50 protein-coding genes, 1 tRNA gene and 1 pseudogene (2 of these 52 cut by a window edge) are annotated in these 57,671 nt (G+C 69.7%); 33 read left to right on the plus strand and 19 right to left on the minus strand.

From position 1 onward, the window contains the following. On the minus strand, window positions 1-1,123 hold the 5' portion of the coding sequence (locus tag AB0H56_RS18405; protein WP_357164318.1) for a SpoIID/LytB domain-containing protein. 383 nt of this gene lie to the left of the window's left edge; the window shows 1,123 of its 1,506 coding nt (coding positions 1-1,123); it begins with the start codon at window positions 1,121-1,123; its stop codon lies off the left edge, out of view. A gap of 237 nt (window positions 1,124-1,360) precedes the next feature. Between AB0H56_RS18405 and AB0H56_RS18410 the strand changes: the two genes are divergently transcribed. Continuing rightward, window positions 1,361-3,838 (plus strand): N-acetylmuramoyl-L-alanine amidase, encoded by a 2,478-nt coding sequence (locus tag AB0H56_RS18410; RefSeq protein WP_357164321.1) that lies wholly within the window; start codon window positions 1,361-1,363, stop codon window positions 3,836-3,838. 67 nt (window positions 3,839-3,905) lie between these two features. Here AB0H56_RS18410 and AB0H56_RS18415 read toward each other — a convergent pair whose 3' ends face one another. Next, complete coding sequence (locus tag AB0H56_RS18415; RefSeq protein WP_357164324.1) at window positions 3,906-4,733, minus strand: HAD family hydrolase; 828 nt, start codon at window positions 4,731-4,733, stop codon at window positions 3,906-3,908. 86 nt (window positions 4,734-4,819) lie between these two features. On the opposite strand from AB0H56_RS18415, the gene AB0H56_RS18420 reads away from it, so the two are divergent. The 12 genes from AB0H56_RS18420 to AB0H56_RS18475 all read left to right on the plus strand — a co-directional run bounded on the left by AB0H56_RS18420 (window position 4,820) and on the right by AB0H56_RS18475 (window position 19,521). Further along, window positions 4,820-5,797, plus strand: a complete 978-nt coding sequence (locus tag AB0H56_RS18420) for an ABC transporter permease (protein WP_357164327.1) — start codon at window positions 4,820-4,822, stop codon at window positions 5,795-5,797. Beyond that, window positions 5,794-6,732, plus strand: a complete 939-nt coding sequence (locus tag AB0H56_RS18425; RefSeq protein WP_357164330.1) for an ABC transporter permease — start codon at window positions 5,794-5,796, stop codon at window positions 6,730-6,732. Before AB0H56_RS18420 ends, AB0H56_RS18425 begins: the two co-directional genes overlap by 4 nt. Next, the gene (locus AB0H56_RS18430; protein WP_357164333.1) at window positions 6,729-8,573 is read left to right on the plus strand and encodes an ABC transporter ATP-binding protein; all 1,845 of its coding nucleotides are present in this window, start codon (window positions 6,729-6,731) and stop codon (window positions 8,571-8,573) included. The genes AB0H56_RS18425 and AB0H56_RS18430 overlap by 4 nt, the downstream gene beginning before the upstream one ends. Window positions 8,574-8,601: 28 nt before the next feature. Then, a complete protein-coding gene (locus AB0H56_RS18435; RefSeq protein WP_357164523.1) occupies window positions 8,602-10,278 on the plus strand; it encodes an ABC transporter family substrate-binding protein in 1,677 nt (558 codons plus the stop codon). 42 nt (window positions 10,279-10,320) lie between these two features. Continuing rightward, window positions 10,321-11,997 carry an ABC transporter family substrate-binding protein gene (locus AB0H56_RS18440; protein ID WP_357164336.1) on the plus strand — a complete coding sequence of 559 codons (1,677 nt, stop codon included), beginning with the start codon at window positions 10,321-10,323 and terminating at the stop codon, window positions 11,995-11,997. A gap of 2 nt (window positions 11,998-11,999) precedes the next feature. Next, window positions 12,000-12,644, plus strand: coding sequence for a hypothetical protein (locus AB0H56_RS18445; protein ID WP_357164339.1), 645 nt, complete (start codon window positions 12,000-12,002; stop codon window positions 12,642-12,644). Between the two features lie 89 nt (window positions 12,645-12,733). Next, on the plus strand, window positions 12,734-13,585 hold the full coding sequence (locus AB0H56_RS18450) for a GntR family transcriptional regulator (protein WP_357164342.1): 852 nt from the start codon (window positions 12,734-12,736) through the stop codon (window positions 13,583-13,585). A gap of 172 nt (window positions 13,586-13,757) precedes the next feature. Next, window positions 13,758-14,369: a sterol desaturase family protein gene (locus AB0H56_RS18455; RefSeq protein ID WP_357164526.1), complete on the plus strand. Its 612-nt coding sequence runs from the start codon at window positions 13,758-13,760 to the stop codon at window positions 14,367-14,369. Window positions 14,370-14,558: 189 nt separating this feature from the next. Beyond that, window positions 14,559-15,974 (plus strand): MFS transporter, encoded by a 1,416-nt coding sequence (locus AB0H56_RS18460; RefSeq protein ID WP_357164345.1) that lies wholly within the window; start codon window positions 14,559-14,561, stop codon window positions 15,972-15,974. A gap of 58 nt (window positions 15,975-16,032) precedes the next feature. Further along, window positions 16,033-16,236, plus strand: coding sequence for a heavy metal-associated domain-containing protein (locus AB0H56_RS18465; RefSeq protein ID WP_110038298.1), 204 nt, complete (start codon window positions 16,033-16,035; stop codon window positions 16,234-16,236). A gap of 20 nt (window positions 16,237-16,256) precedes the next feature. Beyond that, complete coding sequence (locus tag AB0H56_RS18470) at window positions 16,257-17,192, plus strand: hypothetical protein (RefSeq protein ID WP_357164348.1); 936 nt, start codon at window positions 16,257-16,259, stop codon at window positions 17,190-17,192. A gap of 73 nt (window positions 17,193-17,265) precedes the next feature. Next, window positions 17,266-19,521: a heavy metal translocating P-type ATPase gene (locus AB0H56_RS18475; protein WP_357164351.1), complete on the plus strand. Its 2,256-nt coding sequence runs from the start codon at window positions 17,266-17,268 to the stop codon at window positions 19,519-19,521. 147 nt (window positions 19,522-19,668) lie between these two features. On the opposite strand, the pseudogene AB0H56_RS18480 reads toward AB0H56_RS18475, so the two are convergent. Further along, window positions 19,669-20,208: pseudogene (locus AB0H56_RS18480) on the minus strand (DMT family transporter); the annotation flags it as partial. Window positions 20,209-20,252: 44 nt separating this feature from the next. Between AB0H56_RS18480 and AB0H56_RS18485 the strand changes: the two are divergent. The 3 genes from AB0H56_RS18485 to AB0H56_RS18495 all read left to right on the plus strand — a co-directional run bounded on the left by AB0H56_RS18485 (window position 20,253) and on the right by AB0H56_RS18495 (window position 22,573). Beyond that, entirely contained in the window at window positions 20,253-20,579 is a 327-nt protein-coding gene (locus AB0H56_RS18485; protein ID WP_357164354.1) for an Lrp/AsnC ligand binding domain-containing protein, read from the plus strand. A 90-nt stretch (window positions 20,580-20,669) separates the two neighbouring features. Further along, window positions 20,670-21,788, plus strand: coding sequence for a serine hydrolase domain-containing protein (locus AB0H56_RS18490; protein WP_357164357.1), 1,119 nt, complete (start codon window positions 20,670-20,672; stop codon window positions 21,786-21,788). A 5-nt stretch (window positions 21,789-21,793) separates the two neighbouring features. Then, window positions 21,794-22,573 carry a MerR family transcriptional regulator gene (locus AB0H56_RS18495; protein WP_357164360.1) on the plus strand — a complete coding sequence of 260 codons (780 nt, stop codon included), beginning with the start codon at window positions 21,794-21,796 and terminating at the stop codon, window positions 22,571-22,573. Here the strand turns inward: AB0H56_RS18495 and AB0H56_RS18500 are convergent. Next, window positions 22,570-23,229: a DUF6636 domain-containing protein gene (locus tag AB0H56_RS18500; protein ID WP_357164363.1), complete on the minus strand. Its 660-nt coding sequence runs from the start codon at window positions 23,227-23,229 to the stop codon at window positions 22,570-22,572. The two genes, AB0H56_RS18495 and AB0H56_RS18500, sit on opposite strands and share 4 nt — an antisense overlap. A gap of 106 nt (window positions 23,230-23,335) precedes the next feature. Here AB0H56_RS18500 and AB0H56_RS18505 point away from each other — a divergent pair, with 106 nt between their 5' ends. Then, window positions 23,336-23,992 carry a histone deacetylase gene (locus tag AB0H56_RS18505; RefSeq protein ID WP_357164367.1) on the plus strand — a complete coding sequence of 219 codons (657 nt, stop codon included), beginning with the start codon at window positions 23,336-23,338 and terminating at the stop codon, window positions 23,990-23,992. Between the two features lie 64 nt (window positions 23,993-24,056). Then, window positions 24,057-25,487 (plus strand): lipase maturation factor family protein, encoded by a 1,431-nt coding sequence (locus AB0H56_RS18510; RefSeq protein ID WP_357164370.1) that lies wholly within the window; start codon window positions 24,057-24,059, stop codon window positions 25,485-25,487. A 34-nt stretch (window positions 25,488-25,521) separates the two neighbouring features. Here AB0H56_RS18510 and AB0H56_RS18515 read toward each other — a convergent pair. Continuing rightward, window positions 25,522-25,594: transfer RNA gene (locus AB0H56_RS18515), tRNA-Gly, on the minus strand. A gap of 229 nt (window positions 25,595-25,823) precedes the next feature. Here AB0H56_RS18515 and AB0H56_RS18520 point away from each other — a divergent pair. Then, on the plus strand, window positions 25,824-26,246 hold the full coding sequence (locus AB0H56_RS18520; RefSeq protein WP_357164373.1) for a hypothetical protein: 423 nt from the start codon (window positions 25,824-25,826) through the stop codon (window positions 26,244-26,246). Between the two features lie 39 nt (window positions 26,247-26,285). Here the strand turns inward: AB0H56_RS18520 and AB0H56_RS18525 are convergent, their stop codons facing one another. Further along, window positions 26,286-27,134 (minus strand): NAD(P)H-binding protein, encoded by an 849-nt coding sequence (locus tag AB0H56_RS18525; protein WP_357164376.1) that lies wholly within the window; start codon window positions 27,132-27,134, stop codon window positions 26,286-26,288. Between the two features lie 85 nt (window positions 27,135-27,219). Between AB0H56_RS18525 and AB0H56_RS18530 the strand changes: the two genes are divergently transcribed. Next, a complete protein-coding gene (locus tag AB0H56_RS18530) occupies window positions 27,220-28,014 on the plus strand; it encodes a helix-turn-helix domain-containing protein (protein WP_357164379.1) in 795 nt (264 codons plus the stop codon). A gap of 110 nt (window positions 28,015-28,124) precedes the next feature. Here AB0H56_RS18530 and AB0H56_RS18535 read toward each other — a convergent pair whose 3' ends face one another. Further along, window positions 28,125-28,886 (minus strand): lysophospholipid acyltransferase family protein, encoded by a 762-nt coding sequence (locus AB0H56_RS18535; protein ID WP_357164381.1) that lies wholly within the window; start codon window positions 28,884-28,886, stop codon window positions 28,125-28,127. Between the two features lie 201 nt (window positions 28,887-29,087). Between AB0H56_RS18535 and AB0H56_RS18540 the strand changes: the two genes are divergently transcribed. The 3 genes from AB0H56_RS18540 (at window position 29,088) to AB0H56_RS18550 (ending at window position 33,500) form a co-directional block, all read left to right on the plus strand. After that, on the plus strand, window positions 29,088-30,002 hold the full coding sequence (locus AB0H56_RS18540) for a hypothetical protein (RefSeq protein WP_357164384.1): 915 nt from the start codon (window positions 29,088-29,090) through the stop codon (window positions 30,000-30,002). A gap of 107 nt (window positions 30,003-30,109) precedes the next feature. Further along, a complete protein-coding gene (locus AB0H56_RS18545; RefSeq protein ID WP_357164387.1) occupies window positions 30,110-31,645 on the plus strand; it encodes a Rieske 2Fe-2S domain-containing protein in 1,536 nt (511 codons plus the stop codon). Between the two features lie 139 nt (window positions 31,646-31,784). Continuing rightward, a complete protein-coding gene (locus tag AB0H56_RS18550; protein WP_357164390.1) occupies window positions 31,785-33,500 on the plus strand; it encodes an ATP-binding protein in 1,716 nt (571 codons plus the stop codon). On the opposite strand, the gene AB0H56_RS18555 is transcribed toward AB0H56_RS18550, so the two are convergent. The 6 genes from AB0H56_RS18555 to AB0H56_RS18580 form a co-directional block, all read right to left on the minus strand. Next, on the minus strand, window positions 33,488-34,540 hold the full coding sequence (locus AB0H56_RS18555) for a Gfo/Idh/MocA family oxidoreductase (protein WP_357164393.1): 1,053 nt from the start codon (window positions 34,538-34,540) through the stop codon (window positions 33,488-33,490). The two genes, AB0H56_RS18550 and AB0H56_RS18555, sit on opposite strands and share 13 nt — an antisense overlap. 72 nt (window positions 34,541-34,612) lie before the next feature. Continuing rightward, the gene (locus tag AB0H56_RS18560; protein WP_357164396.1) at window positions 34,613-36,511 is read right to left on the minus strand and encodes a serine/threonine-protein kinase; all 1,899 of its coding nucleotides are present in this window, start codon (window positions 36,509-36,511) and stop codon (window positions 34,613-34,615) included. Next, window positions 36,508-38,373 (minus strand): serine/threonine-protein kinase, encoded by a 1,866-nt coding sequence (locus AB0H56_RS18565; protein ID WP_357164399.1) that lies wholly within the window; start codon window positions 38,371-38,373, stop codon window positions 36,508-36,510. The genes AB0H56_RS18560 and AB0H56_RS18565 overlap by 4 nt, the downstream gene beginning before the upstream one ends. A gap of 3 nt (window positions 38,374-38,376) precedes the next feature. Then, window positions 38,377-39,546, minus strand: coding sequence for a hypothetical protein (locus AB0H56_RS18570; RefSeq protein ID WP_357164401.1), 1,170 nt, complete (start codon window positions 39,544-39,546; stop codon window positions 38,377-38,379). An 81-nt stretch (window positions 39,547-39,627) separates the two neighbouring features. After that, window positions 39,628-41,511, minus strand: coding sequence for a serine/threonine-protein kinase (locus tag AB0H56_RS18575; protein WP_357164404.1), 1,884 nt, complete (start codon window positions 41,509-41,511; stop codon window positions 39,628-39,630). Between the two features lie 151 nt (window positions 41,512-41,662). Continuing rightward, entirely contained in the window at window positions 41,663-42,601 is a 939-nt protein-coding gene (locus AB0H56_RS18580) for a DMT family transporter (RefSeq protein WP_357164407.1), read from the minus strand. Between the two features lie 96 nt (window positions 42,602-42,697). Between AB0H56_RS18580 and AB0H56_RS18585 the strand changes: the two genes are divergently transcribed. Continuing rightward, window positions 42,698-43,231 carry a hypothetical protein gene (locus AB0H56_RS18585; RefSeq protein WP_357164410.1) on the plus strand — a complete coding sequence of 178 codons (534 nt, stop codon included), beginning with the start codon at window positions 42,698-42,700 and terminating at the stop codon, window positions 43,229-43,231. On the opposite strand, the gene AB0H56_RS18590 is transcribed toward AB0H56_RS18585, so the two are convergent. From AB0H56_RS18590 to serS, 3 genes are all read right to left on the minus strand, one after another. Continuing rightward, a complete protein-coding gene (locus AB0H56_RS18590; protein WP_357164413.1) occupies window positions 43,232-44,776 on the minus strand; it encodes an MFS transporter in 1,545 nt (514 codons plus the stop codon). Window positions 44,777-44,870: 94 nt separating this feature from the next. Beyond that, the gene (locus AB0H56_RS18595) at window positions 44,871-46,700 is read right to left on the minus strand and encodes an EAL domain-containing protein (RefSeq protein ID WP_357164416.1); all 1,830 of its coding nucleotides are present in this window, start codon (window positions 46,698-46,700) and stop codon (window positions 44,871-44,873) included. Window positions 46,701-46,777: 77 nt separating this feature from the next. Then, window positions 46,778-48,034 carry a serine--tRNA ligase gene (serS, locus tag AB0H56_RS18600; protein ID WP_110038028.1) on the minus strand — a complete coding sequence of 419 codons (1,257 nt, stop codon included), beginning with the start codon at window positions 48,032-48,034 and terminating at the stop codon, window positions 46,778-46,780. Between the two features lie 80 nt (window positions 48,035-48,114). Here serS and AB0H56_RS18605 point away from each other — a divergent pair, with 80 nt between their 5' ends. The 6 genes from AB0H56_RS18605 (at window position 48,115) to AB0H56_RS18630 (ending at window position 53,793) form a co-directional block, all read left to right on the plus strand. Further along, complete coding sequence (locus tag AB0H56_RS18605; protein ID WP_357164419.1) at window positions 48,115-49,812, plus strand: aldehyde dehydrogenase family protein; 1,698 nt, start codon at window positions 48,115-48,117, stop codon at window positions 49,810-49,812. Window positions 49,813-49,949: 137 nt separating this feature from the next. Then, complete coding sequence (locus tag AB0H56_RS18610; RefSeq protein ID WP_357164422.1) at window positions 49,950-51,011, plus strand: septum formation family protein; 1,062 nt, start codon at window positions 49,950-49,952, stop codon at window positions 51,009-51,011. 14 nt (window positions 51,012-51,025) lie between these two features. Further along, window positions 51,026-51,364, plus strand: coding sequence for a metallopeptidase family protein (locus AB0H56_RS18615; protein ID WP_110038294.1), 339 nt, complete (start codon window positions 51,026-51,028; stop codon window positions 51,362-51,364). Window positions 51,365-51,473: 109 nt separating this feature from the next. Next, on the plus strand, window positions 51,474-51,785 hold the full coding sequence (locus AB0H56_RS18620) for a PE family protein (RefSeq protein WP_110038025.1): 312 nt from the start codon (window positions 51,474-51,476) through the stop codon (window positions 51,783-51,785). 47 nt (window positions 51,786-51,832) lie between these two features. Beyond that, on the plus strand, window positions 51,833-52,960 hold the full coding sequence (locus tag AB0H56_RS18625; protein ID WP_357164425.1) for a PPE family protein: 1,128 nt from the start codon (window positions 51,833-51,835) through the stop codon (window positions 52,958-52,960). A gap of 62 nt (window positions 52,961-53,022) precedes the next feature. Further along, window positions 53,023-53,793 carry an ESX secretion-associated protein EspG gene (locus tag AB0H56_RS18630; RefSeq protein ID WP_357164428.1) on the plus strand — a complete coding sequence of 257 codons (771 nt, stop codon included), beginning with the start codon at window positions 53,023-53,025 and terminating at the stop codon, window positions 53,791-53,793. Between the two features lies 1 nt (window position 53,794). Here the strand turns inward: AB0H56_RS18630 and AB0H56_RS18635 are convergent, their stop codons facing one another. Genes AB0H56_RS18635 through AB0H56_RS18645 form a run of 3 tightly spaced genes read right to left on the minus strand, consistent with a single transcriptional unit; the run spans window position 53,795 to window position 55,826 of the window. Beyond that, window positions 53,795-54,463 carry a histidine phosphatase family protein gene (locus AB0H56_RS18635; protein ID WP_357164431.1) on the minus strand — a complete coding sequence of 223 codons (669 nt, stop codon included), beginning with the start codon at window positions 54,461-54,463 and terminating at the stop codon, window positions 53,795-53,797. Then, on the minus strand, window positions 54,460-55,374 hold the full coding sequence (pheA, locus tag AB0H56_RS18640; RefSeq protein ID WP_357164434.1) for a prephenate dehydratase: 915 nt from the start codon (window positions 55,372-55,374) through the stop codon (window positions 54,460-54,462). Before pheA ends, AB0H56_RS18635 begins: the two co-directional genes overlap by 4 nt. Before the next feature lie 41 nt (window positions 55,375-55,415). Next, the gene (locus AB0H56_RS18645) at window positions 55,416-55,826 is read right to left on the minus strand and encodes a hypothetical protein (protein WP_357164437.1); all 411 of its coding nucleotides are present in this window, start codon (window positions 55,824-55,826) and stop codon (window positions 55,416-55,418) included. Between the two features lie 114 nt (window positions 55,827-55,940). Between AB0H56_RS18645 and AB0H56_RS18650 the strand changes: the two genes are divergently transcribed. From AB0H56_RS18650 to AB0H56_RS18660, 3 genes are all read left to right on the plus strand, one after another. Further along, entirely contained in the window at window positions 55,941-56,702 is a 762-nt protein-coding gene (locus tag AB0H56_RS18650; protein WP_110038019.1) for a DUF2470 domain-containing protein, read from the plus strand. 38 nt (window positions 56,703-56,740) lie between these two features. After that, window positions 56,741-57,514: a CPBP family intramembrane glutamic endopeptidase gene (locus tag AB0H56_RS18655; RefSeq protein ID WP_357164440.1), complete on the plus strand. Its 774-nt coding sequence runs from the start codon at window positions 56,741-56,743 to the stop codon at window positions 57,512-57,514. 113 nt (window positions 57,515-57,627) lie between these two features. Next, a protein-coding gene (locus tag AB0H56_RS18660) for an LCP family protein (protein WP_357164530.1) crosses the window boundary here: on the plus strand, window positions 57,628-57,671 show its 5' portion. The gene runs 1,333 nt beyond the window's last position; 44 of the gene's 1,377 nt are visible here — the first part of the coding sequence; the start codon lies at window positions 57,628-57,630; its stop codon lies beyond the right edge, outside the window.

Raw genomic sequence — 57,671 nt, forward strand, 5'->3', positions numbered from 1 at the left:
TTTCCGGGCCGATGGGCGCGCCGATCGAGCTCTCGGGACCGCCGATGCGGCGGTACTCGGTGTCGATCGCACTCTCGCCCGCGAGTGCCTCGATGGTCGGGTCGGGCCGCGTCGGCGCGGTGGGAGCCGTTGGCGCCGGGGCGGTTTCGACGAGCTCGTCGGGCGCGGGGCCAACGGCGAAGGTCTCGATGTCGGCGGGGCGGCCGCCGTCGGGGGCCGCCGAGTACTCGGTGCGCAGGATGAGCCCGTCGCGCAGGAGCACGGTGCCCACGGTGGCCGCGACCGCCTCGGTGGTGCGCGCGTCCTCCTTCACCGTCCCCGGATACACCTGGCAGTCGGTGGTGTCGCAGGTCTGCGCGTAGGGGTAGCGGTTCTCGGCGAGCGCGTAGGAACGGGCCGCGATGGCCTGCGCGCGCAGGGCCTCGAACGCGCCCTGATCGGCCCAGTTGGCTTGCATCTCGGCGGGCAGCAGGCCGGCGAGATAGTCGTCCAGGTCGACCTGGTTGACGGTCCGGTACGCGCCGTTCTCCAGCGCGACACCGAGCGCGCCGCGATAGGCGGTGCCGCCGCACAGCGTGAGGTGTTCGTCGGCGGGCCTGCCCGGCCCGGCGTCGACGGGATAGACGAACGGGTCGTCGGTCGCGGCCTGCCAGAGCACCTCGCCGTCGCAGCCCGCGGTCACCACGACGCTGGCGCCGCCGTCCGGGAGCGGGGTGAGGTGCGCGGCCTCGTTGGGACCGATCATCCGGCCCGCGACCTGCGCGCCCGCGGCGGCGAAGGTGTCGAGGGTGGCATCGTCCTGCGCCTGTAATCGCACGCCGATCGTCGTCTGCCCGATCTGGCCGAATTCGGCGCCGGGGTAGTAGTGGCCGAGGATCTCCTCGGCGCTCCAGCCCGCACGCGCGTTGTCGAACGCGCCGACCTGACTCATCCCGCGCCCGTGCCCGGCCCCGACCGTCGGCGTGACCTGCCCGGGGAGGACCTGCCACAGCCCGATCGCGCCGGTCAGCGCCAGTGCGGAACCGCCGACGAGCACCGGCAGCGGCACCGTCCGCAGCATCGGCGCCGCGCGGCGCCTGGTGCCGCGGCGGGTTCTGCGGTTGATCTTGAAGTCGGCTCTCATCTTGCGCTCCCACGGTTTCGGTGTTCGACCGGCGGCGCTCGCGTCGGCATGTCGTCGTGTCCGAGCGGGTTCCGAAGGCTACATTCGAGCAATCACATAATCCTCAAGTAGAGGTTGAGATGTGTGACGTATGTTAACTAGTGTGGTGTGTGAGGCGATAGGAAGCAAGCATCACTTGCCGGTAATGGTCCGGATGCCACCAAGGTCTACGAGCTCGACCGTGATTGGAGAAGGCACGTGCGATACCGAAAGCCGAAACGTTCCTACGTGCTCCCGGTGGTCACCACGCTCGCGGTCGCAGCGCCCATCGGCGCGTTCGCACTGAGCGATTCGACCGATTACCGCAGCACCAACGATTCCCAGCTCACCGCCGTCCCGACCCAGCTGGCGGAGGTCGCGCTGAACTCGGCTCCCGACATCACGATCCCCCTGCGTGAGCTGACCGGCCTCGACCTGCCCGATCTGCACCTGTCCGACCTGCAGATGCTGCCGCTGCCGACCTCGATCCCGGTGCCGCCGGGATTACCGGTGCCGCCGGGCGTGGCGCTGCCCACCGAGATCCCGCTGCCGCCGATCCCGAACAAGTCCCAGCCGACGGCCACCGCGACACCGACGCCGCAGAACGGCGCACCCGCGCAGCAGAACGCGCCGGGTCGTCCGCCTGCCCCGAGCACGTCGGTCCAGACCGCCCCGCCGACTCAGCCACCGGCCCCGGCCCCGGCCGCGCCTGGACCAGCCGCCCAAGCTCCCGCGGCACCGGCCCCCACCGCGCCTGCCCCTGCGGCACCGGCCCCCGCCGCGCCTGCCCCCGCGGGACCTGCGCCCGCTGAAGCCGCACCCGCCCCAGCCGCACCAGCCGCGCCTGCAGCACCCGCACCGGCAGCTCCCGCGCCGGGCGCACCCGCACCGGCCGCACCGAGCACCACCCCGCCCGCGCCGACGACCACCGCCCCCGCGGGCGGCCCGGTCGCCCAGACCCGCCCCGCCGGCACGAAATTCATCGCCGACCCGGCCAACCTGGAGCCCGGCACCAACCCCGACACCCCCGCCCTCTCCCCCGGCGCGGTCGGCCCCGACCTCATCGATCAGGTCGGCGCCCAGGTCAAGGAACTCTCCCAGGAGACCCCGTTCAGCATGGTCGCGCTCACCGCGCGCGACATGGTGAACACCACCACCAAGCTGCGCGCCAAGCAGCAGGACGGCAACTGGGGTCCCTGGTACAACGCCGATCCGGTCGACACCAGGGCCACCGATCACGCCCCGGCCGACGCGCCGACCGGTACCGAACCGATCTACGTCGGCGAGACCACCGCCGTGCAGATGCTGGTCACCCGCAAGCCGACCGCCGCGCCCGACCACAGCGATCCGGCGCACGTCACCGAGGCCGCGCTCAAGGCCGTGCTGATCAACCCGGGTCGCGCCGCCATCGACGCCGCCCTCAACGATGTCGCCGCGGCGCTGCCCGGCGGCGGCCCGAAGGTGATCACCCGCGCGCAGTGGGGCGCCGACGAGTCGATCCGCTGCGAGGAACCCACCTACGACGACGGCCTGGGCGGCATCACCGTGCACCACACGGCCGGCCGCAACGACTACAGCCGCGCCGAGTCGGCGGGCATCGTCCGCGCGATCTACGCCTATCACGCCGAGACCCTCGGCTGGTGCGATGTCGGCTACAACGCCCTCGTCGACCATTACGGCCAGATCTTCGAGGGTCGCTACGGCGGTCTCGACCGCGCGGTGCAGGGCGCCCACGCCGGTGGCTTCAACGAGAACACCGCGGGCGTCGCGCTGATGGGCAACTACGAGTCGGAGACGCCGAGCGAGGAGTCGATCAACGCGATCGGCAAGTTCATCGGCTGGCGCTCGAAGGTGGCCGGGCTCAACCCCAAGGGCCACACCACGATGTACTCCGAGGGCACCGAGTTCACGCCCTACGCCCAGAACGAGGCCGTCGACCTGCCGGTGGTGTTCGCGCACCGCGATGTCGGCAACACCGACTGCCCCGGTGACGCGGCCTACTCGCTGATGGACCGCATCCGCAGCATCGCCGCGAGCAACACGGGCACCTACTCCTCCCCGGCGACGCCGGCCCGGCCGCCGAGCCAGCAGGCCCGCGCACCGCAGGGCAACATGGCGGAGCTGGGCGCGCTGGTCGACAAGCTGCTCGGGCTCTCCGGGGAGAACGAGATCGCCAGGCACTGGGTGAGCCGCGGCGGTGTCGACGGCCCGCTCGGCGCGCCGCAGTCGGACCTGATGTCGGGCGCCGAGGGCCGCCAGTACGCCAAGTTCGCCAACGGCTACGTGTTCTCCGGCGAGAACGGCCAGGTCTTCGAGGTGGTCGGCGCGATCCTGGATCGCTACCTGAGCCTGGGTGGCGACGCGGGCGTGCTCGGTCTGCCGACCGGCAGCGCCTACCTCGTTCCGGACGGTCTGCGCACCGATTTCCAGAACGGATCGCTGGTGCTCAACGAGCTCACCGGCATCGTCACCACGTTCTGGAAGACCTACAACGAGACGTACAAGGCCGAGATGGAGGGCATGAACGGCAAGCCGGAGCAGGCGCCGGCGACCACGGCCCCCAAGTCGACGGTGCCCGCGACTCCCTCCGCGCCCGCACCGACCGAACCGCAGGCCCCGGCGACGCCGCAGGCCACCCCCGTCGAGCCGGCTCCGGCGCAGCCGCCGGTCGCCGCGGAACCCGCCCCGGCCGGCTGACACCCGGTCAGGCGAAGAACGGCCGGTGCCCCTCGCTCCGAGGGCACCGGCCGTTGTTCGTTGTCGCTCAGCCCCACCAGCGCTCGAGCACCATGGCCACCCCGTCGTCGACATTGCGTCCGGTGACCTCGTCGGCCGCGGCCCGTGCCTCCGGATGCGCGTTCCCCATCGCCACCCCGTGCCCGGCCATGGTCAGCATCGGCACATCGTTGGGCATGTCGCCGAACGCGACGATCGACGAGTCGTCGACACCCACCCGGCGCGCCACCTCGGCCAGCCCCGAGGCCTTGGTGATGCCGGGTACCGCGAGCTCGATCAGCCCGTTCTCGGTGGAGTAGGTGATCTCGGCACGGTCGCCGATCAGCGGGGCCAGCGCGGCACGCATCTCGGAGCTGCGGGCCGAACTGAGCCGGATCAGCATCTTGATCGCCGGCGCGTCGATGACCTCGGCGTGCGAGACGACGGTGTCGTCGGGATTGAGCCAGGCGTGCTCGTAGGTGGGCGAGCTGACGAACTGCGGGGTGGCCGCGTCGTGCGCGCTCGCGCCGACCCGCTCGGTCGCCAGCCCGCAGCCGGGTAGCGCGCGTTCGGCGAGTTCGGCCAGCCAGGCGAGGGTGTCGACGTCGAGGGTGTGGCTGGACAGCACACGATCACTGGCGCTGTCGTAGATGACGGCGCCGTTGCCGCACACCGCGAGCGGCGCGTACCCGAGTTCGCTGACGACCGGCTCGATCCAGCGGGGCGGCCTGCCGGTCGCGAGCACGAAGGTGGCTCCGTCGGCAACGAGCGCGGCGACGGTGGCTTTGGTACGGGCCGACACCTTGTCGAGGTCGTCGATCAGGGTGCCGTCGACATCGGTGGCGACCAGTTGCGGTTTCGGGTGCACGGGCGTCATCCGTTCCATCCTGCCGCACGTCGCCACACGCCGACGCCGGACTGTCCTTATGATCAGGGCCTGAATACGCGATCCAGAGGGGACTGATGACCGGCTTCTTGTTGCGGCGCGCGCTCAACTACGTCGTGCTCCTGCTGCTGGCCTCGTTCCTCACGTTCAGCCTGGCTTCGCTCACGTTCCGTCCGCTCGACAGTCTCGAGCAGCGCAATCCACGTCCGCCGCAGTCCGTGATCGACGCGAAGGCCGAGGAACTGCATCTCGACGAGCCGATCCCCCAGCGCTATCTCACCTGGCTCGGCGGTGTCGTGCAAGGGGATTTCGGGACCACACTGGCCGGGCAGCCGGTGAGTGAGGAATTGGGCCGTCGCGTCGCGGTGAGCCTGCGGCTGCTGATCCTCGGTTCGGTGCTCGGCACCGTGCTCGGTGTGTTGATCGGCGCGGCGGGCGCGATCCGGCAGTACCGGTTCAGTGACTATTTCACGACGATACTTTCCCTGCTGATCATCTCGACGCCGGTGTTCTTGCTGGCCACCCTGCTGAAATACGGTGCGCTACAGATCAATACGGCCGCAGGTACGCAGATCTTCCTCTACACCGGCGAGACCTCGGCCGATCAGGTCGTGGGCTTCTGGAATCAGATGGTCGACCGCGCACAGCATCTCGTGCTGCCGACGCTGGTGCTGGTACTCGGCGCCGCGGCCGGTTACAGCCGCTACCAGCGCAACGCCATGCTCGACGTACTGCAGAGCGATTTCATCCGCACCGCCAGGTCGAAGGGGCTTTCCCGCAATCGCGCCCTGTACAAGCACGGCCTGCGCACCGCGCTGATACCGATGGCCACGCTGTTCGCCTACAGCCTCGGTGGACTGATCACCGGATCGGTGTTCGTCGAACGAATCTTCGGCTGGCACGGCGTCGGCGAATGGTTCGTCAACGGCGTGAACGCCCAGGACCTCTACATCGTCGTCACGGTCGCCACCTTCGCCGGATTGGTGGTGCTGGTGTCGGGATTGCTGTCCGATATCGTGCTGGCGCTGCTCGACCCGAGGGTGCGTATCTCATGACAGAAACCGAACTCATCGTCGCGGGAGCACCCGAGCCGGTCGCGGCGGGGCGGGGCAAGCTGGTCTGGCGCCGATTCCTGCGCAACAAGCCCGCCGTGGTCGGCGCGGCCGTGCTGCTTCTGCTGCTGATCGCCAGCTTCGCGGTGCCGCCGCTGCTGCCGTGGGACTACCAGCAGATCGACTACAAGGCGCTGCTGAAGCCGCCGAGTGCCGAACATCCGTTCGGCACCACCCAGATCGGCCAGGACGTGCTCGCCCAGACCATGCGTGGGCTGCAGAAGTCACTGATCATCGGCTTCTGCGTCGCGCTGTTCGCCAGCGTCATCGCAGCCACGGCGGGCGCGCTTGCCGGGCTGCTGGGCGGCTGGACCGACCGGGCCATCATGTGGCTGGTCGACCTGCTGCTCGTCGTGCCCGCGTTCATCATCATCGCCCTGTTCGCCCCGCGCACAAAGGGTTCCGGGTCGATCATCATCCTGATCGCGCTGCTCAGCGTGTTCGGGTGGATGATCTCCGCGCGCATCATCCGCGGCCTCACGCTGAGTCTGCGGGAACGCGAGTTCATCCGCGCCGCGAGATACATGGGCGCGCCGACCCGCCGGATCATCATCAGCCACATCCTCCCGAACATCGCCTCGATCCTGATCATCGACACCACCCTCGCCGTCGGCGCCGCCATCAGCGCCGAAACCGGCTTGAGCTTCCTCGGTTTCGGCGTGCAGCCGCCCGATGTGTCGCTGGGTTCGCTGATCGCCGCGGGCACCAAGTCGGCCCTCACCTACCCCTGGCTGTTCCTGTTCGCCGGTGGCCTGCTGATCACGATCGTGTTGTGCGCCAACCTCGTCGGCGACGGGCTCCGCGACGCCTTCGACCCCGGCGCGCGCGGCGCCCGCAAGGCGCGCAAGGACATCGCCGAGCAGAAGGAGAAGCGATGACGACCTCGACCGCGCCGCTGCTCGAAGTCACCGACCTGCGCGTCTCCTTCCCCGGTGAGGAGGGGCGCGTCGACGCGGTGCGCGGGGTGAACTTCACCGTCGCCGACGGCGAGGTGCTCGCCATCGTCGGCGAATCCGGTTCCGGCAAGTCGGTCTCCTCGCTCGCCGTGATCGGCCTGCTGCCCGAACAGGCGCGCGTGCAGGGCTCGATCCGGCTGCGCGGGCGTGAGCTGCTCGGTCTCGGCGACAAGCAGATGTCGAAGTTGCGTGGCTCCTCGATCAGCATGGTGTTCCAGGACCCGCTCTCGGCGCTGACCCCGGTGTACCGGGTGGGCGACCAGGTGGCCGAGGCCCTGCTCGCGCACGGCTCGATGACCCGCAAGGAGGCGGGCGAACGCGCGATCGACCTGCTGGAGCTCGTCGGCATCCCCGATGCGCGGCTGCGCGCGCGGAACTTCCCGCACGAGTTCTCCGGCGGCATGCGCCAGCGCGTGGTGATCGCCATGGCCATCGCCAACGATCCGGCGCTGATCATCTGCGACGAGCCGACCACCGCACTCGACGTGACGGTGCAGCGCCAGATCCTCGACCTGCTGCGCAAGGCGCGCGACATCACCGGCGCCGGCGTCATCATGATCACCCACGACATGGGCATCGCGGCCACCATCGCCGACCGGGTCGCGGTGATGTACGCGGGCAAGGTCGTCGAAACCGCCCCGGTCGCTGAGCTTTTCACCGCGCCGCGAATGCCGTACACCGTCGGCCTGCTCGGGTCCATCCCGCGCATGGACGGGCCGGCACGCTCCCCACTCATCCCGATCGTCGGCGCGCCTCCGGCCATGCACGCGCTGCCACGCGGCTGCTCGTTCGCCCCCCGCTGCCCGATCTCGATCGACGACTGCACCGCCGCGGAGCCGCCGTTGGAGAAGGTCGCGCCCCGGCACGCGGTGGCCTGTATCCGCACCGCCGAGGTCGGCACCGCGCAGTTGTTCGAGGCCTACCGCAAGGAGATCCCGGCACCGCCGAAGCCGGAGGCCGTCGATTCCGAGGTGGTGCTGCGGGTCACCGACCTGGTGAAGACCTTCCCGCTCACCTCCGGCGTGGTGCTGCGCCGCAAGACCGGCGAGGTCCGCGCGGTCGACGGCATCAGTTTCAGCGTCCGCGCCGGCCGCACGCTGGCGCTGGTCGGCGAATCGGGGTCGGGCAAGTCGACCACGCTCAGCCAGATCATGGACCTGGTGCGCCCGCAGGCGGGCACCATCGAGGTGCTCGGCACCGACGTCGCCGCCCTCACCAAGGCACGCACCCGCGAGATCCGCCGCAAGATGCAGATCGTCTTCCAGGATCCCAGCGCCTCCCTCGACCCACGCCTGCCGATCTTCGACGCGCTCGCCGAACCGCTGCGCATCGACGGCCGCTCGCACGAGGAGGTCAACCGCCGGGTGCCCGAACTGCTGCGCCAGGTCGGCCTGCGCCCCGAGCACGCCGAGCGCTACCCCGCCGATTTCTCCGGCGGTCAGAAACAGCGCATCAGCATCGCCCGCGCCCTCGCCCTCGACCCCGAACTGCTCGTCCTGGACGAACCCGTCTCCTCCCTCGACGTGTCCATCCAGGCAGGCGTCCTGAACCTGCTGCGCGACCTGCAAGCCGAACGCGGCCTGTCCTACTTGTTCGTCTCCCACGACCTGTCGGTGGTCCGCAACCTCGCCCACGACATCGCGGTCATGCTGCGCGGCAAGATCGTCGAATCCGGCCCGGCGGAGCAGATCTTCGCGAATCCTCAGCACGAATACACCCGCAAGCTGATCGCGGCCGTACCGGAACCCGTCGTCAGCGGTTGAGCCAGGAGATGCCATGAGAACTCGACGCATGCAGGCACGCGGAGCCCGGTTGCGGTGCGCGGCCGTGGTGGTCGCGGCCGGGATGATCGTGGCGGGCTGCGGCGCATCCGAGGACTCGGCGACCGGTCTCACCGACGCGATCGGCACCACCAGCGACATCAATCCGATGGACCGTTCCGCACTGCGCGAGGGCGGCAACCTGCGGCTGGCGACGACCTCCTACCCGGCGAACTGGAACACGCTGTCCAATGACGGCAACGACGGCGAGATCGCCGACATCCTGCGTCCGACGATGCCGCGTTCGTTCGAGATCGACGCGGCGGGCAAGCTCACCCTCGACACCGACTACTTCACCGGTGCCGAGCTGACCAGCACGAATCCCATGCGGGTGACGTACACGTTCAACCCGAAGGCGGTGTGGTCGGACGGTTCGCCGATCACCTGGGAAGACATCGCGGCCCAGGCGAACGCGCTCAGCGGCCGCGACAAGCGGTTCCTGATCGCGATCACCAACGGTTTCGAGTTCGTCGAGAAGGTGGAGCGCGGGGTCGACGACCGGCAGGCGATCCTGCACTTCAGCACCCCGTTCGCCGACTGGCGTGGCCAGTTCGCCGGCAACGCGTCGCTGTATCCGAAGTCGGTGACCAGCACCCCCGAGGCCTTCAACACCAGCCTGGCCGACGCGATGGGCCTCACCTCCGGCCCGTTCATGATCACCGGCACCGACCGCGCGCAGGGCCGGATCACCCTCGGCCGCGACCCGCGCTGGTGGGGCGACAAGCCGGTCCTCGACACCATCACCTACAGCGTGCTCGACCACTCGGCGTGGGTTCAGGCGCTGCAGAACAACGAGCTCGACCTGGTCCGGCTCGCCACCGTCGACGAAGTGAAGACTGTGCGCGGCACCGAGGGGCTGGTCGTGCGAAGGGCACCCGGTAATCGCTGGCGGCACATCACCTTCAACGGCGCACCGGGCTCGATCCTCGCCGATCAGGGTGTCCGCGTGGCGATTTCGAAGGCGGTCGACCGCCAGGGGATCGTCACCGCCCTGCAGAACGGTCTGGTCGAGAACCCGAAGCCGTTGAACAATCACGTCTTCCTGCAGGGGCAGGAGGGCTACCGCGACAACAGCCTCGGCTTCGATCCCGAGGCCGCGGCACGCGAACTCGACGCGCTCGGCTGGGTCCGCAACGGTGACGTGCGGGAGAAGGACGGCCGCAGGCTCGTCATCCGCGACGTCATGTACAACGACCCCACCTGGGTCCAGGTCGCCCAGATCATCCAGCAGAACCTGGCCGCGATCGGCGTCGGTCTCACCATCGACACCAAACCCGCCGCCGGGTATTTCACCGATGTCATCCAGCCCGGCGATTTCGACGCCGCCCAATTCGTCTTCCAGGGCGACCCGTTCCCGCTGTCCAGCCTGCGCCAGGTCTACTACTACGACCCGAACGATCTGCAGGGCAACTACGGCCGCATCGGCTCCCCCGAACTCAACGCCCTGATCGAGCGCACGCTCACGGAACTGGACCCGCAGAAGTCCATCGAGCTGGCCAACGAGGTGGATCGCAAGGTGTTCGAGGAGGGCCACTCGCTGCCGCTCATGCAGTCCGACGGCAGTGTCGGGGCCCGCACCACCCTCGCCAACATCGGCTCACCCGGACTGGCCACCTACGACTACACGAAGATCGGGTTCACGAAATAGCTCGACCGAGCTCGTGCAGCGAACAACAGAAAGGAGCGGTCCATGCGGACTCGTTCAATGACAACGCGATTGGCCGTACCACTGGTCATCGTCGGTTTGATCGCTGCCGGGTGTGGCTCTGGCGACGACACCGCGGGAACCGGTGAGGCCGCGCTCGGCACCACCAACGACATCAATCCCAAAGATGTCAGCGAATTGCAGGACGGCGGCAATCTGCGACTCGCCCTGACCTCGCTGCCGGAGAACTGGAACAACCTGCACACCGACGGCAACGACGGTGACACCGGATCCTTGCTCCGGCCGGTGATGCCGCGCGCTTTCAAGACGAACGCGGCCGCCGAACTCTCGGTGAACACCGACTTCTTCACGAATGTCGAACTCACCAATACGAATCCGCAGCAGGTGACGTACACGATCAACCCCAAGGCGGTCTGGACCGACGGCACGCCGATTTCCTGGGAGGACATCGCGTCCCAGGCGAACGCGCTCAGCGGGCGCGACAAGGCCTATCTGATCGCGAACAACGGTGGTTTCGATCGCGTGGAGAAGGTCGAGCGCGGAGTCGACGACAAGCAGGCCGTCATCACGTTCAAGCAGCACTATGCCGACTGGCGTGGCCAGTTCGCGGGGAACTCGATGCTGTTCCCGAAATCGGTGACCTCGACCCCGGAGGCATTCAACAACAGCCAGGTCGATGCGCTGACCGTGTCGGCGGGGCCGTTCGTCGTCCAGTCGATCGACCGCGGACAGAATCGCGTCGTGCTCGGCCGCAATCCCACGTGGTGGGGTGACAAGCCCAAGCTCGACACCATCACCTTCAGTGTGCTCGACAGCTCGGCCTTCGTCCCGGCCCTGCTCAACAACGAGATCGACGCGGTAGGGGTGGCCAGCCGCGACGAATTGAAGTCGGCACGGGACACCCCGGGCGTCGCTATTCGCCGCGCGCCCGGCAACAGCTGGGGGCATTTCACCTTCAACGGCGCTCCCGGTTCCCTTCTCGCCGACCAGGGTGTGCGCGTCGCCATCTCGAAGGCGATCGATCGCCAGGGCATCGTCACCGCTATCCAGAACGGGCTGGTCGCCGACCCGAAGCCCTTGAACAATCACATCTATCTGCGTGGTCAGGACGGCTACCAGGACAACAGCCTGCCGTTCGATCCGACCGCGGCGGCGCAGGAACTCGACGCCCTCGGCTGGAAGCTCAACGGTGAAGTGCGGGAGAAGGACGGGCGGAAACTGGAAATCCGCGACGTCATGTACAACGACCCGACCAATATCCAGATCGGGCAGATCATTCAGCAGAACCTGGCGCAGATCGGCGTGAAACTCACTATCGAGACCAAGCCGGGCGCCGGCCTGTTCTCGGATGTGCTGGGGCCGGGCAACTTCGATGTCGGCCAGTGGTTCTGGGCGGGCGATCCCTTCCCGCTCAGCAGCCTGACCCAGATCTACGGGTACAACCCCGACGATGTCCAGGGCAATTACGGTCGCATCGGCTCCCCGGAAATCAACGCGCTGATCGAGCAGACCGTCTCCGAGCTCGATCCGGTGAAGGCCAAGGAGCTGGCCAATCAGCTCGACCGCAAGATCTTCGAAGAGGGCCATTCGCTGCCGCTGTTCCAGTCCGCGGGCAATGTCGCGGTGCGCGCCGACCTCGCCAACTTCGGCGCCGCCGGCCTGGCCTCCCTCGACTACACCAAGATCGGTTTCGTGAAGTAGCGGTGCCGAGTTCCGGCCCGGCGCGCGCGCTCACCTATCCGCTGCTCGTCACGTGCGGCACCCTCGCGGTCATCGCCGCGTGGGTGCCGTTCGCGGATCTGGATCAGGTGAGTGCGCTGGCCGTGGTCGCGGTGGGGGTGGTGGGGTTCACGGCGTATCAGCTGGGGCTGGCCTTCGGGGTGCTGCCGAGTGGGCTGGTCGCGCGGGGGCGGGTCGGAGGGCGGCGGGTGCGTCAGCAGCATCGGCTGGTGAGCCGGTCGTGGTTGGAGATCACCAGCGGTGATCGGATGGTGTGGCAGCCGGTGTTCTGGGACCCGAGCCTGTCCACGCTCACGCCCACCGACCTGGAGCTGTCCGACCGCGCGATCCACGCGGGCGAATCGCGGTTCTACCCCTCCGGCCGGGTCCGCACCACCGAGCCGGCCGGCAAGCTCGTCGACAATCCGAGCCGCCCCACGAATCCCCCGAACTTCGGCATCGCCCGCCGCCTGCTGCTCGACCTCCAACCCGCCGTAGCCGCCCCGTTCTTCGGCCTGCTCTGGGTCTACGTCATGAACGGCGACCTCACCGCCTTCCTCGGCACCACCACCGTCGCCGCCACCACCTTCACCTGGCTCTCCGCCATCCGCGGCTCCGACCCTTCCTGACAGACACGAATTCTCTCCGATGTCGCGTCAGATCAAAACAACTGGTCTGACCACTTGACCTCTTGACCTGTTGGGGGGATTATCGACGCATGGCATGGACTCCTGTGGTGAAGCGCTCGGTATCCGGGGATGTGTTCGAGCAGATCGCCGGGGAAGTGCTGGGTGGGGAGTTGGTGGCGGGGAGCACCTTGCCGAGTGAGCGGCAGTTGGCTGAGGCGTTGGGGGTTTCCCGGCCTGCTGTTCGGGAGGCTTTGCAGCGGTTGGCGGCGGCGGGGCTGGTGTCGGTGCGGCAGGGGGAAGCGACCACTGTGCTCGACTATCGGCGCAGTGCGGGGCTGGAAGTGTTGCCGCGGTTGCTGCTTCGGGGGGACACCATCGATCCGGCTGTCGCGCGGAGCATTCTCGAGGCACGTGGGCACAATGGGCCCAAGATCGCCGAGTTGGCTGCCGCGCGGGTTGGGCGGATGCGGTCGGGCCACGCCGGCGCCGCGCCTCGGGTCGGCGCACCCGTAGCCGGTGACCAACAGAATGCCCGACCTACCCGGGCCACCGCCGGAATCGGCGCGACGCCGGTTCCCGACGCGAGCGACGATCCGCTCGCCTCCGCGGACCTGGCGGAACTCCACCGAACCGTGGAATCGCTTGCCGCCGAGCAAGACCCCATCACCCAGCAGCGCATCGCCCTCGAATTCTGGGACCACGTCCTGGATCTCGCGGATTCGATCGCGTTCCGGCTGATGTATTCCATGTTGCGTGCCGCCTACGAACCCGCGTTGGCGGCGCTCGCGCCGATCATGGCCGCCGAAGTCGGCAATGGTGACGCGTATCGAGACCTGGCCGCCGCGATCGACGCGGGCGAGCCGGAACGGGCCGCCGAATCCGCGCGCGCACTGCTCGCGCCGGCGACCACCGCTCTCATCCACGCCCTCGACGGGGCGTGAACCACCCCGAGGAATCGCTATGAATGACCGTCCGACAACGACGTCGCACGACACCGCTCCCGCCAGGAACGCCGGAGCAGCGCCGCCACCGACCGCCGACCCGACCACGCGGACGGACCAGCGACGACCGGGTACTCCCCGCGCGATCCGGCGCGGCGCGACGCTGGGCGACATGGCGCGCGAATTCGTCCGGCACCCCTCGCCCTGGATGATCGCCGCCGTCTTCGTCGCCGCGCTGGCCGCGCGGATCGTGGTGGGTGACTGGCGGTTCACCGACGCGCTGGTCCCGCTGATCGTCGTCGGCACCTTCCCGTTGACGGAGTGGATCATCCACGTCTCCGTCCTGCACTGGCGGCCGCGGCACCTCGGTCCGCTCACCATCGACAGCGAGCTGGCGAGCAAACACCGTGCGCACCACACGGATCCGCGCGACATTCCGCTGGTGTTCATCCCGACGAGATCGCTGACGTACACGATCATCGCCCTGGTCGCCATCGCCCTGCTGGCCTTCCCCCGTCTCGGCCTCGGCCTCACCTTCCTGCTGACGATCACCACCCTCGGCCTGCTCTACGAGTGGACCCACTACCTGATCCACACCGACTACAAGCCCGAACACGCGCTCTACCGCGCGATCTGGCGCAACCACCGCCACCACCACTACAAGAACGAGCACTACTGGTTCACCGTCACCACCTCGGGAACGGCCGACCGCCTCCTCGGCACCGCCCCCGACCCGGCCACGGTCCCCACCTCCCCGACGGCCCGCAACCTGCACGGGCACTAGAGACATCACCCTACGGGGGTATCCCTCCCGCGTCACTCCAGCACGAACAGCCCGATCCGCCGAGTGCGGGTCGGGCTTCGCGCTGTTCAGGTCCCGCGAAATCCTTTCGGTTCGAGTCTTGACACATTAATACCCTAGGGGGGTATGGTACCGAGCACGAGACGCACTCCGCTCGAAAGGACGAAAGTCGTGACCACACAATCGGTATCCACCAGGAAGTGGTGGGCGCTGGCGGTGATCGCCGCCGCGCAGTTCATGGTCATCATGGACACCTCGATCATCGGGATCGCACTGCCCGAGATGCAGGCCGACCTCGGCTTCACGCCGGGCAATCTGACCTGGGTCTTCAACGCCTACGTAGTGGCCTTCGGCGGCCTGCTGCTGCTCGGCGGCAGGCTCTCCGACCTGCTCGGCGCGCGCCGGGTGTTCGGGGCGGGCTGGCTCGTGCTCGCGGTCGGCTCGGTGCTCGCGGGCGCCGCGGGGACGGTCGGGCTCGAATTGGCGGGGCGGGCGATCCAGGGCGCGGGCGCCGCGCTGATCGCACCCTCGGCGCTGACCCTGCTGATGATGCTGTTCGGCGGCTCACCGGGTGAACTCACCAAGGCGCTCGCGGTGTACGGCGCGGCCGCGCCCGCGGGTGGTACGGCCGGCGTGTTCCTCGGCGGCGTGATCACCGAATACATCAGCTGGCCTTGGGTTTTCTACATCAACATCCCGATCGCCGCGCTGGCGCTGATCGCCGTACCGCTGCTGATGCCTGCCGCCCCCGCGCGCAAGGGCTCGATCGACATCGCCGGATCCGTCACCGTGACGGCCGGTTTGGCCGCCGCCGTCTACGCCATCGTGCAGGCGCCGGAGGCGGGCTGGGCCTCGGGCCAGACCTGGGGCGTGCTGGCGCTGGCCGCCGCGCTGCTCGCCGGGTTCGTCGTCATCCAGTCGCGCCGGAGCGAACCGCTGATGCGGTTGAGCATCTTCCGCGCACCGAACCTGGCCGCCGCCAACTTCGCCCAGTTCGCCCTGGCCGCCGCGTGGGTGCCGATGTGGTTCTTCCTCAACCTGTACCTGCAGCAGGTGCTCGGCTACAGCGCCTTCCCGTCCGGCGCGGCACTGCTGCCGATGACGACGCTGATCATGCTCGGCATGGTGGTGCTCGCCCCGAAGGCGATGCAGCGATTCGGCGCCAAGCCGATGATCGTCACAGGCCTGATCGTGCTGGGGATCGGCCTGGGGATCATGTCGCTGGTGCGACCCACCGGCAACTTCTGGGTCGACGTGCTGCCCGCCTCGCTGGTGGCCGCGGGCGGGATGTCGCTGGCCTTCATCCCCTCGCTCGGTACCGCCATCTCGGCGGCGCGACCGGAGGAGGGCGGATTGGCCTCGGGCATCGTCAACGTGAGCTACCAGGTGGGTTCCGCGCTCGGCCTGGCCGCGATGACCGCGGTGGCGGCCGCCTTCGGCGCCGACCAGCTGGACGACGCCGCGGCACTGACCGACGGCTACTCGGCCGCCTTCCTCGGCGCGGGCGTCCTCGCCCTGGCGGGCGCCGCGATCACGGCGGCGGTCATGCGCACCCCGGCCGCCGACAAGACCGGCGCGACTGTTTGACAAAGTACCCTAGGGGGGTATGGTAATGATTGAGATCGACGACGAGGAGAACACCACCATGAGCACCACCACCGTCACCGTCACCGGCATGACCTGCGGTTGCTGCACCAACAAGGTGCGCGACAAGGTCGGCGCCCTGCCCGGCGTCACCGGCGTCGACGTCGACCTGGCCGACGGCAAGGTGACCATCGAAGGCACCGAGCCCGACCGCACCGCCCTCGCCGACGCCGTGACCGCGGCCGGCTTCCAACTCGCCGACTGAACCCGAAACGGAGCATCCCGATGAACGCAACTACCAAGTTCGCCGGCTTCACCCTCGGCCTCGCGGCGGTCTTCGGGATCGCTCTGGCCGCCGGCGCCCTGGTCGGTCCGGAACCCACCGAACCGGCCGGGCACGGCGAGCACGAGACCGCGGCGGCCCCCGCCGACGAGCTGCCCGGCGGCCTGCTGGTCACCGACAAGGGCTACACGCTGGCCCTGGACAAGACGGTCACCACGACCGCCGCGCTGGCCCCCGTCAGCTTCCGCATCCTCGACGCCACCGGCGCGCCGGTCACGAAGTACCAGACCAGCCACGACAAGGACCTGCACCTGATCGTGGTCCGGCGCGACATGGCCGGCTTCCAGCATGTGCACCCGGTGCTCGATCCGGCCGGGACCTGGACGGTTCCGCTGAACCTGAGCCGGGCCGGTGACTACCGGGTCTTCGCCGACTTCACCCCGGCGGGCGGGCCGAGCCTGACCCTCGGCGCGGATCTGCGGGTCGCGGGCAACTACGACGCGCAGGCCCTGCCCGCCCCGGCCCCGACCGCGAAGGTCGGCGAATACGAGGTCGCGCTGAACGGCACGATCACGCCCGGCGCCGGCTCGCCGGTCACCCTGTCGGTCAGCCGCAACGGCACCCCGGTCACCGATCTGCAGCCCTACCTGGGCGCCTACGGTCACCTGGTCGCCCTGCGCGCCGCCGACCTGGCCTATCTGCACGTGCACCCCGAGGGCGCGCCCGGCGACGGGGTCACTCCCGCCGGACCCGGGATCGACTTCGTGGTGAACGCGCCGAGCGCGGGCGACTACCGCCTGTTCCTCGACTTCCAGCACCAGGGCGTGGTGCGCACGGCCGAGTTCACCGTGCGGGTCGCCCAGCCGGATGCGGGAGCGAGCGGCCAGGCCCCGACGAGCGCGCCGGCCGACCACGGCACACCCGGCCACGGTCACTGAGCACGCCGACCCCGACTGTCCCACCAGCAATCCCTCAGCAAGAATCGATACCAGGAACGAAACGGAGCACCCCATGACCGCCGTGACACACCCACCGGGCACCGGCCAGGTAGAACTGGTGATCGGTGGCATGACCTGCGCTTCCTGCGCGAACCGGATCGAGAAGAAGCTCAACAAGCTCGACGGGGTCACCGCCACGGTCAACTACGCGACCGAGAAGGCACGCGTCGACTTCTCCGGTGACGTCTCCCCCGAGGAGCTGATCGCCACCGTCGAGCAGGCCGGCTACACCGCGGCACTCCCCGCCCCGAAGCAGCCGGAGCGCACCGAGGAGACCGCCGCCGAGCCCGATCCGACCGCATCGCTGCGGACCCGGTTGCTGGTGTCGCTGGTGCTCACCGTCCCGGTGATCGCGATGGCGATGATCCCCGCGCTGCAGTTCACCAACTGGCAGTGGCTGTCGCTGACGCTGGCCGCGCCGGTCGTCGTGTGGGGCGCGCTGCCCTTCCACAAGGCGGCCTGGACCAACCTGAAGCACGGCACCGCCACCATGGACACGCTGGTGTCGATGGGCACGCTGGCCGCGTTCGGCTGGTCGCTGTACGCCCTGTTCTGGGGCACCGCGGGCACGCCGGGGATGACGCACCCGTTCGAATTCACCATCGCGCGGATGGACGGCACCGGCAGCATCTACCTGGAGGCCGCCGCGGGCGTCACCACGTTCATCCTGGCCGGGCGCTACTTCGAGGCCCGTTCCAAGCGCCGGGCGGGCGCGGCGCTGAAGGCGCTGCTGGAGCTTGGCGCCAAGGACGTCGCGGTGCTGCGCGACGGCGTCGAGACGCGAATCCCCGTGGAGCAGTTGGCCGTCGGTGACGAATTCGTGGTGCGGCCCGGCGAGAAGATCGCCACCGACGGCGTGGTGAGCGAGGGCAGCTCGGCGGTCGACGCGTCCATGCTGACCGGCGAGTCGGTGCCGGTGGAGGTCGGCGCGGGCGACAGCGTCACCGGCGCGACCGTCAACGTCGGCGGCCGGCTCCTGGTGCGCGCCACCAGGATCGGCTCCGACACCCAGCTCGCCCAGATGGCACAGCTGGTCGAGGACGCGCAGACCGGCAAGGCACAGGCCCAGCGCCTGGCCGACAAGATCTCCGGCATCTTCGTCCCGATCGTCATCGCGCTGGCCGTGGCCACGCTCGGCTTCTGGCTCGGCACCGGTGGCGCGATCGCGGCGGCCTTCACCGCCGGAGTCGCGGTGCTGATCATCGCCTGCCCGTGCGCCCTCGGCCTGGCCACCCCGACCGCGCTGATGGTCGGCACCGGTCGCGGCGCCCAGCTCGGCATCCTGATCAAGGGTCCCGAGGTGCTGGAATCGACCCGCAAGGTCGACACCATCGTGCTGGACAAGACCGGCACCGTCACCACCGGCAAGATGACCCTGCTCGACGTGCTGCCCGCCGCGGGCGAGGAGCGCGGCCGGGTGCTGGAACTGGCCGGGGCGCTGGAACATTCGTCGGAGCACCCGATCGCGCAGGCGATCGCCAAGGCCGCGCAGGACGAGTTCGGCACGCTGCTGCCGGTGGAGGGCTTCGCCAATGTCGAGGGCCTCGGTGTGCAGGGTGTGGTGAACGGGTCCGCGGTGATCGTGGGCCGGGCACGGCTGCTGGCCGACTGGTCGCAACCGCTGCCGGAGCACCTGGAAACCGCGATGGCGGAGGCGGAGTCGGCGGGCAAGACCGCGGTCGCGGTCGGCTGGGACGGGAAGGCGCGCGGCGTCCTCGTGGTCGCCGACGCGGTGAAACCGACCTCGGCCCAGGCCATCGCGCAGTTCCGCGAACTCGGCCTCACCCCGATCCTGCTGACCGGCGACAACGCCCGCGCGGCCCGCACCATCGGCGACGAGGTGGGCATCGACGAGGTGATCGCGGAGGTGCTGCCGCAGGACAAGGTGGCGACGGTCAAGCGGCTGCAGGCCGAGGGCAAGGTCGTCGCGATGGTCGGTGACGGCGTCAACGACGCGGCCGCCCTGGCCCAGGCCGATCTCGGGCTGTCGATGGGCACCGGCACCGATGTCGCCATCGAGGCCAGCGACCTGACCCTGGTCCGGGGCGACCTGCGCGCCGCCGCCGACGCCATCCGGCTGTCCCGGCGCACGCTGGCCACGATCAAGGGCAACCTGTTCTGGGCCTTCGCCTACAACGTGGCCGCGATCCCGCTGGCCATGGCCGGCCTGCTCAACCCGATGCTGGCGGGCGCCGCGATGGCGTTCAGCTCGGTCTTCGTGGTGAGCAACAGCCTGCGGCTGCGCCGCTTCAAGTCGACGGCGCGGTAGCCCGGCTACCGAAAGGGCGGGGCGGCAGATCAATTGCCGCCCCGCCTTCACCGTTCGTCGGCCTTCCGGTGCAAGCCCATCATCACCCCCCACGATGACGATCGCGCCGCCGACCACCTGCCCGAGCTCCAACCGCTCTCTCACCAGCAGCACCGCCCAGGCCAGCCCGGCGACCGGAACGACATTCAGCAGGTTGACCGCGGCGCTCGGCGCGAGCCCACGCAGCCCGTAGTTGTAGAGCAGGAACGCCGCCACCGAGCACAGGGCCGCGAGGAACCCGATGCGCGCCAGATTCGCAGCCGACGGAACACTCCAGCTGTCGGCTTCGGCCGGCGCCAGCAGCGCGAAACCGACTGCACCTGCGAGTGTTTGGTAATAGGTGACCACCACCGCGGGCGCACCGGAGTCGTCGCGCTTGGCAACGAGGTTGTACAGCGCCCACACGACGCCACCCGCCAGCAGGATCAGGTCACCGAGCAGGTGATGCCCGCCGCCCGCGCCGCCGCGCACGACCAGCCACACCCCGCCGATCGCCATCAGCATGCCCACGAGGCGAACAGCGGAGAATCGCGCACGGCCGCTGAGGATCTCGGGAACCATCGTGATGATCGGATAGGCGGCGATGATCAATGTCGCGTCGGAAGCCGTTGCCAGATCGACCCCGATGTTCTCGACCGCGAAATACACCGTGATACCGAGGATTCCCGCGCGAGCTGACCCGGCGCGGGATCGTGCGCGGGTACGAGGTCGACGTCGACCTGAAGAAGATCGGCAGGCCGGTGCAGGCGATGATCGCTGTGCGACTGCGGCCGATCGACCGCGCGGTGATCGAGTCCTTCCGCAGCTTCGTGCAGGGTCTGCCCGAGGTGCTCGCCGTGTTCGTGATGTCGGGTAGTGATGATTTCCTGCTGCACATTGCCGTCGCCGACAACGACCAGCTGAGCGATTTCGTGCTGGATCGGCTCACGCAGCGCAAGGAGATCGTCGATGTGCGAACGTCGATCATCTTCAACCACTTTCGCCGATCGGTGGTGACGCCGATACCGTCGCGTGAGTGACCGGGATCACTCTTGCGGTTGACCTTGGGTCAGGGCCGAGTCTCTTCTCAGCGGCACGGAGCCGGAACAACCGATTCGAGGAGAGACATCATGACCACCACCAACACCATTGCGCGGCAGGATCTTCAGCAGATCATGCGGGAGATGATCGACGCCGGATTCGTCGGAGTGGCGCTGCGGGTGAACGACGAGCACGGCGAGTGGGTCGACAGCGCCGGGGTGAGCGAGCTGGGCACGACGGCGAAGCCGCCGGTCGACGCCTTCGTCCGCGTCGGCAGCAACACCAAGACCTTCACCGCGACCGTGGTGCTGCGGCTCGTCGACGAGGGCCGCATCGACCTCGACGCCCCGGTGCTCGGCTACCTGCCCGAGTTCGCGCTGGACGAGCGCATCACCGTGCGAATGCTGTTGCAGCACACCAGCGGGGTGTTCAACTACACCGGTGAGTTCTACCCGGACGGCACCATCGTCGCCGGCATCCCGTCCACGATCGCGGGCAAGGAATGGCTGGACAAGCGGTTCGACACCTACCTGCCCGAGGACCTGGTCACCCTGGCGCTGGCCAAGCCGGCCCGCTTCGAGCCGGGAACGGACTGGAGCTACTCCAACACCAACTACGTGATCGCCCGGCTGCTCGTCGAGAAGGTCACCGGCAACTCGCTGGCCGAGGAGATGCGTCGCCTGATCTTCGAACCGCTCGGCATGACCGACACCAGCTGCCCCGGCACCTCGACGGAACTGCCCGAGCCGCACCCGCACACCTACTACCGCTACCTCGAGGGCGACGAACAGCACACGGTCGACATCACCGAGCACAACCCCTCCTGGATCTCCACCGGCGGCGACATGATCTCGACGACCGCGGACCTGCACACCTTCATCACCGCACTGGTGCGTGGACAGCTGGTGCCGCGGCCGCTGCTCGCCGAGATGTACACCACGCGGGCCACCGGCATCCCGAACATGGACTACGGCCTCGGTGTCTTCGTGCTCGAACTCGACGGCGGCGCGACCGTCATCACCCACAACGGGGGCATGGGCGGTTTCGGCGCGCTGATGTTCAGCACCCCCGACGGGAACACCACCCTGACCGCGTACCTGACCTGTGTCGAGGACGCGGAGATGTCAATCGCACCCGCCTTCCAGGTCGCGCAGAAGCAGCTGATCGACGCGGTGTTCGGCGGACGTGCCGACGAGCGGGCAAGCTGAGCCCCATGCGAAGTGGGGTCACGATCGGGCAGGCGGCGGCGTTCGTCGGAGTCACGGTGAAGACGGTGCGGCACTACCACAAGCTCGGCCTGGTCGCCGAGCCCGATCGCGACAGCGCCGGGTACCGGCGCTACGGCTCGGCCGAGCTGTTGCGGCTGGTCCAGGTGCGCACGCTGGCGGCGGCGGGCGTGCCGCTCGCCGAGATCGAGCCGCTGCTCGACGCCGACGCCGACCGGTTCGCCGCCGCGCTCGCCGAGGTCGGGCGGCAGCTCACCGAGCGGATCGACGAGCTGACCGCCCGGCGCGACACCCTGCACCGGCTGGCCGACGGCAACCGCGCACTGCTGCCCGACCGCGCGGTGGCCCTGCTCGAACGGATGCCCGGGCTCGGGTTTCCCGCCGACGAGGTGGCCGCGACGAGGGAGGGTTGGGTGCTGGCCAGGGCGCTGGTGCCGGAGGGTTTCGACGACTACCTCGCCGATGTCGAGAACGCCGTCGAGGACCCCGAGTACGTGGCCCTGTTCCGACGGGGTGTCGAGGCCAGGGACTGGGCGCCCGACGACCCGAGGATCGAGGAGCTCGCCACCGCCCTGGTCGCGCAACTGCTCGCCAATCCCGCGCAGCTGCGGATCGTGACCGGCCTGCAGGCGCGCACCGAGGCGGCCACCCGCTATCAGATGATCGCGCACCACAACCAGGAAGCGGACACCGCACCCGGCAGGCTCGCCGCGCTCATCGAGGCGAAGCTGCGGGCCGCCGGTGTCTACATCCCGCGGCCGGGCTAGAAGAGGGATTGGGCGTCGGCGGAGATGGTGAAGCCGCGGCCCGCCGCGTCGCAGCGGATGCCCTGTTCGCTGGAGGTGCAGGCGACGCCGCGCACGACGAGGGTGTCGCCGTAGTTCAGGATCGCGCCGCCGCCCTTCCAGGTGCCGTCGACCGGCTCGCCGACGAAGATGCCCTGGCTGGTGCACAGGAACTCCGACTTGCCGCCGACGGTGTGCACGGCGACCTTGCGGTTCGGCGCGTCGGTGCAGTCCGGCAGCTGCGGCGGAATGACATTCGCGTGCGCGAGCTGACAACCCACGCCGAAGGGGGCGTCGGCGAGGATGCCGCACATGATGTTGCCGGTGGGCGATTGGAAGTAGTAGCTCTCCCGCTGCTGGTAGTCGCGGGCGTCGACGGTGGCGTCGTCGCGGGAGGGCAGCCCTTCCGGCTCCGGGTCCGGATTCCCGGGGCCGGGTCCCTGCTGCGGCACCGTGGACACCGGGCTCGGCACGATGATCGGCGGGGTGCCGGACGGCAGGGTGATCGCCACGGTGGGTGGCGATGTCGTGCCGGGCGCGGCGACGGTGGTCGTCGGTCCGGAGCCCTGGTCACCGGAACAACCGGCCAGTCCGCCGGCCAGCGCCACCAGCGCGGCCACCACGATGACTGATCTCATGATCTCTCCCCTTCGAGGTCCTCCCGACCCGTTCGAAGGAGAATCGGGAGGAGACGCGCGTCCGTTTCCGCCGCGCGTCCAACCGTGACCCACCCGAGGTGAGCCAGTGACCACAGCTCAGCACATCTGGTACGCCGCGTACGGCTCCAACATGCTCGCGGAGCGGTTCGCCTATTACCGCCTCGGCGGCACACCGCCGGGTACCGACCACCTCTATCCGGGCTTCCGTGATCCCGCCGCGCCGGCCGCGCGCACCCCGCTGATCCTGCCGGGCTGCCTGTATTTCGCCTGGCGGAGCCCCGTCTGGACCGGCGGGGTCGGCTTCTACGCCGCCCGCCCGCCCGCGGGCTGGCCGATCGGCGCGGCGGCACACGGATATCTGCTGACGCTCGGCCAGTTCGGTGACCTCCTGGCCCAGGAGATGTACCGCGCGCCGGGCGTCGACTTCGACCCGGCGCCGGTCCTGGCCGCCGGTGCGGTCCGGCTCGGGCCGGGGCGGTACGAGACGGTGGTGCACGCAGGCACGCACGAGGGGATTCCCGTCCTCACGTTCACCTCGCCCTGGGATCCGGAAACCGTTGCCCCGCAGCGCCCCTCGGCCCGCTACCTGGCGATGATCGGCGCCGGGCTGCGCGAATCACACGGCTGGGACACCGATCGCGTCGTCGAATACCTGCGGGTTCGGCCCGGAATCGCCGAGCACTGGCAGGAGGCCGACCTGCGCGGCGCGCTGCTCGGCGGCACCGGGCTCGAACCGTCCTAGATTCCGCGGGGCGGATCGGGGTACCCCCTCTGTGCGGGACGTCGACCACCGGGAGCACACACGCATGGAGTGGTTCACGGCACCGGAATACTGGCAGGGCAGGCTGATCTTCCAGCGCGGCCTGGCGGTCGTCTACGCCCTGGCCTTTCTCGCGGCAGCCCTGCAGTTCCGCGCGCTGCTCGGTGAGCGCGGGATGTTGCCCATTCCGCGTTACCTGGCCAGGACGCCGTTCCGCCGGTCACCGAGCCTGTTCCACCTGCGCTACTCGGATCGGATCTTCGCCGCCGTCGCCTGGTTCGGGGCGGTGCTCGCGGTGGCGGTCGCGCTGGGGCTGGCCGATCTGGTGCCGCTGTGGGCGGCGATGGGGTTGTGGTTCGCGCTGTGGGCGCTGTATCTGTCGATCGTCAACGTCGGGCAGGCGTGGTACGCGTTCGGGTGGGAATCGCTGCTGCTCGAGGCAGGTTTCCTGGCGATCTTCCTCGGCAACGACACGGTGGCGCCGCCACTACTGGTGCTGCTGGCCGCGCGCTGGCTGCTGTTCCGGGTGGAGTTCGGGGCCGGGCTGATCAAGATGCGCGGCGACCGCTGCTGGCGGGATCTGACCTGCCTGTACTACCACCACGAGACCCAGCCGATGCCGGGCCCGCTGAGCTGGTTCTTCCACCACCTGCCCAGGCCACTGCACCGGGTGGAGGTGGCGGCGAATCACTTCGCCCAGCTGATCGTGCCGTTCGGGCTGTTCGCGCCGCAGCCGGTGGCGAGCGTCGCGGCGATCATCGTCATCATCACGCAGTTGTGGCTGGTGATCTCGGGCAATTTCGCCTGGCTGAACTGGGTGACGCTGCTGCTGGCGACCACCGCCGTCAGCGCGTATCCGCTGCTGCCGGACGCGCCGCCGGTCGCCGACCCGCCGTGGTGGTTCGCCGGCTCGGTGTTCGCCTACGTCGCGATGGTCGGCGTGCTGAGCTTCTGGCCGGTGCGCAACATGCTCTCCGCGCGGCAGGCGATGAATGCCTCGTTCGACCCGTTGCACCTGGTCAACACCTATGGCGCGTTCGGCAGCATCACCCGCGTCCGCCAGGAGATCGTGCTGGAGGGCACCGATGCCGAGCACCTCGACGACGACACCGAATGGCGCGAATACGAGTTCAAGGGCAAACCGGGGGCCCTCGGATTCCGCCCGCGGCAGTGGGCGCCCTATCACCTGCGGCTGGACTGGCTGATGTGGTTCGCCGCGCTCTCGCCCGCCTATGCCCGATCCTGGGCGATTCCGCTGATCATCCGGCTGCTCGACAACGACCGCGACACCCTGCGCCTGCTCCGGCACTGCCCCTTCCCCGACGCGCCACCGCGCTATCTGCGCGCTCGGCTCTACGAGTACCACTTCAGCACGCCCACGCAGCTGTTCCGCGAGCGGATCTGGTGGCGGCGGAGGTTGCTCGGCGAGTTCCTGCCGCCGCTGAGTCGCGAGCGTCTGGAGCGGCGCGGGACATGAGAAAAGCCCGACACGACGGCCGGGCTTCTCGTTGAGCGGATGACGAGATTCGAACTCGCGACCCTCACCTTGGCAAGGTGATGCGCTACCAGCTGCGCTACATCCGCGTGCCGTACGAGCCCCTCGGGGCTTCGCCGTGCGAGAAGGAACATTAGCGCGTCACCCCCGGAAAAGTGAAATCCGTGCGCACAGCCGTCCCGGCGCCGCAGTGAGCTCGGCGAGAGCCCAGGTCGCCGCGGCGCCCGCCTTAAGCGCGCGACAAGGTATCGGAAGTGCTTGCCCGGAAAGCTCTTTCACGGTCCGGCGGCTTCCGCCGGAACGACAGGAGGGAACGGGATGAAGACACTGGGGCTGATCGCGGCGGGCATCGCTGTGACCACCGTGACCGTCATGGGGGCCGGTCCGGCACACGCCGACTTCACCGATCCGGTGGAACTCACCGACAGCGGCGAGAACACCGAGGAGGGCGAATTCGGCGAGTACGCGATCGACGTGCACCACCCCGGCTCGTGCCTGGTGGTCCAGAACCACACCGGCGGCCGGGTGACACTGCGGTTGAACTACCCGACCAGCGGCGGCAAATGGCAGTTCGCGCACGACGAGGTGGGCGTGCTGGCGCGCAAGGGCAAGGTCGTGACCTCGCCGTCCGGGCGATGGAACGTCCGCACGAATCCGCCGATCAGGTTCAGCTGGGTCTACGACGACGACCTGAACGACCGCAAGGGCTGCAACGGCTCGTGGGTGCTGACGATGAACTGACCGTGATCCGGCCCGGAGCGGCATCGCTCCGGGCCGGTCTCACGCGAAGGCGGTGCGGTGGTCAGCGGCCCAGTCGGCATAGCTTCGGGGTTCCCGGCCGAGCACCTCCGCGACATCGCCGGTGATCAACTCGTTGTGGCCGTCCCTGATGAATGCCTGACCGATCAGCGAACCCTCGACGAAGGCCGGGGGCAGGCCGGCGGCGGTCATGAATTCCCGGGCCTCACCGGCGGCGATATCGGTGACCTCGATCGGGCGTCCGATGATCTCGGCGAGGACGGCGGCCTGCTCTCGTCCGGTCTGCAGGAGGGGGCCGGTGAGGGTCAGGACGCGGCCGTCGTACCCGCCGGCGCGCAGGGCCGTGGCGGCGACCTCGGCGACATCGCGTGGGTCGACGACCGCCTGCTTGCCGTCGCCGTAGAGGTTGGGCACCGGGTGTCCCGCGCGCAGCGGTTCGATCCAGCTGAGGGTGTTGGACGCGAAGGTGTTGGGGCGCAGGATCGTCCACTCGAGCCCCGATTCGCGGACCGCTTGTTCACCCGGCACGTGCCAGCTGCCGGGAACGCCGAGGCGCGGATCGCCGGTGCCGATCGCGGACAACTTCACCACCCGGCGCACGCCGGCGGTCCGGGCGGCGGCGGCGAGGGCGCCGTCGACGCCGGTGTCCTCGGGGCCGGGCAGCCCATTGAGGAACGCCGCGTCGATCCCCGCCATGGCCGGGGCGAAGGTGGCCGGGTCGCGGTAGTCGACGTGGACGATGTCGACACCGGCCGGGAAGCTCGCGCGGGCGGGGTCGCGGGTGGCGGCACGGACGGCGACGCCGTCGGCGAGAAGCTGGGTGACGATGGCACTGCCGATGGTGCCCGTGGCACCGGTGATCAGGATCATGTGTCGAGCATGCCGACCCACCTGCCTGCGGGAATAGGAGAAATCGGCACGGACAGACGCTGCCCTGCCACCTACTGTTGACCGGGTGAGCACGCAGTATCTGACCCCGGCCCAGGTCGAGACCCCGGTTCCGGCGCCGCCCGCGCTGCGGCCCTGGCTCACCGAACTGACCAGCGCGCGGGTCGACGAGGGCCGGGACCTGCCGTTCGCGCAGCCGCCCGTCGCGACCACCACGGTCGTGCTGCGCACCGATCACGCGGGGCGGCGCGAGGCATTGATCGTCGGCGCGCAGACGAAGGCCGTGTACTCGCGGGCCGAGCAGCCGGCGGGCTGCGTGCGATTGCGGCTGGCGCCCGGCGTCACCCGTCAGCTGCTCGGCGTGGCGGCCGGTGACCTCACCGACCGCGCGGTGCGGCTCGCCGAACTACCCGGCCCACTGGCCGCACTCGCGGACGACCTGACCGACCTGCCCACCGACGAGGCGCTGACCTATCTGGAAGATGTTCTGCCGAACCGGGTTTCCGAAACCGGGACCGATCGCGCGCATCGGATCGTGCTCCGCGAAGCGATCTCGGTGCTCACCGCCGACACCGCACCGGCCGTCCCTGACCTCGCGGCGCGCCTGGCCGTCAGCGAACGTCACCTGCGCACCGTCTTCACCACCGGAATCGGCGTCTCACCCAAACACTTCGCCCGCATCGATCGCGTCCGCCGAGTCCTCGCCCACGCGGGCACCACCCCGTGGTCCCACCTGGCCGCGACCACCGGCTTCTACGACCAGTCCCACCTCACCGCCGACTTCCGCACCCTGATGGGCGTCCCTCCGGCCGCCTACCTGCGTGGCCGGCTCCCCGCACCGAGCCGCTGCCGGATCCCCTGAGCGAGCGGTTCCGGACCCGCATCGCGGCGGCACTGCCGGGCTGATTCGCGCCCGCCACGGCACGCCGGGTGGGTCACCGCCGGAGCGGAGGCCCACCCGGCGGTGCGCGGTCAGGACTCCGGGTTCTCCTGCTCGGCGGACTTGCGGGCGAGGCGTTCGGCGGCCTCGGCGTCGTCGAGGGCGGTCGCTTCCTCGAGGGACGGGGCACTGCCGCCCAGACGCTTCGGGACCCAGTAGGCGCCGGGTTCGTGCTCGTAGGTTTCCTGCAGGTCGGCGAGCATCTGCTGCATGGTGGTGCGGAGCTGGGCGGTCAGGTCGGCGGCCGGTTCGTAGGGCTTGATGGGGGCGCCGACGGCGATCGAGATGGGCGTGTTGGTGCGGCCGAGGCGCTTGGGGAAGCCCTTGGTCCAGACGCGCTGGGCGCCCCAGATGACGATCGGGATGATCGGCACCTCGGCTTCGATCGCCATCCGCGCCGCGCCGGACTTGAATTCCTTGATCTCGAAGCTGCGGCTGATGGTGGCCTCGGGATACACGCCGACGAGCTCGCCCGCGCACAGGTACTCGACCGCGGACTTGTAGGAGTCGGCGCCCGCGGTGCGGTCGACGGGAATGTGCTTGAGGGCGCGCATGATCGGCCCGGAGATCTTGCTCTCGAAGACCTCGTGCTTGGCCATGAAGCGGATGTAGCGCTTCGGCGTGCGCGCGGGTAGTCCCGCGTAGGTGAAGTCCATGTAGCCGGTGTGGTTGATCGCCACCACGGCACCGCCGGACGCCGGGATGTTCTCGGCCCCCTTCACGGTGAACTTCAGACCTTCGAGGAAGAAGACGGTTCGGGCCAGGCCGATGATCGACCGGTAGACGGGTTCCACAATTCAGCTAGCGTAGTCGCAGATCGCCGGTTCCGGCAGGCCCGGCGCCGCCGCGCGCCGCCCCGCCGGACCGCGGCGATCAGCCGCGCGCCGAATTCGCTTCGCGCGCACCGGTCTATCCCCGGCGAGCCCGCTCGCCCCGACAGTCGACGGCCGCGACGCCCGCGCGACCGCCAGGACCTAGGAATTGAGGAAGTCGTAGTGGAACGCGCGAAGCCGACCCCGATCGCTCCGACCCGCCACCACCGTGCCGCGGCGCTGGCCGCCGGATTGACCGTCACCGCGGCGTTGATCGCGGGCTGCGATTCGGTCTCGGGCATCCCCGGCGACGATGCGGCCCCGGCGGGCACCGCGAGCCCGACGACGAGCGAGGCCACCGCGACCCAGGCGATCGCACCCGGCGAGCCGGCCCCGACCGGCGCGAGCACCACCACCCTCCCGCCGCTGCCCGCCGACGCGCCGCAGGTGGGCGCCGTCGCAGGCGACACCGACGCGGTCGCCGCGGTCCGCCGCTGGGCCGCCGACCTGCGCACCGACAGCGTCACCGAACTCCAGGACAAGTGCTGGAGCATCCCGCCGCGCACGGTCGCCGACATGTACGCCGACCCGCAGTCGATCCTGGCCGCGCTGAGCCAGCCGGGGACCGCGACCGCCGACGCCGTCACCTGGCGCACCCGCACCACCACGGTCACCGTCGACCGCGAGTCGATCGCGACGGGGTACGCCTGCGGCCGGGTGTTCGCCGCGGGCGTCGAGCCGGGTTACGACGAGGCCGACGCCCGCCACGCCGTGCGCCGCTACCTCGCCAGGGCGACCGGCAAACCGCTCAACGCGGCCGACATCGAACCAGACCATCCGCTGACCTGCAAGGCCTCCCCCGCGACCTGGGACCCCGAAGGCACCGGCAACCCGACAGCAGCGCCCCTGGCCCGCGACTCGGGCAAAGTAGGCAATGTCACCTCCTTCACCGCCGAGGAGCTACGATCCGAGCAGATTCGTGGCGACTACCTGGAGGTACACGTGCCCGTGACCACCTCCCCGGGGGGCACTCGGAACCGCACTTTCACGGTTGTCGCGACCGCTGACGGCTATTGCATCGGTGACGTAACGATCTAGCCACTATCCTGGTTGGCTGGTACGCCGAGGCAGTCAGGGGAAACCTGCGGCGGCGGTAGCTCGCCCTTTGATCCGGCGAATCAGATCCTGGTAGGAGGAATCAGCTCGTGCAGATCACCAGCGTCGGACACGCAGGCTTCCACATCCGAACCGAGGCCGGAACCATCCTCTGCGATCCCTGGGTGAACCCCGCCTACTTCGCGTCGTGGTTCCCGTTCCCGGACAACTCCCAGCTCGACTGGGCGGCGCTCGGCGATGTGGACTACCTGTACGTCTCGCATCTGCACCGCGACCACTTCGACGCCGAGCATCTGCGCCGGTACGTCAACAAGGACGCGACCGTGCTGCTGCCCGACTACCCGGTGCCGGATCTGCGCCGCGAGCTCGAGGCGCTCGGCTTCACGAAGTTCTTCGAGACCCAGGACTCGGTCAAGCACACCGTCACCGGGCCCAAGGGCTCGCTCGACATCATGATCGTGGCGCTACGCGCGCCCGCCGACGGCCCGATCGGCGACTCCGGCATCCTCGTCTCCGACGGCGAGACCACCTGTTTCAACATGAACGACGCCAGGCCCGTCGACATGGACGTGATCCACGAGGCGTTCGGCGAGATCGACATCCACCTGCTGCAGTACTCCGGCGCCATCTGGTACCCGGCGGTGTACGACATCCCGGCCCGTACCAAGGCCAACTTCGGCAAGCAGAAGCGCCAGCGCGGCATGGACCGCGCCCGCTCCTACATCGAGCAGGTCGGCGCCACCTGGGTGGTGCCCTCGGCCGGTCCGCCGGTGTTCCTCGACCCCGAGCTGCGCTACCTCAACGACGACCGCGGCGACGAGGGCAACATCTTCCCCGACCAGATCGTGTTCCTCGAGCAGATGGAGATCCACGGCAACGCGGGCGGGATCCTGATGATCCCCGGCTCGGTCGCCGACGTGCGCGGCAAGGAACTCGACCTCGAGCACCCGTTCGATCCGGACCGGATCTACGGCGACAAGGCCGCCTATATCGCGGAGATGGCCCAGCGGTTCGCGCCGGTGCTTGCCGCCGAGAAGGCGACCTGGGAGACCGGCGAGGGTTCGCTGCTGGAGCCGCTGCGCGAGCTGTTCGAGCCGATCATGAAGCAGTCGGCGCTGATCAGCGACGGCATCGGCTACCCGGTGGGTCTGGTCATCGGCGAGGAGACGGTGGTGCTGGACTTCCCGCACCGCACCGTGCGCGCGCCGATCGAGGGCGAGGGCCGCTACCGCTACGGCTTCCGGATCGCGCCCGAGCTGGTCCGCACCGTCCTGCGCGACAACGAGCCGGACTGGGTGAACACGATCTTCCTGTCCACCCGCTTCCAGGCGTGGCGCATCGGCGGCTACAACGAGTTCCTCTACACCTTCTTCAAGTGCCTCACCGACGAGCGCATCGCCTACGCCGACGGCTGGTTCGCCGAGGCGCACGACGATTCGGCCGTCACCGAACTCGACGGCTGGGAAGTCCAGCGCCGCTGCCCCCACCTCAAGGCCGACCTCTCGAAATTCGGTGTGGTGGAAGGCAACAACCTCACCTGCAACCTGCACGGCTGGCAGTGGGACCTGGAGTCGGGCCGCTGCAAGACCTCCAAGGGCCACGAACTGCGCTCGCGCAAGCTCTGAGGGCCCACAAGCCGTCGGCCCAAGTCCGACTCGTCGTTAATTATGGCATTGCCCTAACTCCCCCCATAGGCCATAATTTATCAGGCCATAAATTATGGTCGGATGCCATGGGGGTGCGATGTCTACACATTCAACGCAGGTGCCGCTGTACGACGAGGTCAAGCGGGTGCTCCAATGCCTGCGTGACGGGCTGCCGGTAGGCGAAACCGAACGGATCGACTTCAAGGAGGAAGCTGGTCGGCGCGGCCAAGGCGGAGCGATCCTCCCCGGGTCCGCGACCAACGAGAAGGCCGCCCAGGCGCTCGCGGCGGAGTCCGCCTGTATGGCCAACAGCGACGGCGGTGGCGCGCTGATCGTCGGAGTGGCCGACAAGGATCGGGCACTGATCGGCACGCAACTCGAGATCGAATGGCTGCGGCACCGGATCTACCAGCTCACCGATCAACGGCTCACCGTCTCCGTCCGTGAGGAATCCGTCGAAGGAGCACGGCTGCTTGTTCTGTTCATCCCGCAGGCGATCGAGCCGATTCGGTACAACGGCAAACTGAAGTGGCGGGTCGCCGACCATTGCGTCGACATTGATCCGACCAGTTGGTATGCGCGACGGAAGCCGTACGACTGGTCGGCGAGCCCGAGCGACACGCCGACGAACCAGGCTCGCGAGGCGGCGATCGAGATCGCCCGTGATTTCCTGTCGAGCTCCAACGAACCAGCTGCCCAGAACCTCGCGGAGGCGACCACCGGAGAACTGCTGCGGCGACTCAACGCAACGACTGCGGACGGATACCTCACCGAAGCGGGAAAGCTGCTTTTCGTCGGACGCGCAACACCTTCACTCGACTATATTCGCCGCGACTACAGCGGAGGTGACAGTACCGATCGGGTTCGGCGCACCGATCGATCGGTCATCGAGCAACTCGCCGAGGTGTTCATCAACGCGCGGGCGAACAATCCGGTACAGCACCTCAGTCGCGGGCTACCGAGCGGCCAACTTCGCGAACTTCCCGAGAGTGCGATTCGCGAAGCGATCGTCAACGGTGTGGCACATCGTGATTGGAACTCACCGGAACCCACCGTCATCGAACATGTCGGGCGCACGTTGCGAGTGACCAGCCCGGGCGGGTTCGTCTCGGGAGTGAACGAGAACAACATCATTACCCACCCATCGAAGTCCCGAAACACCGCTCTGACAGAACTGCTCGCCGCTCTGCGAATCGCCGAACGTGAGGGGATCGGCGTGGACCGAATGGTCGGCGACATGCTGCGGCGAGGGCAGCCGCAACCCGAAATCCGCGAGATCGACGGTCCCAGCGTGGTTGCCGGACTCGTGGGAAACATGATCGACCAGGCCTGGATGTCTTGGCTCGAGCTATTCGGCGACCCTTCGGTGCGCAACGACCTTCGGCTGTTGATGTTGACACAACACGTAGTTCGCCATGGCTGGGTCGACAAGTCGACTGCTGGCCGACTGCTGCAACTTTCGCCACTCGAAACCGTAGACGCGCTGAATGAACTGACCGACAAGCGAGTCGGTGGACAATGGCTCCTCCGGGATGTGGAAGGGACACCGGCCGGCGCGGACCTAGCCTATGCGCTCACCGACGGCGCTTGGGGGGTCCTGGAACGAATCGACGCCGAGTTCGGACAGCAGCGAGAATGGCCCGACCGCCGAACGATCGCGTTGGACTACGCCAGGCACCGCGGCAGAATCAGCACAACCGAACTCGGGTCAATCGTCAACGCGCACTCGACAAATGTCGGAAGCGTACTCAAGGGTCTCGAAAAGGAGGGTTTGTTGGCCCCATCGAGAGAAAGCAGGCGGGGGGCCGGGTTCTACTACGTCTACGTTTCGTAGTCGGCTTCCGGCGCGCCGCCCGCAACGTGGGCAGCGTATTCGAGGATGCGAAGGGTTTCGACGGCCTCGCGCGGGTCGACGGGGACCGGGGCGCCGTCGAGGAGCGTGGCGGCCATGGCGCGGTAGAAGGCCGGGTAGTCGCCGGGGAGGGTGGGGACGGTGCGCAGGTCGCCGCCCGCGCCGAGGGTGCCCCAGTGCTCGGGAGGGACGGTGCCCCACAGTGTTTCGTCGTCGGGGCGGCGGCCTGCCCGCAGGTCGTCCTCCTGGGGGTCCAGACCGTGGACGGTGTAGCCCGCGGTCGAGCCGAGGACGCGCATGCGTGGGCCGAGCTGGGGCGCGACGGCGCTCATCCACAGGTGTGAGCGGGTGCCGGAGGCGTGGGTGAGGGCGATGAAGGCGTCGTCGTCGGCCGCGGCGCCGGGGCGGCGGCGGTCGAGTTCGGCGTAGACCTCGGTGACCGGGCCGAACAGCGTCAGCGCCTGGTCGACGAGGTGGCTGCCCAGGTCGAACATGATGCCCGCGCCGGGTTCGTCCAACTCACGCCAGCCGCCTTTGAGCTCGGGACGCCAGCGCTCGAACCGGGACTCGAACCGGCGCACCTCACCCAGCTTCCCCTCCTCGAGCAGGCCGCGCACGGTCAGGAAGTCGTTGTCCCAGCGGCGATTCTGGAACACGGTCAGCGGCAGATCGGCGCGCTCGGCCGCCTCGACGACCTCCTCGGCATCGGCCGCGCGTACCGCGAACGGCTTGTCGACCACCACCGGCAGGCCCGCGGCCAGCGCCTGCAGGGCCAGCGGCGCGTGCGAGCTGTTCGGCGTGGCGATCACCGCGAGATCCACGTCCTCGTCCTCGGCGAACAGCTCCGCCGCAGTCCCCCACACGCGGACCCCCGGATACTCGGCTCTCGCCCGCTCGGCCCGCTCCGCCGACGAGGTCACCACCGCCGCCACCCGCATCCGCGATTCGGCCGCCACCAGCGGCGCGTGGAACACCGACCCGGCCAGGCCGTATCCGACAATCGCTACCCCGAGCTGGTCCATCGATGTCCCTCCGTCTGGTGTGTGCGCCGCCGAGGTCGAGTATCCACCTCTCGCGGCCGTCGGCCGGGAAGATCAGCGGGCAGGCAGTTTCCCGACCGCCTCGCGCAGGACCGACGCGGCGAGCGCGCAGTAGTCGTCGCGACGGCCCTCCCCGCCGTGCACTTCGACCTCGATCGTTTCCTCGTCGGCGTCGGGCACCAGGTAGGCGCGGACGCAGATCGCCGTCGACCCACCACGATCGGCATACATCGAGACGCCGTCGACCGTGGAAGCGAGCGCGTCGGCGCCGGAGGTGTAGGAGCTGGTGCGCACCAGGTCGATCGTGAGCCTGACCCGGCCGTCCCACTGACAGGTGTGCGCATCGGCGACGGTCGGCGCCTTGGGCAGCGGTCCGATCCGGCTCGCCATCTCGTCCCTGGCGACGAGGTCACACGGGGCGAGGCCGGCCAGCGAGTCCTCGCGAATTTCCGCCCTCGGCGCCTTCGACAGTGATCGCGCGATATTGGCGATCACGTAATCGGCGGCGCCGCAATCCTTCACGTCCGAAGGGCGCGACACGTCGAGGACGATGCCGGAGTCGGCCTCCGCGCCGGGACTGGCGATCGCTCGGGTGCAGCCGTTCGGCGTGCCGTGGATGATCGGCACACCGTCGACCTCGGTGATCAGCGGCGTCAGGTACTGCTCTTCCTTGCCGAGGTGCAGGCCGATGGAGTACTTCGGGGCCGACGCACGGCAGCCCCAGTCGGCCGTGGGCGTGAGCTTCCACGCGTCTTTGGGCAGCGGCGTCGGGGCGACCGGAACCGCGTCACCCAGCGCCCGCTCCAGCCAAGCGCAGGGGTCGACGCGCCGCAGTTCGGCCAGGGTCAGCCCGGTGGTCGGTGCGGGTCTGCTGGGTTCGGCACCGGTGAGGGAGACGATTCCGGCGACCGCGAGCACCAACGCGACCACACCGGCGACCGCGCCGCGCCGAGCCCGCGTCTCCGTCGACCGCCAGCGGCGCACTGTCCACCCACGCGCGTTCGCCCACACCGCGGCGGCGATCTCGGAGAACGGGCGCGTCGGCGCGGGCGGCAGCTCCGGCGGCAGCGCGGCGAGCAGGGCCGCCGCCTGGTGCTGTTCGCGGGCGATGTCGTCGGCGACCCCGGCGGGCCACGGCGGCGCAACGACCGGCGGACCACCGAGATAATCCAGGATCTGCGCCGGCGTCGGGCGGGCGGCCGGGTCCTTGCGCAGGCAGGCGGCGATCATCTCGCGCAGCGGTTCGGGGACCCGGCTGAGGTCGGGCTCCCGCTGGGTGATGTTGAACAGGATGTAGGGCACCGAGGGCGCGGTGAAAGGGGCGACGCCGCTCGCCGCGAACGCGAGCACCGCACCGAGCGCGAACACATCGGCGGCGGGGGTGATGTCGACGCCGAGAGCCTGCTCCGGAGCGAGGAATTCGGGAGTGCCGAGCACTGTCGCGGTGCCAGGCGTCGGTGAGGCGGCCGCCGCTGCGATGCCGATCTCACCGAGTCGGCCGCTGTCCCGGGTCAACATCACCGTGTCGGCACGCACCCGCTGGTGCACGAGCCCGGCGCCGTGCACGGCACGCAGGGCACTCGCCAATGATCCGGCGAGCGCGCGGACAGCAGGCACCGGCAGCGGGCCGTGCGTCTCGACGGCCCGATCGAGCCGGATTCCCGGCACGAATGCCGAGGCCAGCCAGGGCTTTTCCGCGTCGGCGTCGACGTCGAGCACAGTCGTGCTCGACGGCCCGGAAACGCGCATGGCGGCGACGGCGCTGTGCCGCAACCGGATACGGAAATCCGGTGCGCTGACCGATTCGGCGCGCGCCTGCTGCACGACCACGAGTGCGCCGTCCGGTGCGGCCGCCAGCAGAGGCTGGAAGCCCGCCGTCGGCTCCAGTGCGCCGAGGAGGCGGTACCGCCCGATGCGCTGCGGTGCGCCGGGATCGAGGGGCTGGATCGTCATGACGTCGGCAACTTCGCGAGAACGGGGGCGAGCAGTGTGGCGGACGCGTCGCAGGGATCGACCGTGACGGGCTCAGCGAGCACGATCATGGTGCTCACCGCCTCCGCCTGATCATCCCGGCTCGGCCGGATCATGATCCGGAGATCGCACGATCGCGGACTCCGGCTGACGATGTGCGCGGTACGTCCGGCGACCGTGATCGTCGGCTTCGGGTTCACGACGCCCGTCTCGCTGTCGGGACGGATGCGGTCCTCGAACGACAGCGAGAACCACGCGTCGCGCCCGGCCACCGCGCAGCCGTGCGGGCCGTAAGACGTTTCGCGGGCGGGGTCTCCGATCACCGGCAGCACGACCGGCGCGTCGATGATCGCGCAGGGATCCAGCAGCAGGATCGAGTCGGGATCGTGCTCGCGCAGCGGCGGATTCACCGAGAGCCGGTGCACCACCGCGGCCAGGGCGCGCTCCGACATCGGGCATCCGTCACCGCTGGGCGCCTGCACCTGCATGGTGATACTGATGGGCAGACCGCTCTGCGTGATGACCGCCCGGTCGCAGATACGCGCCTCCTGGTGATGTCCGAAGACCGGCATCCAGCTGATGGCGCCACCGACCAGTTCCAAGGTCGACTCGGTCTCGCCCGCCGAGATGGCGATGTTGAGGGAGAAGTAGATCTTCTCCCCGGCCGGGTTCGCGTACAGGGTGCTGCAGCCGTTCACCCCCTGCTGGGAAAGTTCGGCCATCGGTGCGCCGAGGTCGGTGAGCACCGCGGGCTTCAGCAGCTCGCAGATGTCGAGGCGCCGGGTCTCGTCGACGGTGAGTGCCAGCGGCGGATCGCTCATCGCCTCCGCCCTGCCCTCGACGCCGACACCCCACCACGCACAGGCGGCCAGAACGAGCACCGATACCGCGGCCGCCACGGGAACAGGGCGGGGGCGCCACCATTTCCGCGGCGGCGGTGCGGTATTCGGCTCCTCGGTCACACCGGCTGCCCACCGGGCGGCCTCGGCCTGGTGGTCGGCGACGCGCCTGCGCACCCGGACCGGCCACACCGGTTCGGCCGTCAACCGGTCCGCGGCGTCGAGCAGCTGCTCGGGAGTCGGGCGGTCCGCCGGATTCTTCGCCAGGCACGCGTCGACCAGTGCGCGCAGCCCGCCGGGGATCGCACTGGTGTCGGGCGTGCGATAGAGCACGTTGTAGAGCACCTGCGGGGTGGAGGCCGCGTCGAAGGGACTCGCGCCGGTCGCGGCCATCGCGATCACCGCGCCGACCGCGAACACGTCGGAAGCGGCTGTCAGCGAGCGGCATTCGGCCTGCTCCGGGGACATGTACGCGGGCGAGCCGATCACGGCCCCGGTCGCGGTGAGGGTGATGTCGTCGGCCATCGCCCGCGCGATGCCGAAGTCGATCACCCGTGGCCCCTCGTTGGTGAGCAGCACGTTGCTCGGCTTGAGGTCGCGGTGTACCAGGCCGGTGCGGTGGATCTCGATCAGCGCCATCGCAAGACCGGTGGTGAGCAGCTTCAGCCCACTCGTCGTGAGCCTGCCGAACTCGCCGACCGCTTCTTGCAGCGACGGTCCCGCGATGAATTCCGAGGCGAGCCACGGTATCTCCGCGTCGGCGTCATGGTCGACGACACCGGCGGTGTAGGCACCGGTGACCTGCTGCGAAGCCTCCACCTCCCGCCGGAACCTGGCCCGGAATTCGGGGTTCCCGGTGAGATGGGGGTGGATCTGTTTCACCGCGACCAGACGGCCGTCCTGCCCGCGACCGAGGAACACCTTCCCCATTCCGCCGCGCCCGATCACCGAGAGCAGGCGATAGCGGCCGAGAGTACGCGGATCCTGTTGTCCGAGTGCCTGCATCGGCTAGGCCCCCTGACTGTCGGCGAGCAGGGTGTACTGCGCTGCGGCGAGCCGACGGGCGTCGAGCTCCTGGTTGCTGTAGATCCTGGCCACGAATCCGGCATGGCGGATCAGGCAGCTGAATCGCCGGGCCTGCACCGCACGGCGGTCGGGTCGTAGCGCGCGGAAGCAGGCGACGCCGGCCACCCCCGGTACACCGGCCATGGCAGCGTAATCCTCGGCCTGCACGTCCTGGATCGCCGCGTCGAACGACTCCGCCGCGGCGGGTGATTCGGCCCGATACAGGATCTTGTTGTGCGACACAGCGATCGCGGTGATCCGGTGTTCCTCGAACAGGCGCAGCCTTGTCGTCGGCCGGTCGAGCAGCAGTGCGAACGCGCGCGGACCGTACACCGCGAACTCCTTGCGGTCCGGGGTGGTGTTCCCGGTCGACACCACGCGCGTGAGCAACCCGTCCCTGTCGATCCGCGCGGTGGCCAGCTCGGCGGGCGGGGTGGGGGTGAAGGTCGCCAGTTCGGCGAGCTGCGCGCGATAGGTGCGGGTGAGCAGGTCGACCAGCACCTCGGGACGTGGCTCGACCACCTTGGCGAAGACCCGGATCACCACGTTCTTCCACACCAGCCAGCTGCCGACGGTGGGGATGCCGGGGCGCCAATGGTTCAGCGCTGCCGGGAATTCCGGCACGGCCAGCGGCGCGTTCTCGGCGTTGGCACCGAAATCCGCCGCCGCCATCGCCGCGGCAGCCGCGGTCGCGGCCTCCTCGCTGGGCAGCGCGATGAGCGAGATGGTCAGCGCCTTGTCGGCGGCCTCGTTGTGCGACTGGTCGTTGCCCGCGATGGCGCCGAAGGCACCGAGCACGTCGAACGGCTGCAATGCCGACATCTGCACGGCGGACAGCAAGTCGTCGACGCCGCCGTGATCGGCGATCACGCCGCCGCCACGGCTCATCGACAGCTCGGGATCCACCTTCTCGGCGATCAGCAGGTGCTCGCCGAGCCGCAACGACTCGACCAGGATGCCGCGGCTGCGGCTGGCGGTGTCGTCGTAGTCGGTGGCGATCGGGCGCACGGAGTAGGAGCCGTGGTCGAGACCGGCGGGCTGATCACCACACGCGGCGGCGAAGCCGACAACAGTCACCGCGAGCGCCGCGAGCCGACGCGACCTGTACCGCACGAACATTCCCCTCCGATCGGACACCACAGGCGCCCGACTCCTCCCGATCCGGCTGAAACTATCACCCGCCCACCGGCGCCGCTACCGCGGCAAGCGCCCGACCACCGATTTCAGCACCGCCTCAGCGGCATGGCATTTGGTGTCGGCGATCCGCTCCTCCGCACCGCGCACCTGCAGGGTGGCGACTTCCAGATACTGCTGACCGATCTCGCGAAAACGGTACATACGTAGGCATTCGGAGCCCGGATCGGTCGAGGCGAGCGCGTCGACGAACACGCCGTCGCCGACGTCGACGACCTTTCGCGCGAAAGTCGGCAGGTCGACCCGCAACGGATACGACAGGGTCAACCGGATGGTGGTCGCGCCGCGCCATTCGCAGGTGTGCGCCGTGACCGGGGTGCCCGGCGCGGTGGCACCGGCCGCTACCGCTTCGGCGTCGGCGACCAGGGCGCAGGGATCGACCACCGCCAGCGACCCCGACGCCGCGGTGGCGCGCGGTGGCGACGCCATGGTCGCGATCACCCGCTCGACCGCGTATTCGGCCAGCGCGCAGGAGGTGCGTTCCTTGGTGGCGAGAATGATGCCCCAGCCGCCCGATTCCGCGCCGACACCCAGCGCGCACTCGGTGCCGCGCCGCCGCAGCGGGAGCCCGTGGACGGTGTCACCGGTGGCGGCGAAACCGTCCAGGGCGGTGCCGATTTCGAGGGTGAGTTCGGCGGCGCCCGAGGTGCCCTGGCAACCCCAGGTCGAAGTCTGTTGCCACCGCCAGTCGGCGACGTTCAGCTTGCTGCCCGCGCCGACGTCCGCAGGCAAGGTGGGGCCGAGCGCCTGCGGCAGCCATTCGCAGGCCGAGACTTCGCGCAGTTGCGCGAGACCGGGCAGCGAGGCGGGTGCGGCGGTCGGCTCGGCGGGTGCGTCGCGCACGATGACGACAGCGGTCGTCGCCGCCACGACCACGGCAGCCGCCGCCGCGACACCGATCGCGAGCTTGGTCCGCGTCCTGCCAGGTGGCCGGGACGGTGGAGTCACTGTGGCGTCCGGGCGGATCGGTGACGAGATGATCTGGGTCGCTTCGGGATCCGAGGCCAGCGCGACCAGATTCCGGCTCTGCTCGGCGATCCCGGCGTGCACCGGCGCCGGCCACGGCATGCTCTGCACCGGCAGGACCCCGAGGTAGTCCAGGATCTGGGCCGGCGTCGGCCGGGCGGCCGGGTCCTTGCGCAGGCACCCGCCGATCAGCTCGCGCAGTTCCGGCGGGACGGCGTCGAGCCGGGGTTCGCTGTGGACGATGTTGAACAGCGTGTAAGCCGCCGAGTTCGCCGCGAACGGACTGTCCCCGGTGGCGGCCATACACAGCAGCGACCCCAGCGAGAACACATCGGCGGCCGAGGTCACCGGTTCGCTCATCGCCTGCTCGGGCGACATGTACGCGGGTGACCCGACGACGGCGCCCACCTCGGTGAGCTGCGCACCCGTGCCGACCGCCTGGGCGATACCGAAGTCGATGACGCGCGGCCCGTCGGCGGCCAGGATCACGTTGGCGGGCTTGAGGTCCCGATGCACCAGGCCGGTGCTGTGGATGGAATGCAAAGCCGAGGCCAGGCCGGAGGCGAGGGTGCGCAGGGCAGGCACGGGCAGGGGTCCGTGCTCACGGATCGCACGGTCCAGCGGCACCCCGGCGATGAACAGCGAAGCCAGCCATGGTGTTTCGCCGCTCGTGTCGAAGTCGACGACGGCGGCGGTGAACGCGCCGGAGACACGGGCGGAGACGGCGACCTCGCGTTCGAAGCGGGCGCGGAATTCGCGGTCGTCCAGCAGGTGGGCATGGATCTGCTTGATGGCGACGAACCGTCCGTCCGGGCCGGTGGCGAGCAGGACCCGTCCCATGCCGCCCGCGCCGAGCACGCCGCGAATCCGGTAGCGGCCGATCATCGTCGATTCGGCAGGCGACAACGGTTCGATCACGTCGGTACTCCCCCACTCCGATCCCGCCGAGGCGGGTGCGCGCCACGATCTTCGGCGCGGTCGTCCGCGAGCAACCTAACACCCTTGTCGCCGTGCGCCGGGTGGCGCCGGTCTCGGGGGTGGATGACGGCGGCCGAGCCGCGACGTCGAGCTAACGTTCCGTCGCTGAGGTCGCCTTGGTCCCCAAGACCACGGCGCCGAGAACGATCACGCAGCTCAGCACTGCCGTCAGGGAAAGCCGACCGGCGGCGGCGTCGAGCAGCATCGCCGCCACGAGCTGGCCCGCTACCGAGGTGAGGCCGAGGAGCAGGACGCCGATCATGCCGACCGTGATCGCGGCCAGGGCGATGAAGGCCACGCCGATAACGCCCCCCAGGTACAACCAGGGTTCGGTGGGGAATCGGGTGGGCAGGCCGGTGGTGAGCAGGGTGTAGACGTTGAAAAGGCACAGGGCGATCAGGCCGACGGTGAAGTTGATCAGAGTGGCGGGGAAAGGTCCGCCGACTGCGCCGACGCGGCCGTTCACCGCCTGTTGCCACGCCAGGCCGATACCCGCGAGCGCGGGCAGGACGATGAGCAGGAAGTCGGAGACGCCGGTCGCGGTGGTCGTCGGCGCGGAACCGCCGCCCGCCGAGAGCACGACACCCGCGATGCCGAGGACGGCGGCGACCATGCGCCACGGCGTGATCGGGGTACGCCCGTTCGGGGCGAGTCCGAGACGGTCGACGACGAGGCTGCTGAGCAGCTGGCCCGCCACCACGGCGACGGTGAACGCAGTGACACCGATGGCGGCGATGGTCAGGCCCTGACTCGCGACGAAGAACGCGCCGCACACCCCGCCGAGCAGCTGCCATGGCCGCACGCTGCCGTCGCGCACGGCGGTTCGTACCTTGCCGAAGCCCGCGCGCAGGGTGGGGCTCAGCGCGAAGGCGAACAGCAGGACCAGCAGACCGGTGCCGAAACTGATGGTGGCCGCGGCGACGCCGTCGCCCAGTTCGGCGCCGAGTGCGCCGTTGATCCGCCCCTGCACGGCGACCCCAGCGCCGATGCAGAATCCGAAGATCGCTCCGAGACCGTTGCGTCCGACCACCGCGTCCTTTCGTCAGCTGGGGAGCCGTGGCTTCCGACACTAGACTGACCGACGACTCCGGCGGTCGTCCGGATGGGTCGTCAGGGGGCGAAAACGATGTCGACAGCAAGTGATCCGATGCTTTTCCACCCGGTGATCGACGAGGTACTGACGCGTCATCGCGAGGCGCTCGGCCACGACGATCGGACCTATCGCCATCACGTGTACCGCTGCGCCAACTATCAGCGGGCACTGCTCGGCGGCGACCTGCCCGACGCCGCCGCACTGGCCTGGGCCGTGCACGATCTCGGGATCTGGACGGCGGGCACCTTCGACTACCTGGCGCCCTCGGCGGCGCTGGGCGAGCGGCTCGCGTCCGGATTCGGGATCGCCGACACCGCGCTGGTGCGCACCCTGGTGCTGGACCATCACGGTCTGCGGGCCCGCGCGGACCCGCTTGTCGAGACTTTTCGGGTGGCGGACCGGATCGATGTCAGCCGTGGACTGCTGCGCGGCGGCGTCGACGCCGAATTCGTGCGGCAGGTCGTCGAACTCTTCCCCTACCTCGGGTTCCATCGGTTCCTGCTGAATTCCGGTCTGCGGCACGCGGTTCGGCATCCGCTGCGCCCGCTCCCGATGTTGCGATGGTGACTAGCCCGCCGAATCGGCGTCGGAGCGAGGCGGCAGCCAGCTCGGGGTGAGCACGGCGGCCACCAGCAGGACCGCGCCCAGCAGGGCGATCGTGGTCGACATCGACAGCCACTGGGTCGCCGCGGCGACGAAACCGAAGACCGCCAGCGCCACGACCTCCGACAGCAACCCCGAGAACGAGGTGACCGTCGCCCGGGCCGGGCCCTCGATGGCGTCCTGCAATCGGGCGCCCGCGACCACCTCGACGTTGTAATCGATGCCGTAGGCGATACCGATCCCGACGAATCCCACCCACAGCAGCACCGGGCTCGCCGTGCCCACCGCCAACGCGCCGCCGATGAACAGGATGCCGGCCACGAACAACGCCGCGGCCAGCGCCCGAGCCGGGGCGGCCTCGGTCCGGCCCGCCAGCACCGAACCGACCAGCGAACCCACCACGGCCACGCCGAGCAGCAGCGCCGACACAGCCGTCGAGGCACCACCGGTGACCGCAAGCAGGCCGAAGTACTCGTCGAACGCCGTGACACCGGAGAGCAGAGCGCCCAACAGGACCCCGCGCCGGACCCGGCGAACCCGCCAGGCTTCGGCGGTACCGGTGCGCAACATCGCCAGGTAGAGCGAGGCACCGCCGTCCCCCACGGCCGACTGCGGCTCGGTGTCGCCGGACCGCCCGGTGGGCGGTGGTTCGGCGGCCGCCACACTCGGGCCGCCGGCCGGGCACTGCGTTGCTGTCGGGTCCCCGCGCCCCGTGCTCGCGCGCCGGTCGCCGCGCGCCTCCGCACCGTGCTGCGGATCTACCCGGATCGCGCTGGTGTCGGCCGGTGACGCGCCGGTATCGACCGAAGCCACGCCGGAGTCGGCCGGTGCGAGGCCCGGCCGCGCCGGGGGTGTGCCGGGAACCGTCTGTGGGCCCGGGATCGGTGGCTCGTCGTCGAGCTCGTCCACGGCCGACGCCGAGATCGCCACCGGTGGGCTCGGCAGCGCCACCGCGGTGAGGATGTGCAGCACACCGACCCCGACGCTCACCCAGCCGACCAGCGCGTACCCGCCGAGGGCGAACAGCGGCGCGCCGGCGAGGATCGCGAACAGGACGGTGCTCTCCTGCGCGGCACGCGTCCAGCCCATGATCCGCGCGTAGGCCGACGGCTCGCCGCGGGCGACGAGATCGTCATAGATCAGGGCCTCGAAGGTGCCGGAGGCGAGCGCACCGGCGATACCCCACAGCACGAAGCCGATGCCGAATCCGGCGAAGGACGGCGCGAGCATCCAGACGACGAAGCACGCCACCTGCAGCAGACAGCTCAGGATCAGCAGGGCACGCCGCGACACCGTGTCGGCCCAGGCGCCCGAGGGCACCTCGAGCACGAATGCCGTCACCGACCAGAGGGCCAGCAGCAGGGAGATCTGCGCGGTGTTCAGTCCGTGGTCGGCGAACAGCACGCCGTAGAGGGCATAGATCGGCAGCAGATCGCGGGTGCCCTTGAACAGGACCGCGCGAACAGCGAGGCCGCGGACGCCGACAGGTTCACCGGTCAACCGGCTCACCGCGGCTCGCAGGAGCTGTGCAGATCAACAGGCGTAGATGAGCATGCGCATGCTGCTCATGGTTCGCCCCGCGCCGCCGCGCGTCAAGCGATTTCTAGCCGAGCGGAATCCAGCCGTTGGCGGCGAGGGAGTCGTCGTCGGTGCCGCTGGGCCGGGGCCGCGCGTCGTTCAGGTCGTTGATCAGCTCGGAGACCGGATGCGAGTCGCTGTAGTGGTAGCCCTGGGCCAGCGCGAAGCCGAGCTCGGTGAGCACCGCGGCCTGGTATTCGGTCTCCACGCCCTCGGCGATGACCTGCAGATCCAGCGACTTGCTGAGCGCGGCGATCACCCCGAGCAGCGGCGGCGCCGGCGAATCGGAGCGGATCGCGGCGACGAAGGACTGGTCGACCTTCAGGATGTCGCTGGGGATCGTGGCCAGCCTGCTCAGCGAGGAGTAGCCGGTGCCGAAGTCGTCGATGGCGATGCGCACGCCGCGGTCGCGCAGGGTGTGCAGGTTGGTGATGGCGGTCTGCGACTCGGCGGCCAGCTCGCTCTCGGTGACCTCGAGAACCAGCTGATCGGCGGGCCAGCCGGTGTCGGACAGGATCGTCGCTACCCGCTCGGCGTAATCGGGTTCGGCCAGTTCGAGACCGGAGACGTTCACATTGAGGGTGAGGTCGAGCGAGGCGAAGCTCTCCTGCAGGCGTGCGGCGTCGGCGCAGGCGCGGCGCAGGACCAGCTCGTCCAGATCGGAGATGAGGTCGTACTCCTCGGCCACCCGGATCAGGCCCTCGGTGGTGACCTCGGGCTGGGCGTTCGACGACCAGCGCAGCAGTGCCTCGACGCCGACCGCCTGCCCGCCGTCCTCGGTGAGGCTGACGATCGGCTGGTAGTGCACGTCGAGCGCGCCGCGGTCGATCGCCTCGCGCAGTTCCACCGCCAGCGGCAGCTGCCGCGACGACTCGAGCACCGTGCGATTGCGGCCCGCCTGCTTGGCCCGGTAGAGGCCCACGTCGGCGCGGCTGATCAGCAGCGAACCGGACTCCCCCGGCTGCCAGGAGGTGACACCGGCCGAGCATCCCATCGTCACCGCGGCGCGCAGCTTCTCGGTGAGCAGGATCGCGGCCTGCTCGGTGGTGCCGGGCAGCAGCAGCGCGAAGACGTCACCGCCGAAGCGGGCGAGCACCTGGTCGGGGGCGAGCAGGTCGAGCCAGCTGTCGGCGACCCGCTGCAGCACCGCGTCGCCGGCGCGGTGGCCGAGGTGGTCGTTGATCTTCTGGAAGCGGTCGAGGTCGACCAGCACCAGGGACAGGCCCTGACCGCTGCGGCCCGCCGCGTCGATCGCGGGGTTGAGCTGCTTCTCGAAGCCGCGGCGATTCAGCAAACCGGTGAGCACGTCGATGTCGGCGTCCGAGGCCATCCGGGTGAGGATGCCGACGACGACACCGGCGCCGAAAGTGACACCGGCAGGGATCAGACCCGACCACCACGGCAGATCGCGCGCGGGCAGCACCCACAGGCACAGGGCCATCGCGAAACCGATGTGCGCGACGGCTTGCGGCCAGGCGAAGAACAGCGCGGCGTCACAGGCGACGAAGACATAGAACGAGGCCAGCGTGATGCCGCCGACCAGGTTCGGGAAGTCGTGCACGGCGATCGTCACCAGGACGGCGGCGGTGGCCAGGTAGAGATGGTGCAGGGCGTGCGGCATCCGCGGGCCCCACACCAGCAGCGTCAGGCCGAGTATCAAGGCGACCGCGGCCGCCGTTCCGACCAGCAGCCGATTACCGTCGTCCCCCGGTGCGACCGCAGTGATCGTCAGGCCGAGGACACCGCCGAGAACGTAGAACGCCCCCGTTGTCCTGGCCATGACCTTTGCCGTCGCCAACGCCGATGCCGCCCGCACCCGGGTTCGGGTATCGCCGCGCGCCCCGATTCCTCGCACGAGCACCAGCCTAGATGTTGTTCGGTCAGGACGTTTGCCACATCAACAAAAGTGATTCCAGCAAACAGTGAAGAGCTCTACGGTGTGAGTACCTCGGTGCCGACGAAGGGCACCAGCGCCGCGGGCACCCGCACCGACCCGTCGGCCTGCTGATGGTTCTCCAGGATCGCCACGATCCAGCGGGTCGTCGCCAGCGTGCCGTTCAGGGTCGCCGCGATCTGCGCCTTGCCGTTCTCGTCCCGGTACCGGACCGCGAGGCGGCGGGCCTGGAACGTGGTGCAGTTCGAGGTCGAGGTGAGCTCACGGTAGGTCTGCTGGGTCGGCACCCAGGCCTCGCAGTCGAACTTGCGCGCGGCCGAGCTGCCGAGATCGCCCGCGGCCACGTCGATCACCCGGTAGGGCACGTCGATCGCGGCCAGCATCTCGCGCTCCCAGGCCAGCAGTCGCTGGTGCTCGGCGTCGGCCTGCTCGGGGGTGGTGTAGACGAACATCTCCACCTTGTCGAACTGGTGCACGCGGATGATGCCGCGGGTGTCCTTGCCGTAGCTGCCCGCCTCGCGCCGGAAACACGACGACCAGCCGGCGTACCGCTTCGGACCGGCGCTCAGGTCGAGGATCTCCTCCGAGTGGTAGCCGGCCAGCGGCACCTCCGAGGTACCGACGAGGTACAGATCGTCGTCCTCGAGGTGGTACACCTCCGCCGAGTGCTGCCCGAGGAACCCGGTGCCGGCCATGATCTCCGGGCGGACGAGCACCGGCGGGATCATCATCGTGAAGCCGTTGGCCACGGCCTTCTGCGCGGCCAGCTGCAGCAGCCCGAGCTGCAGCAGCGCGCCGTGCCCGGTGAGGAAGTAGAACCGCGAGCCCGACACCTTCGCGCCGCGCTCCATGTCGATCAGGCCGAGCGATTCGCCGAGCTCGAGGTGATCCTTCGGCTCGAAGTCGAATTCCGGTGGGGTGCCGACCGTTTCGAGCACGATGTAATCGTCCTCGCCGCCCGCGGGCGCGCCGTCCTGCACCACGTTGGAGATGGCGCGGTGCGCGGCGTCGAGATCGGCGTCGGCCGCGTTCTGCGCGGTCTCGGCCTCCTTGACCTTGGCCGACATGTCGGTGGCCGCGGCGAGCAGCGCCGGGCGCTCCTCCTTGCTCGCCTTGCCGATCACCTTGCCCATCGCCTTGTGCTCGGCACGCAGGGTGTCGGCGGTGGCGACGGCGGCACGGCGCGCCGCGTCGGCTTCGAGCAGCGCGTCGACGAGCGCCGGGTCCTCGCCGCGGGCCCGCTGCGAGGCTCGGACGGCTTCCGGGTTCTCGCGCAGGAATCGGAGGTCGATCATGAGAAAACAGCCTAGTAGTTTACGCAACTCTTATTCACACGGCCTATCCCCGCGCGCGGTGGCAGGAGCATAGTTGCGGTGTGAGTACTACTTTCGACGCCGCCGTCATCGACAACGCACTTGCCGATCTCACACAGGGGGAGAAGACCTGGGCCGCGACCGGCCTGCGCCGCCGCCGCGAACTGCTCGAGGAACTGCACGCGCTGACCGCGCGCGACGCCGAGGCCTGGGTCTCCGCGGCGCGCACCATCAAGCAGCTCGACGCCGACAGCCCGCTGCTGGGCGAGGAGTGGATGTCGGGCCCGATGACCATGCTGGCGGGCGCGCAGGCGCTGGCCGAATCACTCGGCGCGCTCGAACGCGGCGCCAGCCCGCTCGACGGGGTCGAGCTCGGCACCGCCCCCGGCGGCCGGGTGTCGGTCCCCGCGCTGCCGCACGGCTTCTACGACAAGCTCCTGCTCAGCGGATTCAGCGCCGAGGTGTGGCTGCGTCCCGGCGTCGACGCGGCGACCGCCCGCCGCAAGGCCGGGCTCGCCCAGCTCGACCCGGCCGCGACCGGCGGCGTCGGCGCGGTGCTCGGCGCGGGCAACATCATGTCGATCGCCCCGCTGGACACCCTCTACGAGCTCTACGCCAACAACCGGGTCGTCGCGCTCAAGCTCAACCCCATCACCGACCCGCTGCTGCCGGTGTTCCAGGCGATCTTCGCGCCGTTCATCGAACTCGGCGTGGTCCGCATCCTCACCGGCGGCGCGCCGGAGGGCGGCTACCTGGTGAACCATCCGCAGGTGGCGCACGTGCACATGACCGGCGGCGCGCCCACCCACGACGCGATCGTGTGGGGCGCGGGCGCCGAGGGCGCCGAGCGGAAGAAGACCGGAACGCCCGCGCTGGCCAAGCCGATCACCAGCGAGCTCGGCGGCGTCGCGCCGTGCATCGTGGTGCCGGGCGACTGGTCGGCGGCCGACCTGAAGTTCCAGGCCGAGCACGTGGCGACCCAGCGCCTGCACAACGGCGGCTACAACTGCGTCGCCGCGCAGACCGTCGTGCTGAGCGCCGACTGGCCGCTGCGCGAGCGGTTCCTCACCGAGCTGCGCGCCGCGATCGACCGCGCACCGGCCCGTCCGGCCTACTACCCCGGCAGCGACGGTCGCGTCGCCGGCGCGCTCGAGTCCTACCCCGGCTCGGCCCGCGCCAACGGCCGCGTCCTGGTGGAGGACCTGCCGGCGGGCGACACTCCGCTGCTGCGCACCGAGTACTTCTCCCCCGTGCTCGGCGTGGTCTCGCTGCCCGGCACCGGCGCCGATTTCCTGCGCAATGCCGTCGACTTCGCCAATGACGAACTGATGGGCACGCTCGGCGCCAACATCATCGTCGACCCGGCCACCGTCAAGGAGCTCGGCGCCCATCTCGACACCGCCGTGGAGGACCTGCGCTACGGCACCGTCGCGGTGAACGCCTGGACCGGCCTGGCCTTCCTCACCCCGCGCGCGAGCTGGGGCGCCTTCCCCGGCCACACCCTCGACGACATCCAGAGCGGAATCGGCGTGGTGCACAACGCGTTCCTGCTCGACGACGTCGAGCGCACCGTGGTCCGCGGCCCATTCCGGCCCGCCCCGCGGGCGCTGCTGCGCGGCGAATTCACGCTGAGCCCGAAGCCGCCGTGGTTCGTCACCAACAAGACGGGCACGGGCACCGGCCGCAAGCTGACCGGGTTCTACGGCGACGGCAAGCCGACCCGCTTGCCCGGCATCTTCGCCTCGGCGCTGCGCGGATAGGTACGCTCGGGGCCGAGCAGTCCGAGATACCCAGCCACAACGACCCGACCTCGAGGAGGGTCCGCCGCCCCAGCGGCGGGTCGCGGCCGTCCCGTCGATCCGGCGCCGTGGCGCACGCGACGAAGGAGCAAGCCACGGTGCCTGATCGACGGGACCCACAGGGCCGCGACCTCGAGCGTGCCAGCGCTCCGACCTCTCTTTCCGCGCGCAAGCTGCGGTGGGGGCTGCTGATCGGCGCGCTCGGCGCGGTGATCGCGGCGCTGGTCACGATGACGGTCACCGGCTTCGACACCGACAAGGTCGAGGCGCACCAGCCCGGTGCGGAGCCGGTGGTCCGCGACAAGGAGTTCAGCAGCGCGAACGAGGGCGACTGCCTGAGCTGGACCAAGGCCGACCGCAGCGACCTGGTGAAGGTCAACTGCGGTGACAAGCACCTGTTCGAGGTGGCCGGGGTGGTCGATCTCAGCGCGTACCCCGGTCGTGAGTTCAGCGGCGGAACCCGGCATCCGGATTCGCTGCGGATGACCGAGCTCAGGGACGAGCACTGCGTGCCCGCGGTGCAGCGCTACCTGGGCGGCCGGTTCGATCCGCGCGGCAAGTACATGGTCAACGTGATGTCGCCGAGCCCGGCGGGCTGGCAGCACGGCGACCGGACGCTGCGCTGCGGCCTCCAGGTGGCGGCCACCGCGTCGAGCCCGGCGGCGACCGGCAGCATCGTCGAGCAGGACCAGTCGAAGGTGCACGCCGTCGGCACCTGCCTCGGCATCAACCAGAACCTGCCGACCGATCCGGTCGACTGCGCGCAGCCGCACGCGGTCGAGATCGTCGGCACGGTGGATCTGGGTTCGCACTTCACCGGCGGTCCGCCCTCGGAGGCCGATCAGGACAAGTTCGTCGAGGGCGAGTGCAACCGGCTCTCCACCGAGTACCTCGGCAGCCCCGACGCCATCAGGAACAAGACGCTGACGCTGTTCTTCGACTATCTGGAACCGACCAGTTGGCTCGCGGGCAGCAAGAAACTGGACTGCTGGCTCGGAAAGGGCGCCGACCGTGAGGGTTTCGCGCCGATCGTCGGTTCGGCGCGCGGGGAGATCCTGATCGACGGTCAAGCCCCGGTGCCGCCGCCGAACACCGGCCGCTCCACCCCGGCGCCGCTGCCCGGCGCCGCGCCGCTGCCGCCGCAGCCGCAGCCGCGGTGACCGCGCCGGAGCGGATGTCGCCGGAGCGGTTCGAGGAGCTGGTCGGCGACGCGCTCGACCTGATCCCGCCCGAGCTCAGCGGGGCGATCGACAACGTGGTGGTGCTGGTCGAGGCCAGAAACGAGGAGGAGCCCTCGCTGCTCGGGCTCTACCACGGGATCGCACTCACCGAGCGCGACAGCTACTACGCGGGATCGCTGCCGGATACCGTGACCATCTATCGAGAGGCTATTCTCGACATCTGCAGCTCGGACGACGAGGTGGTCGAGGAGGTAGCGATCACCGTGATCCATGAAATCGCACACTATTTCGGGATTGACGACGACCGGTTGCATGAGCTGGGATGGGGCTAGCGAAATTGGGTGGGGAATCGATGGAACCGAACGACCCGCTCTCGCGTCCTATCACTCGTAGGGGGAATTCTCGTGGTTCCCGATAGTCGCCACCAGAAGGAGTCGGGTAATGGTCGGACACGTCCTCATCACGCCTGAAATCGTCCTCGCCGCATCCGCGGAGCTGGATCTGCTCGCCGAGCGACTCGCGGTCGCCGCCGGGCTGGCCGGGCCGACCACCCACGTGCTGCCCTCCGGCGCCGAAGAGGTCTCCCTGCTCGCGGCCGGGCACTTCAACCGGGCCGCCGCCACGCACGACAGCGCGGTCGCCCAGGCCATCCTCGAACTGCATCACGCGGCGGCGACATTGCGGTCGCAGCTCGCCACGAACATCGGCGAAGACATCGCTCGCGCGGCGGGCATCTCCGCCATCCAGGTGTAGCTGTACCCGATCCGTCGACGATCACTCATTTCAGGGGAGAAACAAGCATGACCGCAGGGATCACCGGCGTCTTCTGGCTGCCGCGCATGGCGGAGATCAACTCGACCACCCTCAACGCGGGCGCGCACGCGATTCCGATCAGCGCCGCCGCCACGTCGTGGGGCACGCTGGCGGCCGCGTGGGGCGACGCCGCTTTCACCATCACCCGTGTCATCGCCGAGGTGGGGGTCGGCCTGCAGGGTGTCAACGGTCTGGCCGTGCTCGCCAAGCTCGCACCCTTCGGCGCGTGGGCCGGGCAGCAGGGCATCATGGCCGGCGTCATGAGCGCCAAGGCCACCGCCAACGCGACCGCCTACACCGTGGCCTCGCTCGCGATGCCGAGCCTGCCCGAGATCGCCGCGACCAACACCGCCGTCGCCGCGTCGGCCAACCCGCCCGGCGTCGTCTCCGGCGCGTTCGAGGCGGCCGAGGTCGCCCGGCACGCGATGGACATCCGCGCCGCGCTGGTGATGGAGACCTACGAGGCGGCCACCACCGCCACCGTCACCACGCCCGGCGAGTTCTCCATGCCGCCGACCATCGCCAGTGGCGCGGGCTCGGCCACGGCCGCGGAGGGCGACTTCGGTGGCGACCCGCTGACCACGGCGGTCGCCGCGGCACAGGCGCTGGTCTCCAACCCGGGCGTGGTCAGCGCGGCCACCCAGGCCGCCAATGTCGCCGGTGGTGTCCTCACCAGCGGTGTCAGCACCGTCGGCAACATCGGCGCCTCGGCGATCTCGGCGGCTACCGCCTCGACCGTCCCCGCGACCACCGCGGCGGTGCCCGCCATGGCCACCATGGGCGCGGTCGGCGCCGCGGGTGTGGCGACCACGTCGGCGGGTCTCGGCAGCGTCTCGCTCAACGCGGGTCAGCTGAAGCTGCCCGAGGGCTGGGGCGCGCCCGCCGCGAACGCGGGCGCCTCCGCGCCGGTCGTCGAGTCGGTCGTCCGCACCGACGCCGCGCCGGTCCGCAACACCAGCGCGGGCGCCAACCCGCTGCTCGGCAACCGGGCCAAGGGCGAGGAAGACGACGAGCACGACGCCGTCGACTACGGCCGCTCGGACGAGGCGTTCACCGACGGCCGCTACACGGCAGAAGGTGTGATCGGCGCCGACCTCGCCGGAAACGCCAGGTGACGGTGCTCGGCGGGGGCAGTGGGGGGTCGTTGCTGGATGCCGTCGTGCTTTCGCTCGACGACATGCAATTCCTCCTCGAGACGCTGCAATTCGACGAGATGCCCGTGGTGCTCGACGCCATGGGCCGCTACGACAACGTCGCGGCGCACGATGCCGCGATGAAGGTGGCCGAGGCCGCGCTCACCGAACGCGAACTGCTGTTCGGTGACGTGGTGCAGCCTGAGCTGGCCGAGCGCCTGCGGGTGCTCTACCGGCCGCAGTGGATCATCGCCCTGCGGTGGGTGGTCCAGGGCCACGTGAACCGGTTCTGTCTGGCGCAGGGTGACGACCGCGCGGTCGTCGCCCTGCGTGGGCCGGAGTCCTACGTCATCGACGACGCCGGGCTCGACCTGCCCGGCGCGGTCCTGCACGCCCTCGGCCAGTCCGAGGCGCTCGAGCTGTACGGGATGAACGCGCCCACCGAGGAGCTGGCGCCGATCTTCGGCGACACCGGCGACGTCGCGGCCACCACCGAGCGGCTGGCCAAGATCGGCAAGCCGGCCACCGACGCGCAGACGCTGGCCTCGGCCCTGGTGGAGATCCACTCCTACGCCGAGATCGTCGGCGTGGCCTACGGTGACGGTACCCGCGACATCCAGGACAACCACATCGCCGTATTCAACACGCGCGCGGGCCGATTCATCATCACCGCCAGCGTCGCCGACGACGGCGTGAAGTGGTCGTCCATCGCCACCGGCACCAACGCGCGCCTGCGCACCGCGGTCGCCGATCTCATCGAGTCGCTGCCGGTGCGCGAGGAATTCCCGATCGCGAACGCCGAGACCAGGGGCTAGCTCAGCCCATCGGGTCGTCGGGGGTCGGCTCGGCGTCGACCGAGAACGGTGGCGTGAACCTGCCCCACCGCAGGCATTCCCAGCCGCCGTTCTCGGTGGGCAGCAGTTCGATGGTCTCGGTGTTGTCGAGATGGTTGTTCGTGGTGAACGGCGGGGCCACCCCGGCCAGCGTCATCGCGACCAGGCGCATGGCGGCACCGTGGTTCACGACGAGCACGTCGCCGTCGGCGTCGTCGGTGAGGAACTCGGTGCGCAGGCCTTCGAGCACGGGCACGATCCGGTCGAGCACGTCGCTGCCCGATTCACCGCCGGGGGCGCGCAGGTGCAGTTCACCGTGGTGCCAGCCGCGGTAGATCTGCTGGAAGAACTCGTGGGCGGCCGGGTCGGAGCGCCCGTGCAGGTCGCCGACCTGCACCTCGAACAGGCCGTCGAGCACGTGGACGGGCGAACCGGTGGCCGCCTCGATGTAGCCGGCGGTCTGCTTGGCGCGCAGCGCTTCCGAGGAAACCAGCACCTGCGGCGGGCGCACGAGCCCGGCGCCGAACGCTTTCGCCTGTGCCACACCGCGTTCGGTGAGCGGAAGCCCGGGCACCCTGGTGTCGAGCAGTTTCGCGACGTTGCCCTCGGTCTCGCCGTGCCGCACCAACACCAGCTTCGCGCGTGTATTCATAGGTCCGCGACCCCCTTTCGCAATTGCGTCAACCATTCTGCGGCAGGTTCGTCCGACGGGGGCGGCGTTCCGACTGCCGAATACGCGGGCCAGGAACCGAGGAACCGGATCCGGGCCGTGCGGTGCAGAGCCTTCAGTGTTTCCGCGACCGCCGGATCGTCGATGTGGCCGACGCAGTCCAGATAGAAGCGGTAGGTGCCCATCGAGGTCCGGGTCGGCCGCGATTCGATGCGGGTGAGATCGACCCCGCGCGTGGCGAATTCGGCGAACGCGCGCATCAGCGAGCCCGGTTCGTTGGGCAGTTCGAGCACGACCGAGGTGCGGTCGGCCCCCGTGGCCGGCGGCGCGACGCCGGGCTTGGTCACCAGGACGAATCGGGTGACGGCCTGGTCGTGGTCGGCGACCCCGGCGGCCAGTGTGGCCAGGCCGAGCCGTTCACCGGCCAGCGCGGTGGACACAGCCGCGTCGGCGAGACCGGCGGCGACGTCCTCGGCGGCGGCCGCATTGGACGCCGACGTGTACGGCCGCGCCTCCGGCATTGTCCGCGCCACCCACTGCCTGACCTGGGCGGCGGCGACAGGATAGGCCGCCAGCGTGCGCACCTGCTCCAGCGTGACACCGGACCGCGCGACGATTGTGAAGCTCACCTCGAGTTCGGTCTCGGCGACGATCTGCAGCCGCGGCCCGATGGCGAGGGAATCCAGCGTGGCCGGGATCGACCCCTCGACGGAACTCTCGATCGGCACCACCGCGCCGTCGACCTCGCCGGCGCGGATCAGCTCCAGCGCGGCGCCCTGACTCGGCGCGGCGACCCGCTCGACCGGGCCCTCGAAGGCCCCCGAGTTCTCGAACTTCGCCAGAGCCATTTCGGTGAAGGTCCCCGATGGCCCGAAATACGCTATACGCGGCACACCGAAAGATTAGCTGGATCGTTGACGGCGGGCCGCTCAGCTCACGGTTCGAGTATGCGCAGTGCCGCCGTTATCGCCTGCTCATCGGCGGTTTCGACAGCGAGCAGAACACTTCTGGTCGCCTCGATCGCGGGCGGCTTCAGCGCCGTGAGGAAGTCGAGGTCCGGCGCGGTGAGCGCGGTGGGGATGTCCTCGCCGCAGAGCGCGGCGACCGTGCCCGCGACGACGGCGACCGCGCGGGCGCCACTGCCGGTGCGCGCGACGAACCCGTGACCGGCGTGCGCGATGTGGACCAGATAGGCGGCCAGCTCGGCGTCGGGAATGTCGATGTCGACGACCTCGGCGCCGTCCGGCGCGGAGCCGACCGGCCGGACCAGACCGGCCACCAGGCTGCGCCGGGCGGGGGCGGACAGGCTGACCAGGACGGGTTCGGCGTGGTCGTCGTGGCTCATCGGTCCACCGTAAGAAGCGGATTCGCGCGGGGATTCGCCGGGGTGTACCTCTTGCGCGAAGCCGCTCTGTAACTTAGCTTAGGTTTACCTAATCATCAGTTCGCGGAGGTTGTCATGTCGAGCCCAACCACGATCCTCGCGCCGACGACCGCCGAGCGCGTGCGCAGCGCCTGCGCGCACGCGGAGACGGCGGTGCTCGCGCTCCCCGGCATCGATCCGGTGCCGACCACGCTGCATCACCTGCGGCGATGTGGCGACGCGGTGATCGCGGTACCGGCAGGCTCCCTCGCGGCGGCGCTGGCGGCGACGGCCAACGAGACCTCGGCGGTGCTCGAACTCACCGACCACGCCCCGCTGCCGCTGCGCGAGCCGGTCCGGGCCCTGGTGTGGCTGCGCGGGTGGGTGCGGCAGGTCCCGGCGCAGGCCCAGCGCGCGCTCGCGGTGGAGATCGCCAAGGACTTCCCGCACCCCGGCCTGCTCGACGTGGGCCACGGGGTCACCCTGCTGCGCCTGGTGGTGAATTCGGCCGTGCTGGCCGACACCTCCGGCGCCGAATCGGTCGACCACGCCGACCTGCGCGCGGCCACCGCCGACCCGTTCTGCGAACTGGAGAGCGCCTGGCTGCAGCACATGGCCGAGGACCACGCCGACATCGTCGCCCAGCTCTCGCGGCACCTGCCGACCCGGCTGCGCGGCGGGCTCGTGCACCCGCTGGCCATCGACCGCTACGGCCTCACCCTGCGCGTCGAGGGCCCCGAGGGCGATCATGACGTGCGCCTGCCCTTCGCCAACCCCGCCGACGACATCGAGTCGCTGAGCAAGGCGGTGCGCATCCTCGCCGGATGCCCGTTTCTGAACGGCCTGCGCCGCATCTGAGCCGGGCCCTCGCCACCCACACTGCCTACACTGCGCGCATGCGCCTCGATCCGCCCACGACTGAGCTGAGCGAGCGGGAACGGTTCGGTCTCCGGGTGGAGATCGCCGTCGTCCTGCTGGTGACCTTCGGGTTGAGCGGGCTCAGCGCGGGGCTGTCGCTGCTCGACTCCGCGCTGTCCCCTGGCGGGGTCGGCGGACGCACCGTGGCGCTGAACGCCTCGCGGTCCGACAACTCCTTCCTGGATCTGCTGTTCCAGCTCGTCGGCATCACCCGGCTGCTGGCCTGGGCGGCGCTCGGGCTGTATCTGTTGTGGCGCAGCGGGATCGGGCCGCGACTGATCGGCCTGGCCCGGATCGGCCGCGCCGACGTGGTGCCCGGGTTGGCGCTGGCCGCGGTGATCGGGCTGCCGGGGCTCGGGCTGTATCTAATCGCGCACGCGCTCGGGGTGAGCGTCACGATCGTGCCGAGCTCGCTGTCGGAGTGGTGGCGGCTGCCGGTGCTCATCCTGGCCGCCTGCGCGAACTCGGTCGCCGAGGAAGTCCTGGTGGTGGCCTACCTGATCACCCGGCTGCGCCAACTGGGCTGGTCGGAGAACCGGTCGCTGGTGGCGTCGGCGCTGCTGCGCGGCAGTTACCACCTGTACCAGGGGCTCGGTGGCGGGCTCGGCAACATCGTCATGGGTCTGATCTTCGGGCGGTACTGGCAGCGCACCAACCGGCTGTGGCCGCTGATCCTGGCGCACGCGACGATCGACGCGGTCGCCTATCTCGGCTACAACGTGCTGCGCGGACGCGTCGGCTGGCTGCCGTGAGCGGCGTGTCACCGCGTTTCGCGCTAACAGGTCACCGTGTCCGGGGTATCCAGTAGTGACCGAGCGCGCACAACCGAGCCCGCGCACCCGACGATCAGTAGAGTTCGACAGTGATGAACGGCGATGATCCACGCAGGCGCCGGGTGCCGCCGACGGG

This window comes from Nocardia sp. NPDC050717, from assembly GCF_040654275.1.
Taxonomy (GTDB): domain Bacteria; phylum Actinomycetota; class Actinomycetes; order Mycobacteriales; family Mycobacteriaceae; genus Nocardia.

What these genes read in the sequence shown, in the direction of transcription:
- AB0H56_RS18615 (WP_110038294.1), top strand. Translation starts at nt 51,026, where the DNA reads ATGTCGCCGGAGCGGTTCGAGGAGCTGGTCGGCGACGCGCTCGACCTG.
- AB0H56_RS18455 (WP_357164526.1), top strand. Translation starts at nt 13,758, where the DNA reads ATGGCGCGCGAATTCGTCCGGCACCCCTCGCCCTGGATGATCGCCGCC.
- AB0H56_RS18415 (WP_357164324.1), bottom strand. Translation starts at nt 4,733, where the DNA reads ATGACGCCCGTGCACCCGAAACCGCAACTGGTCGCCACCGATGTCGAC.
- AB0H56_RS18425 (WP_357164330.1), top strand. Translation starts at nt 5,794, where the DNA reads ATGACAGAAACCGAACTCATCGTCGCGGGAGCACCCGAGCCGGTCGCG.
- AB0H56_RS18420 (WP_357164327.1), top strand. Translation starts at nt 4,820, where the DNA reads ATGACCGGCTTCTTGTTGCGGCGCGCGCTCAACTACGTCGTGCTCCTG.
- AB0H56_RS18565 (WP_357164399.1), bottom strand. Translation starts at nt 38,373, where the DNA reads ATGCAGGCACTCGGACAACAGGATCCGCGTACTCTCGGCCGCTATCGC.
- AB0H56_RS18435 (WP_357164523.1), top strand. Translation starts at nt 8,602, where the DNA reads ATGCAGGCACGCGGAGCCCGGTTGCGGTGCGCGGCCGTGGTGGTCGCG.
- AB0H56_RS18465 (WP_110038298.1), top strand. Translation starts at nt 16,033, where the DNA reads ATGAGCACCACCACCGTCACCGTCACCGGCATGACCTGCGGTTGCTGC.
- AB0H56_RS18620 (WP_110038025.1), top strand. Translation starts at nt 51,474, where the DNA reads ATGGTCGGACACGTCCTCATCACGCCTGAAATCGTCCTCGCCGCATCC.
- AB0H56_RS18500 (WP_357164363.1), bottom strand. Translation starts at nt 23,229, where the DNA reads ATGAGATCAGTCATCGTGGTGGCCGCGCTGGTGGCGCTGGCCGGCGGA.
- AB0H56_RS18625 (WP_357164425.1), top strand. Translation starts at nt 51,833, where the DNA reads ATGACCGCAGGGATCACCGGCGTCTTCTGGCTGCCGCGCATGGCGGAG.
- AB0H56_RS18475 (WP_357164351.1), top strand. Translation starts at nt 17,266, where the DNA reads ATGACCGCCGTGACACACCCACCGGGCACCGGCCAGGTAGAACTGGTG.
- AB0H56_RS18635 (WP_357164431.1), bottom strand. Translation starts at nt 54,463, where the DNA reads ATGAATACACGCGCGAAGCTGGTGTTGGTGCGGCACGGCGAGACCGAG.
- AB0H56_RS18430 (WP_357164333.1), top strand. Translation starts at nt 6,729, where the DNA reads ATGACGACCTCGACCGCGCCGCTGCTCGAAGTCACCGACCTGCGCGTC.
- AB0H56_RS18510 (WP_357164370.1), top strand. Translation starts at nt 24,057, where the DNA reads ATGGAGTGGTTCACGGCACCGGAATACTGGCAGGGCAGGCTGATCTTC.
- AB0H56_RS18645 (WP_357164437.1), bottom strand. Translation starts at nt 55,826, where the DNA reads ATGAGCCACGACGACCACGCCGAACCCGTCCTGGTCAGCCTGTCCGCC.
- AB0H56_RS18585 (WP_357164410.1), top strand. Translation starts at nt 42,698, where the DNA reads ATGTCGACAGCAAGTGATCCGATGCTTTTCCACCCGGTGATCGACGAG.
- AB0H56_RS18650 (WP_110038019.1), top strand. Translation starts at nt 55,941, where the DNA reads ATGTCGAGCCCAACCACGATCCTCGCGCCGACGACCGCCGAGCGCGTG.
- AB0H56_RS18560 (WP_357164396.1), bottom strand. Translation starts at nt 36,511, where the DNA reads ATGACGATCCAGCCCCTCGATCCCGGCGCACCGCAGCGCATCGGGCGG.
- AB0H56_RS18470 (WP_357164348.1), top strand. Translation starts at nt 16,257, where the DNA reads ATGAACGCAACTACCAAGTTCGCCGGCTTCACCCTCGGCCTCGCGGCG.
- AB0H56_RS18630 (WP_357164428.1), top strand. Translation starts at nt 53,023, where the DNA reads ATGCAATTCCTCCTCGAGACGCTGCAATTCGACGAGATGCCCGTGGTG.
- serS (WP_110038028.1), bottom strand. Translation starts at nt 48,034, where the DNA reads ATGATCGACCTCCGATTCCTGCGCGAGAACCCGGAAGCCGTCCGAGCC.
- AB0H56_RS18655 (WP_357164440.1), top strand. Translation starts at nt 56,741, where the DNA reads ATGCGCCTCGATCCGCCCACGACTGAGCTGAGCGAGCGGGAACGGTTC.
- AB0H56_RS18520 (WP_357164373.1), top strand. Translation starts at nt 25,824, where the DNA reads ATGAAGACACTGGGGCTGATCGCGGCGGGCATCGCTGTGACCACCGTG.
- AB0H56_RS18555 (WP_357164393.1), bottom strand. Translation starts at nt 34,540, where the DNA reads ATGGACCAGCTCGGGGTAGCGATTGTCGGATACGGCCTGGCCGGGTCG.
- AB0H56_RS18525 (WP_357164376.1), bottom strand. Translation starts at nt 27,134, where the DNA reads ATGATCCTGATCACCGGTGCCACGGGCACCATCGGCAGTGCCATCGTC.
- AB0H56_RS18495 (WP_357164360.1), top strand. Translation starts at nt 21,794, where the DNA reads ATGCGAAGTGGGGTCACGATCGGGCAGGCGGCGGCGTTCGTCGGAGTC.
- AB0H56_RS18440 (WP_357164336.1), top strand. Translation starts at nt 10,321, where the DNA reads ATGCGGACTCGTTCAATGACAACGCGATTGGCCGTACCACTGGTCATC.
- AB0H56_RS18490 (WP_357164357.1), top strand. Translation starts at nt 20,670, where the DNA reads ATGACCACCACCAACACCATTGCGCGGCAGGATCTTCAGCAGATCATG.
- AB0H56_RS18450 (WP_357164342.1), top strand. Translation starts at nt 12,734, where the DNA reads ATGGCATGGACTCCTGTGGTGAAGCGCTCGGTATCCGGGGATGTGTTC.